The organism is Sphaerisporangium perillae (assembly GCF_023276435.1).
Classification (GTDB): Bacteria; Actinomycetota; Actinomycetes; order Streptosporangiales; family Streptosporangiaceae; genus Sphaerisporangium; species Sphaerisporangium perillae.
This window is the reverse complement of record NZ_JALLPO010000006.1, coordinates 171,363-226,236: the sequence shown is the minus strand read 5'-3', so window position 1 is coordinate 226,236 and position 54,874 is coordinate 171,363. Positions and strand designations below refer to the sequence as shown.

Below are 54,874 nucleotides of genomic sequence, written 5' to 3'. Positions count from 1 at the left end.
CGTGCGGTGCCGTCCGAGCCACCAGGCCGAGCCGATGCACGCCGCGCCGATGAGCGCGGCGGGCCACCACCACAGCGCCGGCAGCAGGTACAGCACCCCCCAGCCGGCCAGCCGGGCGGCGGAGGCGAGATCGTCCCGGGCCGAGGTGATCCGGCCCCGCACCTCTTCCGGCACGAGCAGCCACAGCCGGGGCCAGGCGGAGACCAGATCGAGGTCGTACCGGGCGCGGACCCGGATGCCCGCGGCGAGCATCCGGTCGCCCATCCAGGTGGGGCTGCGCGGTTCGGCGAGCGCGATGCGGTTGCGGGCGGCGTTCAGGGCGTCGGTGCCGGGCCCGGGGACGGGCGGCGCGCCGTCGCCTGGCGCGGCCTCGTTCGATCCGGCCCCGACCCGCGCGGTGCCGCCGAGCGCGCCGCCGTCCAGGGCGGCGCCGGGGGACAGAAGCAGTCGCGCCTTCGCCTGGAGCGCTGCGTGGTAGCGGTCGGCCGCCAGGGTCCAGCGGCGGCGACGCCATGCGGTCAGCGCCCGGCCCGGCGGGCCGCCCCAGGACCCCATCCAGCACCATTCGGCGACCCGGCCCAGCGCCTCCGCGGCCAGCCCGGCTCCCGCGAGGCTCCATCGCCACGACGGCAGGCTCGCCACTCTGGACGAGTCGATCGGGCTGCTGCGCCGTTGCGCCGGTGGCGCGCGGCTGCTCGGCGACGTCCTGGTCACGCGGTACGAGCGCACCAAGGACCTGTCCGCGCTCGATGAGGCGATCACGTGCTATCGGCGCGCCGCGGAGTCCGCTCCCGGGCTGCGCGCGCTCAACGACTTCGCCCGGGCGCTCGACCTGCGATTCCGCGAGAGCGGCGATCCGGCGTACCTGGAGGAGTACTCCGCCGTGGCGCGCGCGGCGGCCGAGGTGACCGACGCGCCCGTGGAGCAGCGCATGTCCGCGGTCACCCGGCTCGGGATCGTGTCAGGAGAGCGTGGCGAGTGGCACCAGGCGGCGGAGGCGTTCGAGCGGGCCATCGAGCTGCTCCCTCAGCTCGCGCCGCGCCATCACGCCCAGAGCGCGCAGCTTCGGGAACTGGCGAGGTTCGCCTCGCTCGCCCCTTCCGCCGCCGCCTGCGCCGTCCGGGCCGGGGACGCCGAGCGGGCTGTCGAGCTGCTCGAACAGGGACGGGGTGTGCTGCTCGGACAGGCCCTGGACACCAAGGACGAAGTGAGCGAACTGCGCGCCCGCCGCCCCGATCTCGCGGAGACGTTCCTCGACCTGCGCGACCGGATGAGCGATACGCGTCAGGAGATGCGCGAACGGCGGGCCGCGCTCCCGGGGTGGCTGCACTGGTCCGGGGCTGAGGAACTGGCGGACAGCCGTTATCGATGAGAACGATCTTGCTGGCCAACCCAGGGCAGAAGTGGGATGCGGGTGGGATAGTTGTTGGTCAGCGGGCCGCGAGTACTGCGTAGGCGGTGGAGCGGCCGATTTTGAGGGTGCGGGCAGCCTCGGTGACCGAGACACCGTCGTGGACCAGGCGGCGTAGTGTGGCCAGCTCGGCGGGGCCGATGACGCGCGGCCGGCCGGTCTTCTTCTTGCCGGGCAGCATGGCACCGGTGGCCTCGCGGCGCCTGGCGGCGGCGATTCCCTCAGCCTGACGCTCGGCGCGCAGCTCCAACTCGTACTCCGCGGCCGCGGCCAGGACCGCGAACATGAACCGGCCCTCTTTGGTGGCCAGATCAAAGTTCTCCGTCAGCGACACCACCGTGATGCTGCGGTCGCGCAGCTCGTTGACCGTGGTCAGCACGTGTCCCGCTGAGCGGCCCCACCGGTCGGACTTCCAGAACTTCAGCGTGTCGCCCGCCTTGGGCAGCGCCAGGAGCGCCTCCCATGCCGGCCGCGCGACGCCGCGCTTGCCCGACTCCGTTTCCATGACCAGTTCGTCGTAGCCGCTGGCCGCCAGGGCGTCGAGCTGAAGCTGCGGGTTCTGATCCCGCGTCGAGACTCGTGCGTAGGCCCAGATGGTCATCAGCCATCCTCCCGGCGATGTCCAGAAACGTAAACCTTTCTGGACACTCTACTGACCAGCCGCGACACCGTCTAGAAACCTCTGTCCAGAAAGTCGCTGCGCACGGCTAGAGAGGATCAAAGGCTGAAGTTACGGGGGTTTGAGGTCGAGACCGGTCTTGGCGATGAAGCCGCTGATCAACTGAGGGCGGTACTGCATCTTCTTCAGCCGGGTCTTGATCAGCCGGGCGAGTTCGTTCAGGGTCTTCTTAGCCAGATTGGCCAGGGAACGTTTCAGATGGGCCCAGACGGTCTCGACCGGATTGAGCTCGGGGCGTAGGAGGGCAACTGGATGAGCGTCAGCCAGGCACGATGCTCGACCAACCGGCGCATGGCGGCGCTGATGTGGGTGTTCAAGTTGTCCCAGATCAGCACGATCGGGCCGCGAAGTTGCTGGTGTGCGGCATCCAGGAGAGCTGCGTAATCGGCCTCGGAGAACGACTTGCGTTCACCCTTACGACCTCGCCGCAGCCGGGAGCCGGTAGATCAGCCGAGGCAGATGGCCGGGCTTGGTGGCGATCAGCCCGGCGATCATCACCGTGCCCGAACCGCTGCCGGACACCGTCACCACCGGTGTCACCCCGCGCCGTCCCCAGCTGCGCCCGCGCGGTGGTCTCAGGCCTTGACCAGCCTCGTCTTCCCAACAGAGCCAGGCGTCCAGGTTCGCCGCGGCCCTTTCCCCTCCGGCCAGGCATGCTCACGCCAGGCGGCGACCGCCTGCTCATCGCGCTCGGCCGCCCGCCGCGCGGGTACCTGCCAGCTCCAGCCCAGCCGGTGCAGCAGATAGTCCAGTCCGCTCAAGGTGTAGGGCACCCGGAACAGCTCCCTGACCAGCTCGGCGATCCGAGCCAGGGTCCAGCACTGATCCTCGCTCCACCCGTACGCGGCCGGCCCTTCGTCCAACGCCGCCTGCAGCGCCTCCAGCTGCGCCTCGGTCAGCTTGCACTTCTCGCCACCCGGCCCCTTGGACAGCAGGGCCTCCCGGCCGCCGACGTCAAAGGCCCGGTGCCAGCGGTTGGCCGACATCCGGCTGACCCGAAACTCGGCCGCCACCTGCGCGTCTGTGGCGCCCTCGATGAAGCGGACCGCCGCCTGCATCCGCACCTGCTCCCGGCGGGCCCGCGCCGCAGCGGTCAGTCCGCCACCCTCGGGATACCTCATCCCTCCTGCATAGACCCACGACGAACAGCCGTCACGCAACCAGCAGGCGACACCTACGTAACGTAACTCCCACCTTCAAAACTCTCTAATGGATTCAGCCATCGAGGAAGATCCAACGAGCGTATCTCCGGCCTTTCATTAGGCGGTGCGGCGGGAGCGGGCCAGAGCCAGCCCACCGAGGACCATGGCGATCGGCCCGACCACCAGGCCCACGTAGCCCCCTACTATTCCGTAGCCGGCGCCGGGACCACCCTCGGCGGCGGCCACGACCAGACCGCCGATGACCGTGCAGGCCAGCCCCGCCGCCAGCGCCACGATGGCCCCCCTTCTCCCGGTGCCGGTGCCGATACGACCCGCGGAGCGGGCCAGAGCCAGCCCGCCGATGACGACGCCGGCCAGCCCCAGCAGCGCGGCCACCGCGGACCATAGGCGCCCGGCGGTCAAGGTGTAAGCACCGGCGGGCTGGGTCAAAACGTGCGCGGCTGCCGGTGTGGCGAGCCCCACAATTCCGAGCAGGGCCGCTGCGGCGGTGGCTAGCAAGTGACGAACGGACATGAGGAACCTTTCTGTTCGAATGACGGGCGTCGGCAGCATGTGCAGCGCGCTGGATCGCTTATGCCGGTCGAGGTCCCGGTGACGAGCGCGAGCGCCTGGGAGGGGTGTCGCGGAATCGCATTGATAGGGGGCGAGGACGACCTCCGCGCCCCTCCGCAGGACGGTCCTGTGGAAAGGCGCGATGATGCCGTTCAGTCGTGCGTGCCGGAAATGAAAGCCGAGTCGATGCTGCCATCGGTCAACAGTTGTTGCAGCGCGCGCTGCATGGTCTCGGAGTCGTTGAGGTGCGGGAACGGCTCGCCGGCGGGAGCGTCGACACCCAGGAACCGGCAGAGCGGCTCCCAGCCCTCGCGGACGTCGAACACCAGGAGGCGATCCGCGGGCAGGCTCTCCTGGACAACGGCCACGTGACGGTGGAACGCCGCTACCGCGATCTCTTCGTCGGGCATGCCCCGCTGGAAGTCCCAGGTATCGCCGAAGGCGGACTCTCCGATGAGATCGAGAACCGGGCGGAGCCTCTCCATCGTCCTAAGTACCGCGGCCCCCGCTTCAGGCAGATCCGGCGGCACGTCCCGGCGGGTGGCGATTAGAGCCTGCATGCTGACATACCAGCGATGCGGATCGCGGACGGTCAGGACGACCTTCGCGTCCGGGTAGACCTCCGCCTGCTCGCGCCAGAAGAAACTGGCTGGCCAGTCCTGGGTGGATGGGTAGCCGCCGAGCACGCTGTCCCAGTCCAGCGGCAGGCCGCAGGCGGCGGGCAGCCACCGGTCGACGTGGTCGGGATTGCTCCCGATTTCGGCCATGTGGTAGCAGGGACCGAATCCCAGCCTTTCCAGCGCGGCCTTCATCGATCTGGTTCCGGTACGCGGGAATCCCGCGCCGATCAGGTGTAACACGTCAGCCTCCTGCTGTTGCGGCCGCGGCGTTCACCTATCGGCAGACGTGGACCGCGGCCTTGACGTAGGTGTCGGACTAGCAGGGCAGCCGCACTTGTTGATGTAGAGCTATCTGCCTGTATGTACAAGATCACGAGAAGTGGCCGCCGTGCGATGATCGAGGTGTGTACGGTCATCAGGGCCTCGATCGTGCGCTTGTATTCGCTGTGGTCAGCCGCTCAGCTCGGTGCGGCGGGAGCGGGCCAGAGCCAGCCCGCCGAGGACCGCACCGACCAGCCCAAGCACCAGGGCCAAGGCCGCCCCGAATACTCCGTTGCCGGTGCCGAGACCACCGTCGGCGACAGCCAGTTTCACCACGCCGTTGAGCCCGCCGATCAGCCCCACCACCACAGCCACGATGGCTCCCCTCCTCCCGCCGTTGCCGATACGACGGACGGAGCGCAGCGCCAGCCAGCCGATGACCACGCCGCCCAGCGCCACCAGTGCGGCCACACTGGCCCAGATTCGCTCAGGGGTCCCGAGGAAAGTATCGACACCCTGGCCCGCGCATTCTGCCGACGTCGTACAGACTGGCGAGGCCGCCTGTGCGGCAAGCACCAACAGGATGGACATTGAGGATCCTTTCGGTCGAATGACGGGCGCCCGCAGCGTGTGCAGCGCGGTGGCTCGGCCCATGCCGGTCGAGGTCCCGGTGACGAGCGAGCGCCTGGCAGGGGTTTCACGAAATCGATCATCGCGCCGTCGAGGCCGCCGCGGCCTCCGGCAGCGGACGGCAGCGTCTACGCAGTTCTGCGTAGACGCCTCGTGCCTAGGTACGCTCGTCGTGGTAGGCGGTCGCGCGTCTGGGCGGAGTGTTCTCACGGGCAGCAACCGTAGGATCGCGGCATGGAACACCGCGCCGCGTCGTTGCGCCTGCCTGTGCCGGCGCAGGACGTGTTGCTCGCGCTCTTCATCACCGTGATGCAGGTTCAGGGCACGATCGTCCGTAACGTCGGCGAGGTGGTACAGCGGCCGCTCACCGACCTCGGAAACCTGGGATATGTCCTGCTGATCGTGAGTGGCGTGGTCGTCGCCGTCCGCCGCCGGTGGCCGGTGCCGGTGTTCGTCACCGCCGCGCTCGCCAGCTTGGTGTACTTCGGCCTTGACTTCCCGGACGGGCCCGGCTGGCTCGCGCTCTTCATCGCCCTGTACACCGTCGCCGCCTACGGAGACGGGCGCCGGTCGCTGGTGATCGCCGGCGTGGGCACTTCGGTGCTCGCCATCGGCTGGCTGGTCGCCGCGGCCGACATCGAGCCACGCGCCGCCATCGGCTGGGTGTTCTTCCGGATCGGCGCGTCGGTCATGAGCGCGGCCCTTGGCGAGTCCGTCCGGTCCCGACAGGTCATCGCGGCCGAAGCTCAGGAGCGCGCCGAGTTGGCTGAACGGACTCGCGAGGAGGAAGCGCGGGCACGGGCCGACGCCGAACGGCTCCGGATCGCGCGCGAGGTCCACGACACCGTCGCGCACGCCATAGCGATCATCAACGTCCAGTCCGGCGTCACCGCACACGTGCTCGACAAGCGGCCGGAAGTGGCGCGCGAGGCGCTGCGAGCGATCGAGCAGACCAGCTCCCGGGCGCTGCGGGAGATGCGGGCCATCCTCGGGGTACTCCGTGACGACGACGGTGACGACGACGGACGGGCGCCGTACCCCGGGCTGGGACAGATCGACGAACTGGCCGCCAAGGCGCGCGAGGCCGGACTCGACATCAAGCTTGAGGAGACCTCGCCCGCGGTCCCGTTGCCCAGCGCGGTGGGAAGTGCCGCCTACCGAATCGTTCAGGAATCGATCACCAACGTGGTCCGCCACGTCGGTCCGACTCGGGTGACGGTAGTGCTGAACCCCGGGATCGACGTCTTGGAGATCCGCGTGACCGATGAGGGCCGCCGCGCCGCCCCAGGTCATGACTCCGCGGACCCGCCCCTACCGGCCCGGCATCCGACCAGCAGTGGCAGCTCGGCCAAGCCCGGCCGCGGGATCGTCGGCATGCGCGAACGCTGTCAACTGCTGGGCGGAGAACTCGACGCCGGGCCGATTCCAGGCGGCGGGTTCGAAGTCAAGGCACGACTGCCCCTCGCGCCGACCGGGTCGCGCCTATGAACGCGGCAGCCGCCTCACCGTTGACCAACGCTCCGATCAAGGTGCTGCTCGCCGACGACGAGGGTCTCGTGCGATCCGGGTTCAAGGTCCTGCTCGAACTCGAAGACGACATCACGGTGGTGGGAGAAGCCACCAACGGCGCCGAAGCCGTCGAACGGGCCCGCGCCACCCGCCCCAACGTCGTCCTCATGGACATCCGCATGCCAAAGCTGGACGGGATTCAAGCCACCGCCCAGATCGCCGAAACGCACGGGTTGGAGCAGGTCCGCGTCCTCATCCTCACCACCTACGACACCGACGAGTACGTCTTCGACGCATTGCAAGCCGGCGCCAGCGGCTTCCTGCTCAAAGACGCCGGCCCGGCCGAGCTCCTGCAGGCCATCCGGGTGATCGCCGCCGGAGACGCGCTGCTCGCGCCGCGCATCACCCGACGCCTCATCGGCCAGTTCACCGCGCAACGAACTGCTGCCCGGGCTGCGGAAGAGCGGCTCGCGGTGCTGACTCAGCGCGAGCGTGAAGTGCTGGCCCTGGTGGGGCAGGGCCTGAGCAACCACGAGATCGGCGCCGAGTTGTTTCTCAGCCCGGCCACCGCGCGCACCCATGTCAGCCGTGCGATGGCGAAACTGGGTGCGCGCGACCGTGCGCAACTGGTCGTCGTCGCTTACCAAACAGGACTGGTCAGCCCTGCGATGTAAGGCACGGGCCACGCTGGCCGGCGACTGGGACGCCGCCCGCCAAGTCCAGCTGGAACCGCCCGAAACCGGCGTGTGCTCGGCCACTGCAGGTCGAGGTCGATCTGCATCAGCCGCGCTCGGCGGACCTGGCCGCCCTCATGCCCGGCGTCACCAGACGCGGGCGCACCGTCGTGTTCACCGCCGAGACCATGACGGCCGCCTACGGCATGCTCCAGCTCATCGTCGTGCTCACCCAGGTCGGGTCATGAGCACGAGAGAGGGGCCGACGGCCGAAGCCGGCCAGATTGTCCACCCGCTGCAGCGCCCGCACCATCTCCGTGCCCGACGTGCGCTTGGGCGCCTGCCGCAGCTTCTCCAACTCCGAGACACGCGAGCCCTCCGGCACCACCAGCAGGCCCGACAACGCCCCCGGCAGCTCCGGATCGGCACGGCGCACCTGCTTGGCCACCACCGCGTACATGCGCACATCGGCCCGTTCCCGCACGCTGCCCACCAGCCGCTCCAGCACGGTCACCCCGGGCAGCAGCATCCGATGCCGCCGCAGCCACGCCACCGACTGCTCGAACAACGCCACCGGCCCCTCGGCGTGCGTCCACGCCCGGCCGTGCAGGAGAGTCCGGAACTGGCGCGTCAGCTGCCGCCCGGTCCAACTGTCGCGGTCGTCGAAGGTGTGGTAACCGTAGGCGTCTCGGATCACCCACGCATGGTCATAGGCCGTCTGCGCACGAACGGCGTACTTCTTGACCTGCGACGCATCACCAATCCCCAGTTGCTCGGCCAGATAGTCCACCACCGGCCACGGCACCGCCAGCGGATCCTCCAGGAACAACCCCTTGTGCCGGACCGTCCCGATCTGGACGGCAACACTTCGAGCTCGACCCCGGGCTCGCCGAGGAGTTCGACGCGTGCCTCGCGCGCATCCGCACCGTTCCCGGTCTCGGCCGCTTCCTGCTGCCGCCGCGCGCGAGCGAGCTGCTCCGGCTCGCCGCGGACGGCCCGATCGTGACGCTCTACTCGAACGACTACGGATCCGACGCGCTCATGAGTGCGACCGCCCGCATCCCCGTACGGTCATGGACCGGGTCGTCTCCTCCCACACGCCGACGGTCCGGGCGCTGGACCACGCCCGGCGACGGCGGCGGGCACCGGACCCGCGGGCGCTGGTCGTCTGCGTGCCGCACGCGCCCGGGACGCCGGAACTGCGGGAGGTGGAGCGCGAGGCGGGGCGGGTACGGGCCCGGTTCGGGGAGGCGCTGACCCTCACCGGCTCGCAGGCCGTTCGGGCCGCGGTCCTGCGGGGGCTCGGTGACGCGTCCCATGTGCACTTCGCCTGCCACGGCGTGACCGACCGCGAGGACCCGTCGCGCAGCAGGCTCCTCGTCCACGATCACGAGGAAACGCCGCTGACCGTTTCGGACATCTTCCGGCTCCGGCTGGAGCACGCGGAGCTGGCCTACCTGTCCGCGTGCGACACCGCGCGGACGCCGAAGGTGCCCGATGAGCCGGTCCACATCACCGGCGCCATGCAGATCGCCGGGTATCCGCACGTCATCGGGACGCTGTGGAACGTCGACGATGCCATCGCCGCCGACATCGCGTCGGACTTCTACGCGGAGCTCGCCGTGCCCGGCACCGAGCCGGCCGGCACCGAGCCGGCCGGCTCCGGGGCCGGGCTGCCGCCCGCCGCGGCGCTGCACGCCGCGGTCCGGCGGGTCCGGGACCGGTACCCGGGTGCGCCGACCCTGTGGGCCGCCCACATCCACGCGGGGGCGTGACCACGCCGGAGGTCAGGTCGCGGGCTCCAGGTGGGAGCATCTCTTCCGGAACCAGACGGTCTTGGCGGAGCCTTCGGGAGAGGGCTGGACGCCCCACTCGTCGCTGAGGGCTTCGACGATGGTCAGGCCCCGGCCGTGCTCGGATTCGTCATCGTCGCCGGCCGTCCGCTCGGGGCGTCCGGCGCCGTGGTCGGTGACCTCCGCGCACAGCGTCTCTCCGGACATCCGCAGGGTGAACTCGATCGGCGGCAGGCCGTACAGGACGGCGTTGCTCAGCACCTCGGTCGTGGCCAAGACGATGTCGTCGGTCAGCTCACCCGCTCCGGCGAGCTCCCAGGTGGTCAGCGTCTGCCGGATCATGGTGCGCACGTCCGCGAGGATCGTCAGATCCCGGGGAATGTCCCAGTACGCGGCGCGGTGACCGTCCGGATTGCCGATCATGCTGTTCCTCGTCCGTGGCGTTATGACGTCGATGACCATACTCTGTCCACGTTTGGGGTGTTCGGCGAGGACGACGATATCGGCGATTCGATGTCAAACAGCAACGAACGGGCAGCAGTGTCATCGTCGGCCGACGTCGGCCGGCAGGGGCGTGGAGAGGGCCCACGAGCGCTCCGCGCCGGCCGGGTCGACGGGTCGCAGCGGCGGAGGGCGAAGTCCGGGGCGGTCAGGGGATGAGCAGTCGCTCTTGGTCCTGTGGAGGCGTCCCGCCGTGCCAGGGCAGCACGCGGCCGAAACGGACGAGTTCGCCGTAGAACACCGAGTCGATTCGTTCGGAGAGCACCAGGTCGAGGATGGGTCGCGCGGCCTGTGCCGGCGTCCGGGCCTGGCTGAAGTCGCTGAACCAGGGCCGCGACAGCGGGGTGTCCACGAGCCCGGGGCAGACCGCCGCGATCAGGGTGCCGTGCGGCAGGTCGCCTGCCCGCCGCCGCGCCGCCACCGCCCGCACCGCGGCGACCTGGCCCACTTTGGACGGCACGTTGAGCCAGCGCGGCCAGCCCTGTTCCTCGGCCGTCCCGGCGTGGACGGCGGCGCGCCAGGATTCGACGGCCTTCTCCACCTCGTCGAGCGATGCGCCGTCGAACAGCGGCCGGAGCCGGGGATTCAGGTGGCCGAGCGTGCCCAGCGAGCTGGCCACGACGATGAGCCGCCCGCCGGGACGCAGCACCGCGCCGAACGAGCGCAAGATCGCGTGCGTGGCGCCGTTGGCCACGTCGATGAACTCGTCGGTCTGCTCGGACTGCGGCCGGTCAGGGGTGAGCAGGGCGCTGGCGTTGGACAGCACGATGTCCACACCCCCGTGGCGCTCGCCGAGTTCGGCGGCCAGTGCGGCGATGGCGCCGGCGTCGGCGACGTCGAGCACCCGGCCTTCCACCCTGCTCCTGGTGCCGGGGGACTTGGCGGCACGTGCGGTGGCGTCCGCGACCCGCCGGGGGTCGCGTCCGGTGAGCAGCACCAGGTCGTCCGGGCCCATCCGGGCGGCCAGCCCTTCGGCGAGTGCGAAGCCGATTCCCTTGTTGGCCCCGGTGACCAGGGCGATACGCGCGGATTCCATGCCGCCCAGGCTAGGAAGGTCCGGGCCATGCGGCCAGCGAAAGTTACGCACACCTGCTATGCCTTGAACTCATGGACTTCACGAACGTCTCGCTCACCGCGCTGCGGGTCTTCCGCGAGGTGGCCGAGCGAGGCACGTTCACTTCGGCGGCGGCCGCGCTGGGCTACACCCAGTCCGCGGTGTCCCGCCAGATAGCCACGCTCGAACGGGCGGCGGGGGCGCCGTTGCTGGAGCGGCGCCACGACGGGGTGCGGCTGACCGCCGCCGGGCATGTGGTGCTGCGCCGGGCCACGACGGTGCTGGACCAGCTCAGCGCCACGGCGCGCGAGCTCGCCGGCCTGCCCGCCGAGGCCGGGACGGTGCGGGTCGGCTGGTTCGCGAGCGCGGGCGCCGTCCTGCTGCCCCGGGCCATCGCCGCGCTGCGCCGCACCCACCCCGCCATCACGGTCACCAGCCGGGAGGGCAGCACACCCGCGCTGGTCCGCGCGCTGCGGGCCGGCACCGTCGATCTCGCGCTGCTGGCCTCGTCGCCGCCGTTCCGCCCGCCCGACGCCGAGTCGCCGGCGCTGGTACTGCGGACGCTGACCGAGCGCAGCCTGTGCCTGGCGGTGCCCGCCACCCATCCGCTGGCCCGGCGTGACTTCGTCGACATCGCCGACCTGCGTGGCCAGCGCTGGATCGCCGGCCCTTCCTCCGGTGAGGAGACGCTGATGGGGGTCTGGCCCGGGCTGGACGAGCGACCCGAGATCGCGCATACCGCCCGCGACTGGCTGGCCAAGCTGCACCTGGTCGCCGCCGGATGCGGAGTGACCACCGTGGCCCCTTCGCTCGCGCCCGCGGCGCCCCAAGGAGTGCGGATCCTGGCGGTGCGCGGCGGCCCGCAGGAGCAGCGACGCATCATCCTTGCCCGGCTCCCGCACCCGCTGACGGAGCCGGTCGCCCACCTCGCCGACGCCCTGCGCGCCGCGGCGCTCGACGCGGCCACGCCGATGTAGCTCTCCCCGGCCCGGCCGGATGTGCCGGCCTCCTTGGTGGCCGCTTGCTCGGGCCGTCAGTTGAAGGCGTCGGGGTCGGGGCCGGTGCGGGTGCCTCTGTCGAGGGTGGCGATCGCTGCCATGTCGTCGCCGGTGAGCGCGAAGCCGAAGATGTCGAAGTTCTCGCGGATGCGTTCAGGGGTGACGGACTTGGGGATGACGACGTTACCGAGCTGGATGTGCCAGCGCAGGACCACCTGGGCGGGGGTCTTCCCGTGCCGTCCGGCGATCGAGGTGATCACCGGGTCCGCCAGGAGCGCGCCCTGCGCGAGCGGGCTCCAGGCCTCGGTGGCGATGCCGTGCTCGGCGTGGAAGCCGCGCAGTTCCGCCTGCTGGAGGTAGGGGTGCAGCTCGATCTGGTTCAGGGCGGGGACGACCTCGCAGTGGTCCATCAGCCGCCGCAGGTGGGCCGGCTGGAAGTTGGACACGCCGATGGCGCGCACCCGGCCGTCGGCGTACAGCTTCTCGAAGGCCCGCCAGGTGTCGAGGTAGCGGTCTTTGGCCGGCGTGGGCCAGTGGATCAGGTACAGGTCGAGATATGCGAGCTGGAGTCTCGCCAGGCTCTCCTCGAAGGCCGCGAGCGCGGAGTCGTAGCCCTGCGCGCTGTTCCACAGCTTGGTCGTGACGAAGACCTCTTCGCGTGGCAGGCCGGACTTGGCGAGGGCGAGGCCGACGCCCCGCTCGTTGCCGTAGATGGCGGCGGTGTCGATGCTGCGGTAGCCGGTCTCCAGGGCCGTGGTGACGGCGGCGACGGTCTCCGCCTCCGGGATCTGGAAGACCCCGAAACCGAGCTGCGGTATCCGCACGTCGTTGTTGAGCGTGATTTCGGGTACGGGTGACATGGTCATCGCCTAACTGGTCGCTTCGAAGATCTTCGGGGACGCGTGCGCGCCGGTTGAACTCCCCATTAAGCGGCGGGATGAACCGCTCATACAGGTAAAGAGCGGTGATGCGCCGCGGCCGCATCTTCCCGCCAGATCGCGCGCGGCGTTACATCGCAGCGACGGTAGTTGCGTACGCCGCCTATTGCAAACGCCCGCATCCAGCGTGGGTATTCGTGTCGCGGGCCCGCACGACGTTCAGCGGGCCATGGGGCTCCTGGGCGTCACCGGGACAGACCTCGCAGAGGTCCGTCAGCCCACGGGCTCCTGGGCGGGGGCGCGGGTCCGCATGGCGTGCTCGACCAGGGTGACGAGCACGTTCTTGCTCGACTCCTTCTCCCGGGCGTCGCACAGCACGACGGGGGTGGCGGGCCCGAGGTCGAGCGCCATCCGGATCTCCTCCACGTCGTAGCGCCTGGCGCCCTCGAAGCAGTTCACCGCGACGATGAACGGCGTGCCGCGCCGTTCGAAGTAGTCCACCGAGGGAAAGCAGTCGGCCAGGCGGCGGGTGTCCGCGATCACCACGGCGCCCATCGCGCCGAGCGCCAGCTCGTCCCACACGAACCAGAACCGCTCCTGGCCAGGGGTGCCGAACAGGTACAGCACGTGGGCGTCGCCGATGGAGATGCGGCCGAAGTCCATGGCGACGGTGGTGGTCTTCTTCTCCTCCACCCCCGACAGGTCGTCGACGCCGGAGCCCCGGTCGGTGAGCAGCTCCTCGGTGCGCAGCGGACGCGTCTCCGACACCGAGCCGACCATGGTCGTCTTGCCCGCCCCGAACCCGCCCGCGATCAGGATCTTGATCGCCGTGGGCAGCTTCACGCGCGCCGCCTCGCCCTCAGAGCGTACGGAGTCCATTGAGCACCGCCTTGTAGGTTTCCAGGTCGAGAGCGTCCGTCTCCCGCGCGGGCTCCTGGATGGCGACGACCCCTCTGTCGGCGAGGTCGCCCAGCAGGACCCGGATGGTGCCGGCCGGCAGGTCGAGGTGGGCGGCGATCTCGGCGACGGACAGCGGCCGTTCGCAGAGCCTGACGATGGTGTGATGCTCCGGGCCGAGACCGGGCTCGGCCGGGGACACCGATTTCGTGGTCACCACGAGGGTGATGAGGTCGATCTTGCCCCGGCTCGGCTCGGTGCGGCCACGCGTCATGACGTACGGGCGGACGATGCGCCCGGCCTCGTCGTCGAGCCACTGCTCCTCGGCGGGGTCGTCGGAGAGGTGCGTCATGTGGCGCCCTCCTGTCTGGTGGGGGCGTTCTCCGATCGGGCGGGGGCGGTGAGGTACTGGCCGACGCGTTCGACCAGCATGGCCATCTCGTAGGCGACCAGGCCCACGTCGGCGTCGTGGGCGCACAGGACGGCCAGGCAGGCGCCCTCGCCCGCCACGCTCACCACCAGGTACGCCGACTGCATCGCGATGATGGTCTGCCGTACGGCTCCGCCCTCGAACCGCTCGCCGGCCCCCTGGGCCAGGCTCTGGATCCCGGCCGCCACGGCGGACAGGTGCTCGGCGTCGGCCTGGCCGAGACCCCGCGAGGCGGCCAGGAGCAGGCCGTCGGTGGAGAGAACGATCCCGTGCTCGGCTTCCCTCACCCGCGTGACCAGGTCATCGAGCAACCAGGCCAGGTCGGCGGGGGAACTCGTCCTTTGCATCACTCGCTGTCCTCTTTACCGGCTCACACGGTTCACTAAGTCGGGTACACGATCTCCGGCGTTCACCTGGAACACGGTGGCTCGCCGGGTCACTGGGGCGGGGTCGGCGGCTCGTCCTCCCGGATCGGGGCGCCCGCCGGCCGGCGCGGCATCCTGGCGGCCTCGGACCGGCCGCGCTCGGTGCCGCTCTGGAAGGAGCCCATGAGCCGTCGCAGTTCCTCCGGCGAGAGCCCGTCGTCACCGCCCGCCTCCTGGCCGGCCGGGGGTGAGGGCGGCTGTTCGCGCAGCTCGGGGGCCAGGTGCGCCTGCGCGACGCGGCGAGGCAGGCCGGACGGCGTGTAGCCGGGCTCCGGGTCGGGCGGGTCGGGCGGGAGCGGCTGGGCGGGGGCCCGTTCGGGGACGGGGATCTCCTTCCAGAGCGGGACCGCCGTCAGCAGGGGCGGCCGCTCCTCCTCGCGATCGCCGGCCCACACGGAAACCTCCTCGGTCATGCCGTGCCTGCCGTGCCGCGACTCCGGCGGGCCGGCCGGTGGCGCGGCCTCGGGCAGGACGGCGGGCAGGGGCCCGGTCGCGGGCCCGATCTCGGGGTCGTTGTCGGACTCGATCAGCTCGCGCGGTATCAGGACCACGACGGTCGTGCCGCCGTACGGAGAGGCCTTCAGCGTGACCTGGATCCTGTGTCGCGCCGCCAGGCGGCTGACCACGAAGAGTCCGAGCCGCGGCGTGCCGGTCAGCTTGAACTCGGGCGGGTCGGCGATGCGCGCGTTGGCGGCGTCCAGCTCCTCGGAGGGCATGCCAAGACCGCGGTCCTCGATCTCGACGACGTAGCCCCTGGCGACCTCCTGGCCGCTGACCTGCACGGACGCGTACGGCGGCGAGAAGGAGACCGCGTTCTCGATCAGCTCGGCGAGCAGGTGGATGACGTCGCCGATGGCCCGTCCCGCCAGCTCCGCCTCGCCCATGGGCATCATGGTGACCTGGGTGTAGTCCTCCACCTCGGCGAGCGCGCCGCGTACCACGTCGACCATCGGCACCGAGCGCCGCCAGGCGCGGCCGGGGGAGGCGCCGGACAGGACGATGAGGTTCTCGGCGTTGCGCCGCATGCGGGTGGCCAGGTGGTCGACGCGGAACAGGTCGGCCAGCTCGCCCGGCTCGGTCTCCCGCCGCTCCATGGCGTCGAGGATGGCGAGCTGCCGGTGGACCAGCGACTGGGTGCGCCGCGCCAGGCTGAGCAGGATGCCCCGGTAGCCGCGCCGCAGCTCCGCCTGCTCGACCGCGACGCGGATCGCGGTCTCCTGGACGGTGTTGAACGCCTGGCCGACCTGGCCGATCGCGTCGTTGCCCACCGCGAGCGGCGGCGCCTCGGCCGCGACGTCGACATCGTCACCTCGGCCCAGGCGCTCCACCACGCCCGGCAGCCGCCGGGCGGCCAGTTCGAGGGCGGCGGCCCGCAGCTCCTCCAGCCGCCGCACCAGGGCGCGGGCGGTGGTGATGGACAGGACGATGGAGGCGATGACCGCCAGCAGCCCGAGGCCGCCGGCGAGCGCCAGGCGGGCGATGACGCCGGCCGCGATGGGGGTGGCGCGCTCGACCAGCGCGTCACCGCCGGACTCGATGAGCTGGTCGACGCGGGTGAGGACCTGTCCGGTGGCGGCCTTCCAGCGCTCCGCGTCGATCGAGAGCACCTCCGGCCCCGCGGAGGAGATGAGCTGGTCCTCAAGGCGGCGCAGCCGGTCGAACGGCTCGCTCTTCGCCAGCCGGTCGTAGGAGGCGCGGTCGGCGGGAGGCAGCTCGGCCGCGGCCTTGGCCATGAAGAACCGCTGCGCGCCCACGGTCTGGGTGAACATCGACTGGTCGGCCCCCGTGAGACCGCCCGCAGCCAGGGCGCCGGCGGCCAGCGCGTCCTCCTGCGACAGCAGCTCGTTCGCCCGGCTCAGCTCGATGAAGGTGCGGGTGTCCTTGGCGAACCCGGCGTCGTCCAGGGTGGCCATCGAGTCGTAGATCCGGTACAGGGAGTCGATGACCTGGGTGATCGTCGTGGCGGCGCGGACGCGGTCCACCCTCCCGGCGTCCACCTGCTTGCGCAGGGGAGCGAGGACCTGCAGCTGCCGGTAGGCCTCGTCGATGCGCCGGTTCAGCGGATCGCCCGCCGCCCGCCGCACGCCGGGGTCGGTGGCCTGCCGGCGGAAGGCGGCGATCGCGCTCTCGGTCTTGGACCGCTGCGCCGCCAGGGCGCCGCGCTGCCGGGAGCCGGAGGGGTCGGCGAGCAGGGTGACGGTGAGCCGCCGCTCCCGCTGCAGCTCGGCCCGCACCCGTTCGGCGGGCTGGGCGACGCCCGAGTCGAGGGTGGACACCCATAGGACGTTGAGCCCTTCGCGCAACGTCACCCACGCTGCGAAGCCCCAGAGGGCGACAAGTGACACGATCAGCGCCGTGACCTTGGTCTGGACACGCGGGTTTCGGAAGCGCATAACTCCATCCCTGGCGAAAGTCAGGAACCCGCCTCAACCGTTCACGGCTAATAACGAAATTTGTGGAGCTATGTCGTTATACGACGCCGTATCACGTGGCAGGGCGGTATATGACCGCAACACCCTGAGGAACCCTAGCACGATAGGAAATAAGCCGACGACTGGCAAGTGTCATATTTGGAAAGATGTCCAGTTTGATTCCCCCTTTTAAGAAGGAGCCTCATGTTTACCGACGAGTGAATCCCGATGTGCCGGGACCGCGAGGTCGCGCTGGGCGAGGTGGAGCGCCCCGAGAACGGCCGCCTTCACGATCGCCACCGGCAGGTAGAGATCCTTGTCGTGCCACATCGGCGGATCGTCCGGCCGTTCCGGCGCCCCCGGTCGCGCCGACCCGAGCAGGTAAGCGCGACCGCGCGCCACGGCCTCCCTCCGGACCGCTTCCCTCAGGGCCTCGGCCGGGTCCTCCTTGGTCAGCAGCAGGAGCTGCACCGCGTACGCGGTCTCCTCGGCCGTCCCGCGCCACAGGCCCCAGGAGCCGTCGGCCCGCTGCGTGGACAGCACCCAGCGCACGGCGCGCCGGACGGCCTCACGCGACTCCGCGCCGCCGAACCCGTCGAGCGCCAGCGCGCAGCACGCCGTCGCGTAGTACGGCGAGGCGTGCCAGCGGTCCTGCCAGCTCCCATCGGCGCGTTGCCGGTCGCGCAGCCAGCCCGAGAGCGCCGCCATGGCGTCCTGGTAGCGTGCCCGCGCGCCGGGACGCGCCACCACGTACTGCCCGAACGCGTCCAGCACGTGGGCGTTGACGGTCGTCGAGGATCCCTGCTCGCCCTGCCACGTGCAGAAGTGGGTGCCCGCGTGGAAGCTCCAGAGGCTGTCGGGCTCGCGCGGCTCGCCGAGCAGCGCCAGCGTGTACAGCGCGACCGAAGTGGTGTCGGCGTCCGAGGGCAGCCCCGGACCGGCCGGCAGCCCCGCGGGGCCGAGCCCGTCGCACAGGCTCGCCACCAGCTCGTCCGGCACGGTGACCGGGACGCCGGCCCGGACCAGCCAGCTCAGCACCCAGCTCCGCTCGAACGCGCTGATGGGCACGGCACATGACACCGGCCCGCCGTACGGCGCCGCCGCGGCCTCCAGGTGGATCCGCGCGGGATGCTCGGGATCCAGGGCCCCGAGACCGCCGAGCCACGCGGCGGTGGCCGCCGGGGAGGCTCCCACCGTCCCGGCCGGGGTGGGGCGCACCGCGGGGGCCTGGAACGCCGCCTCGCCCGCGACCTCCAAGGCGTGCAGCAGCTTCTCCGGCAGCGGGGCGCCCGACCTCAGGCGCGAGCGGATCCGCTCCAGCGGCCCGCCGTCCAGCCCCTCCGGCAGTGGCAGCCGCGGAAACCCCGCCCACGTGCCCGGCCCCTCCACGGAGGGCGTCTCCGCAAGGGGAGTATCGCCGAGATCGTCGAGGCGGCGGTTCACCGAGGCGACCAGCGAGGGCACGATGAGCTCGATCGCCGGCAGGTCGGGAAGCCGCGCGGCGGAGGGTGCTCGCGACCACCGGAACAGCGCGCGCAGCCCCCTCCCGGCGCAGGCGGCGACCGCCGGGAGGATCGGCACACCCTGGTGAACGTGGACGTCCGGTGCGTTCGCCGCGCCGCGGACGCACCGGACGAGCTCGGCGAGCAGTGCCTCGGTCGCGCTCAGCGTCGGGACCAGGCTGTAGTCGGCGTGCGGGCCCCAGCCGCCGTCCGGTCGCTGGGTGCCCATGAGGTACTCCAGCCGCTCGTGGTGCCCGGCGAGCCAGGGGGCGAGAGCGACCAGCCGCCCGGTCTCGTACACCGAGGGCGAGGAGTCGCCCCACGGCCGCGCGACCAGCCCGGCCAGCAACGCTCCCGCCTCGGCGGCCACGTCCACGGCCTGCGGAGCACCGATGGACGAGGTCAGGTCGTGCGGGTTCACAAGGAGCCCCAGTAGTCGGCCAGCCGGTAGAAGCCCGCGCAGAAGTCCATCTGGCGTTCCAGATATCCGGCGACGTGCGGGTGGGCCGCCCGGAGCGGGGCGATCAGCTCCCGGCTGTGGCGGGCGAGCCCGGCGATGTGCCGGTCCACCTCCTCGCGCGTCACGCCGAGCATCAGGGCGTTGAGGTCGCCCCACTTCACGTCCCGCTCGTAGGTTCCGAGGTCGTTCAGCAGGCGGACCACTCGTTGCACCGCCCGGCTCGCCTCCCAAACCCGGGGCAGGTCCCACGTGCTCGCGAGCCCGCCGGTGTGGATGAGGTGGGAGGTGAAGGCGAAGGAGAAGCCGAGGTTGTCGGCGTTCTCCAGGTACTCCTCGAAGGAGGGGGTCACGTCCGAGTCGCGCCACTCCCGCTCCCGGCGCATCCCCTCCAGCATGCGCGCGAGCTCCGCCCGCCAGACCGGACCCAGGGTGGCGAACGCGGGCGCCGCCGTGAGCTCCTCGCGCATGTCGGACAGGAAGCGGGTGAGATCGTCACCGGGCACCGGGTCGGCGCCGTCGGCCACGGCCAGGCACCGGCGGGCGATGTCGTCCACCTCGCGGGCCGAGGTGGCGACGTAGTCCACCAGCCAGTCCAGCCCGAACGCCCACAGGCACGCCTTGTTCGCCATGCGCAGTTGCGCCGCGCCGAACCACGGCCCGCTGAAGGCCATGGCCAGGGACAGGGTGCTGGACAGGGCCGCGTCGAACGGCTCGGCGGAGAACAGCCCGGGGTACTCGGCCAGCCACTCCTGCATGTGCCGCTGGGACTGCCCGGCGACCGCGCTGATCGTCCCGGCCCGCGTGGCGTCCGGCCACGGATCGGCCGCGGCGGCGACGGCGACGGCGGGGCGACCGCCGGAGCGGGAGAGGGGAACGGGACCGCCGGTGTCGTTCACGGCGCCGGCCGTCATCGCAGCCCTCGGGCGGCGCGCGGTACGGGCCGCAGTCGCAGGCCGACCGTGCCACGCGGGCGCAGCAAGGCGGTGCGCGCCGGGGTGAAGGGCCCGCCGCCGAGCGGGGCGGGGCGGAACCGGTTAAGGATGGCGGCCACGATGAGCGGCGCGTCCATGTGGAACAGGTGCTGGCCGAGGCACTGGTGCGGGCCGCCGCCGAACGGGAAGTACGCGTAGCGGTGCCGGCGCCGCGGGACGTCGGGGGAGAAGCGCTCAGGGTCGAACTCCAGGGGCCGGTCCCAGAACTCCTCGAGCCGGTGGGTGGCGTAGGGGCTGATCAGCACCATCGACCCGGCCTTGATCCGGGTCCCGCCGATCTCGTCCGCCTCGACGGCCATGCGCGGGAACAGCCAGCCCGCCGGGTACAGCCGCATCACTTCCTGGAGCACCATCTTCGTGTAGCGCAGCTCCGGGACGTGCGAGGGGAGGGCCGGTCCGTCCCCGACCACCTCCTCGATCTCCGCGTAGAGCCGGGCGGCCACCTCGGGATGGGCGTCCAGCACCGGCCAGAGCCAGGTGAGCGTGGTGGCCGTGGTCTCCGAGGCCGCCGCGTAGACGCTGACCAGGTCGTCGCGGATCCGCCGGTCGTCGCGGCGATGGCCGTCGGCGTCCGGGCGGCAGAGCGCGGAGACGACGTCGACGCCGTCATCGGCCCGCGAGCCGTCCTTGGCTCGGTGGATCACCGGGAACACCACGTCGTCGATCGTGGCCACGGCGTCCATGAAGGCCCGGTCGCCCGGCAGGCGTAACCAGTACGGCATGAAGGGCGTGAGCAGCCGGAACGTGACCGCCGCGTCGGCAGTGTGGTAGGCGGATATGAGGCGCTCGCTGTCCTGGCGGGAGACCCGGTCGCCGAACAGGACCCGCACGACGCTCTGGTTGACGATGGCGGCCATCTCGCGCGCCGCGTCGATGGGCGCGCCCGAGCGCGCGGCGCCGTCCAGTTCCGCGACCCGCTCGTCGATCGTCTTCGCGATCGTGCCGGCCAGCGAGGCGATGTACTGCGCGGTGAAGAGCGACTGCAGGATCTTCCTGCTCGACTCCCAGCCGGGGCCGTCGCCCAGGATGCCGTCGCCGAGCAGGCGGTTCAGCGGCCGCCAGAACATGCCTTGGCGCGCGTATTTCGGAAAGCCGCCGCGCAGGACGTGCTGGACGTGGTCGGGGTGGGTGACCAGGTAGGGGCGGAACGGGCCCAGCTTCAACCGGACGATCCCGCCGCGGGCCCGCATCCCGGCGTCGGCGAGACCGTTCACGGGATCCCTGACGATCCTCGCCATCATCGGGGACATACGGATACCTTCCTGACTCACTGCGACTGCCCGGTACACGGAGCGGACAAGAGCCGCGAATGCGACAATCGGCTACTCTCGTGGCAAAGCGGTACGTGATCAATGAACTATCACGATCACCTGACTCATAGCAAGCCTTTCTGTCAACATGTCGGGCGTTTGTCCGCAAATGGCCATCACTGCCATGTCCGATGCACGACGGGCGCCTCCGCACCCCGAGCGGTGGTCCGGAGATGCCGCGAGACGGGTGCCACCTGAGCTAGTCTCGCCACGATTGACGGGATACGTCGGGGAGCTGAGCGCCGTGGAGCCAGTGTCGGTAGGTCTGATCGGAGCCGGACCGTGGGCGGAGGCCGTGCACGCCCCGACCCTCGCCGCCGGCCCCCATACGCGGCTCGCCGGCGTCTGGGCCCGCAGGCCGAGGGCCGCCGCCCGCCTCGGAGTCCCCGTCTACGAGCGCATCGAGGAACTGTTCGACGTCTGCGAGGCCGTCGCCTTCTGCGTGCCGCCCGGGGTGCAGGCCGAGCTGGCCGTACTGGCGGCCAAGGCCGGCAAGGCGCTGCTGCTGGAGAAGCCCCTCGCCGCCGACCTCGACGGCGCCCGGCGCCTGGCCGACGCCGTGGGCGAGTCCGGCGTGGCCTCCCAGATGGTCCTCACCTTCCGCTACTCCGCCGCCACCAAGGCGTTCCTCGAGCGCGTGCGCGCCATCCAGCCGTTCGGCGGGTACGCGCTCAACATCTCCGGAGCCCTGCACACCATCGACTCCCCGTGGCGGCAGGAGCGGGGAGCCATCCTCGACGTCGGCCCGCACATGATCGACATGCTGGACGCCGCGCTGGGGCCGATCACCGGCATCCGCGCCCACGGGCACACCCTCGGCTGGGTCGGCCTGATGGTGGAGCACCAGAGCGGCGCGGTCAGCGAGGCGTCGCTGACCATGGCCGCCCGCCTGGAGCACGGCTCCTCGCACGTGGCCGTGTTCGGCCGCGAGGGAACCGAGGTCCTCGACGGCGGCGACCTCGGCTACGACGTCTTCCCCGACATGGTCGCCGAGTTCGCCCAGACCGTGCGCCGCGGCGGCGGCCACCCCCTCGACGCCCGCCACGGCCTCCGCCTCCAGGAGATCATCGCCGCCGCCGAGTCCCAGCTCGCCTGAAGCCCGCCCGGCCACGGATGCGTGCGCACGGCAGGGAACAGGCCCGCATGCTCAGGTCGGCAGCCGGAGACCATGGCCGGGCACCGCCTGTAAGGGGACACCGGATCACACGCGCACCCGAGATCTGGACGGCCATGAGACGTTCCGCTACGAGCTGTCGTCCCGGTATCTGTTCATCACCCAGCGAGGACCGGACTTCCCCGCCACGGTGCTCACGGGCGACATGCTCGCTCTGGACTGCTGGGCCACCGAACTGCACGCCTCCTTCCAGCAGACGCGCAGGCTGCGCCTGCAGCGGGCCAAGGACCTGCCGCTGTCGGCGGCGCCGACGACGGAGGAGGTCCGGACGCTCTTCGCACACCTTGAACTCGCGCTTCCGGACGAATACGCCGACGACGGCATAGACGAGATCATCAAGATGGCGCTGGGGAACGCCGACCCCTACCAGAAGGCGGCGAGATGGGGATGATCGCCGGGCGCGCCCCGGAGCGCCGGGAGGTGGCGTTCCGCGGACGATCCGGGCGGGCCCGGCCGCGGACCACTGTGGAGCCTCACCGCCCCGTCGTATCCCGTCCGGCGGCGGGTTGATACCGTTCCTCTGACGCGCAGCGTGCAGCGAAGTCCGGTGTGATTCCGGCGCTGTCCCGCAACTGTGAGACCCCCTCGGGTCGAGCCAGGTCGCCTGCATGCCGCGCCGACGCAATCAACCCTCGTGGAAAAGGGTGATCCGTCAATCCCGCGGGTCCCTCGATTTCCCGGCAACTGGAGGAACCCCTCGTGAGGCCCGTACGCACGGCCTTGGCGGGCGCGTTACTGGGTGCGCTGACACTGGCCGGATGCGGCCAGTCCAGCGGCACCACAGACACCGCCTCCGCTTCCGCCGCCCCCACCCCCGCCGCCTCCTCCCAGGCCGCCGGCTTCCCCGTCACCGTCCAGGCCGGCAACGGCCCGGTCACCATCGCCGGGAAGCCCACGCAGATCGTGTCGCTCTCGCCCAGCTCGACCGAGAGCCTGTTCGCGATCGGCGCCGGACCGCAGGTCATCGCCGTCGACGACCAGTCCACCTACCCCGCCGAGGCGCCCAAGACCGACCTGTCGGGGTTCAAGCCGAACGCCGAGGCGATCATCGCCAAGAAGCCCGACCTGGTCGTGCTCGCCAACGACACCGGCGGCATCGTCGCCGCGCTGACCAAGGTGGGCATCCCGGTCCTGCTGGAGCCCGCGGCGACCAAGCTGGAGGAGAGCTACGACGAGATCGCCGACCTCGGCGCCGCCACGGGCAACAAGGCCAAGGCCGACGAGGTGGCCGCGGGCATGAAGGCGCAGATCGAGCAGCTCGCCGCCGCGGCTCCCAAGGACAAGAAGCTCAGCTACTTCCACGAGCTGGACAGCACCCCCTACTCGGTGACCTCCAGCACGTTCATCGGCCAGATCTACGGGCTGTTCGGGCTGACCAACATCGCCGACCAGGCGCCGGACGCCGCCGGAGGCTACCCCAAGCTCTCCAGCGAGTTCGTCGCCAAGGCCGACCCCGACCTGATCTTCCTCGCCGACACCAAGTGCTGCGGCCAGTCCAAGGAGACGCTCGCCAAGCGGCCCGGCTGGCGCGACCTGTCGGCGATCAAGAAGGACCAGGTGATCCAGGTCGACGACGACATCGCCTCGCGCTGGGGCCCGCGCGTGGTCGACTTCGCCAAGGCCGTCGACCAGGCGGTCAAGAAGGCCGCCGGCTGAGACCGGCACAAGACGGAAACGCGGTACGAAACTGAACCCCGGCACGGGTCCGCGACCCGCCACGACTCCGGGCCCCGGCACCAGCCCGGGGCCCGGACCGAGCTCCGGCCTCGGCCCGCCCGCCGGCCTTGGGACGACTCCGGACCCCGGCACGCCCTCGACGGCCGGAACGAGGCCGGCACCCGGCGTGAGGTCGGACCACGGCGCCAGAGCGGTGGCCGGCGTGATCCCGGCGGGCAGGTCGCGGCCGATGGCGCTGGCCGTGGCCCTCGTCGTGCTCGCCGTCTGCCTGCTCGCGGGCCTGATGATCGGCGCGGCCGGCCTCTCGCTCAAGGGCATCGTGCTCGAGCTGCTAGACCACCTGCCGTTCGTCTCGGTCGACTCGGGGCTCTCCCCGGTCGAGCGAGGGCTGCTCTTCCAGCTCAGGCTGCCCCGCGTGATCCTGGCCGCGATCGTCGGAGGACTGCTCGCCATGGCGGGGGCCGGCTACCAGGGCGTGTTCCGCAACCCGCTCGCCGATCCCTACCTCCTCGGCGCCGCCGCCGGGGCCGGGTTCACCGCGACCCTGGTGATCGTCCTGGTCCAGGTGGACGGGCTGGTGCCGCTCGCGGCCTTCGTCGGGGCGATCGGCGGCGTGCTGCTGGCGTACGCGCTCGGCAACACCGCGGCCCGGGGCGGCGGCACCGCCACGCTGGTGCTCGCCGGGGTGGCCGTGGCCTCCTTCCTGTCGGCCCTGCAGGCGTTCGTGCAGCAGATCAGGGTCGAGGAACTCCAGCGGATCTACGCGTGGATCCTCGGCGGCATCGGCGGCGACTGGTCGCAGGTCTGGCTGATCGCGCCCTACGCCGTGGTGTCGACGGCCGTCCTGCTCGCCCACGGACGGCTGCTCGACGTGCTGTCCGTGGGGGACGACGAGGCGGTCAGCCTCGGGGTCAACGCGGCGCGCGTCCGGCTCGCCGTCCTGTGCGCGGCGTCGCTGGCCACGGCGTCCGCGGTGGCGGTCAGCGGGCTGATCGGGTTCGTCGGCATCGTCGTGCCGCACGTCGTGCGGCGCCTCGCGGGCGGCTCGTACCGGGTGGTCCTCCCGGTGTCGCTGCTGGCGGGGGCGGCGTTCCTGGTGCTCGCCGACCTGGTCGCCCGCACGGTCCTCGCCCCGGCGGAGCTGCCCATCGGCGTGGTGACCGCCTTCATCGGCGCACCGTTCTTCGTCGGCGTCCTCCGCGCCACCCGGGCGGTGGAGGCATGACCAGAGACGGCACCTCGCGCCTGCCGGGCGGTGGCGTGGCCGGAGTCGGCACCTCAGACGGCACCTCGCGCCTGCCGGGCGGTGGCGTGGCCGGAGTCGGCACCTCGCGCCTTCCCGGCGGTGAAGGGGGGACCGGCACGGGGACCTCGCCTCGCCTGAGCGGTGTGGGCGTGCGCGGGGCGGTGGGCACATGAGCTCCGTCGAGGTGAGCGGCCTGTCCGTCGCGCTCGGCGGGCGGGCGGTGCTGTCAGAGGTCGGCCTGTCAGTGGGCCGCGGCGAGTGGCTGGCCGTGATCGGGCCGAACGGCGCCGGCAAGTCCACCCTCCTTCGCGCCATGATGGGCCTGCTGGAGGCCCAGGGCGAGGTGCTCGTCGACGGCGTGCGGGCCCGCGCGCTCAAGCCGCGGCAGCGGGCGCGGCTGATGGCCTACGCCCCGCAGAACCCCCTGCTCCCGCCCAGCCTCACCGTGGCGGAGTACGCCCTGCTGGGGCGCACGCCCTACATCTCCTACCTGGGCAGGGACGGCCGGCACGACCGCGAGGTCACCGAGTCGGTGCTGGAACGCCTCGACCTGACCGCGCTGGCGGCCCGGCCGCTCGGCCACCTGTCCGGCGGGGAGCGCCAGCGGGTCGTGCTCGCCCGGGCGCTCGTCCAGCAGGCTCCCGTCCTGCTGCTCGACGAGCCGACGACGGCGCTCGACCTCGGCCACCAGCAGCAGGTGCTGGAGCTGGTGGACCGGCTCCGCCTCGCCGACGGCCTGACGATCGTGACGACCGTCCACGACCTCAGCCTGGCCGGCCAATACGCGGACACGATCCTGCTGATCGACGGCGGCCGCCCGGTCGCCTCGGGCCCGGTCAAGGAGGTGCTCACCGAGCCGCTGCTCGCCCGCACCTTCGGCGCGCACGTCCGCGTCGAGCAGGGCAAGGACGGCCGCCCCCTGGTCAACCTGGTCCGCCCCGCGGACGGCTCCCGCATGCCGCCCGACCTGGCACACGGCTCCCCGGCCCCCTCCTGAGCCGCTGCGCCGGCCCGTCCCCTGATCCGCTGCGCCGGCTCGTCCCCTCATCCGATGTGCGGGCTCGTTTCCCGAGCCGGTGCCCCGGACCGTTCCCCGAGTCTGTACGCTTCCGGAACCCCGTCCCCCGAGGAGGATCCATGCTGTCCCTGAGCCACCGGCACGAGGACGGCGCTCGCCTGGCGTCGCTCCTGTGGGAGCTCGGCCCCGGGTGGCGGACGATCTCCTCGGCCATGGTGGGCGGCGGCATCGGCCCCGCCGAGTGGGTGCTGAACGCGCAGGTCGTGGGCGCGTACTCCCGGATGGACCCGGTCGACCACCTGCTCGAGCTCGCGCCGTCCGGGCGGGGGGTGGCCATGATGACGGCGGCCTCCGTCGCCCATTACACCCGTGCGGAGGACGGGGGAGTGGAGGCGGTGGCGACGGTGGGCCTTCGAGTCCCCACCTGGGCCGCCTCCCCGGAAGGCGTCCCCGACCCCGAACTGCGCCCCGAGCGGCTCGACCCTCAGCCCGGCGACCGGGTGCCCCGCCCGGCCTGCCCCGCCCCGGGGACGATCAACGTAATCGTGGCCGTGCCGGTGGCGATGAGCGACGCCGCCCTGGTCAACGCGGTGATGACCGTGACGGAGGCCAAGGCCCAGGCGCTGGCCGAGGCGGGGTACGCGTGCACGGGCACCGCGTCGGACGCCGTCTGCGTGGCCGCGCGGACCGGCGGCCCCGAAGAGCTGTTCGGCGGCCCGAGATCCACCTGGGGCGCGCGCCTCGCCAGAGCCGTCCACCGCTCCGTCCTCGACGGCGCACACGCCTGGACCAGGGTCAACCTCGGTGCCGGTGCGGAGCGGGAACAGACCGGGTGACGAGCGGGAACAGACCGGGTGTTGGTGCCCGGCAGGCCTCGGTGACGGGGGGAGGCGGGCGTCAGTTGCCGTGGTTGTGGGCCGGTACGGTGGGGCCCTCGCTGGCCTGCACCAGGACGAAGCCCGGGCCGTTGAAGGACAGTTGCATGGCCTCACCGCTGCCCCGGCCGATCAGGGCTCCCAGCTTGACCGTGCGGTTGACGCCCACCTGGAGGTTGGAGCTCCAGCAGACGGCGGCCTGGGCGTCCGCGAACGTCGGCATGCGGGCGGTGTCCAGCAGCACGGGGGTGCCGTGCGCGGTGATCGCGACCCACCCGGTGCCGCGGATCGTGGTGTTGAACAGGCCGCCCGTCGCCATGCCGGCCCCCTGTACCCGCTGGATGTCCCAGGTGAGCTGCGGGTCGAAGGCCAGCAGGTTCTCCCCGTTGACGGTGAGCGCCTCGTTCTCCAGGTAGAACAGGTGGATGTCGTCGGCCTCGTGCGCGAGGAACAGCAGGCCCTGCCCCCGCACCCGCATCAGCGGCGCGCCCTCGCCGGTCACCATCTTCTTCAGGAACCGCCCGACGCCGCCGGAGCCCTCGTAGTCGAAGTCCATCTGGCCCTGGAAGGCGACCATGGAGCCCTGCCTGGCCAGCACCTCGCCCTGCAGGTGGACCCGGAGCATCTTGGAGTTCTGCGCCACGAAATGCCCGGGAAGCTGGGCGGGGTCCAGATTCGCGAAGAAGGAACTGCGCATCAGGGAGAGGCCTCTCGACGACGGTATCCGTGCAAGCAGTGTGACGAACCAGGACACGTGGGAAGTTCCGCAGCACGAGCGGGGACGTCTACGACGTGAAGCGGACGCTGCCGAGGACGTTGTCGATCATTGACTGGTCGCATTTGCCCGGTGGGCAGAAGAAGGCCATGAGGACGACCGGCTGTCCCTGCCCTCGTCCGACGATGTAGACGACCAGGTCCAGGCGTCCCTGCTGGGTGGGGTCGTTCACCACGCCGGTCAGCTTGAACGCGGGCTTGCCCGCCACCGTGGCCGTGGTGAGCGCCGAGGCGAAGTCGGCGGGGCCGGGCAGCACGAAGCTCAGGCTGCGCTTGAGGGTCTCGGGCGCGTCGGAGGTGGTGATGGTGTCGTTGACCTCGGCGAAGATGCCCGTCGCCTGCTCGGGATGGGCGGTGAGCAGGGCGTTGACCGCGGCCCAGTCCGAGGCGATCGGCACGGAGAAGAGCGTGTCGAAGTCCGGCGCCGCCGGGGAGACGATCACGTACTCGTCGGCGTGCGTACGGGCCTCCCATCCGCCCGGGTACTCGAACGAAATCGGCGCGGCGGTGGTCCCGGGGTACCTCTTGGAGCCCACCGGGGCCGCTCCCTGGTTGAACAGGAGCGTCGCGGCGACCGCGATCGAGACCAGCACGGCGCCCGCGCCGATGAGCGCGCCCATCGGCCACCGCCGCTTCCCGGCGGGCCGCGCGGTGCCGGCCCGGGTGGGCGGCCCGAGGGAGGACTGCCCGGCGGACGCCACCGGCGCCGGCGAGCGGATCGACGTGGTGGGCGCCATCTGGTCCATCGAGCCGGTGGGGTGCGAGGACGGCCCGGCGGTGTCGAGCGTCCCCGGAGGCGCCGCCCAGGAAGGCCGTCCCTCCTGCAGGCCCGTGGGCTGGTCCTCGGCGCTGATCGCGTCCCGGAGGGCGGCGACGAACTGGCGGCAGGTGGCGTACCGCTCCGCCGGTGACTTGGCCAGGGCGCGGCTCATCACCTGGTTGACCGAGTGCGGCAGGTCGGGCCGGTAGGGCGTGAGCGGCGGCGGATCGTGGGAGACGTGCGCATAGAGCAGGGCCAGCTCGGTGTCGCGCTGGAACGGCGGCAGCCCGCTCAGCGCCTCGTACACGACGCAGGCGAACGCGTACAGGTCGCTGCGCCCGTCCACGGGCAGGCCGCGGATCTGCTCGGGGGCGACGTAGCGCGGCGTGCCCATGAAGTGGCCGTGGCTGGTGAGCCCCGCCTCGGAGTAGGTGCTCTTGGTCAGCCCGAAGTCGGTCAGGTAGACGTGCTCGGGGTCCCGGTCGGAGCCGTCCGCGACCAGGATGTTCGCCGGCTTGACGTCCCGGTGGACCAGGCCCTGCTGGTGGGCGGCGTCCAGCGCCGAGGCGATCTGGGAGAACAGGCGGTAGGCCCGGGCCACCGGCAGCGGGCCGCTGCCCTGGATGAGCTTGCGCAGGTCGGAGCCCTCGACGTACCGCATCGCGATGAACAGCAGGTCGCCGCTCGCGCCCGCCTCGTAGATCGGGATGATGTTGGGATGGTCGACCGCCGCCACCAGGCGCGACTCCCGCACGAACCGGTCGCGGAAGCGCTGGTCCTGTGAGAGCTGCGGCGCGAGGACCTTCAACGCGACGGCACGGCCGAGGCGGCGGTCACGGGCACGGTAGACCGTGGCCATGCCTCCGCGCCCGACGACCGCCTCGACGAGGTAGTCGGCCACCTGGGCGCCGATCAGTGGAGGCATCGAGAATCCCTGCTCGCTCATTGGTCGACCGGGCTGCCGCAGAAGCCGCAGAAGCGGTGGGCTTTGCCGAGGCGCATGCCGCATTGGGTGCAGAACTGTACCTGCCCCTGCCCGCCGGCCGCGTGCTCGGGAGCGCCGGCCGCCGCCCTGGCGTCCGGGACGCCGTTCGCCCCTCTGCCGTCCGGGCCGCCGCCCGCCGCCGGCACGGGTGGCCGGGACTCCGGCGCGCCCGGCTCCGTTCCCGGTGCGGCGGCCATGCCTCCAATGCCTCCCGTGGCTCCTGGTGCGGCGACCGGTACCGGCGACGGGCCCGTGCCGTGCCCGCGGTCCGGCGCCTGCCGGTAGGAGGGGAACGACCCTCCCGAGGGCACGGCCTCCATCGTCTGGGTGCCGCGGGGTGGCCAGGTGGAGGCTCCGGAGACCACCGGGACCGCTTCGGCCGTGCCGCCGGCGGCCTCGCCGCCGGCCCGCCGGCGCCGCCGCAGCATCAGCGGCACGGTGGTCGCGACCACGGCGGCGGCGGCGACGATTCCGATGGAGGTCAGCAGCAGCGGTGACAGGCCGGTGGCGACCTTCTGGGCGGCCGGGGCCTTGGTCTGGCCGGTGGAGGGCGTGCCGGCCCGGTTGGCCCGGGCGAAGCGCAGGTGGTCCTGGGCCACGGCGTGGTCGGGGCGCAGCCTCAGCACCTGCTCGAGCACGGGGATCGCGTTGGCGTAGAACTTGTTGTGGTAGGGCGCGAGCGCGGTCTCGTAGACCACGTCGACCGGGCCCCGGCGGGCGGTCACGTCGGCCGCGACCAGCGCCGCGCGGACGTCGTCCACCGGCGTCAGCGTGGCCGCCGTGCCGCCGGCTCCGGTGACGAACCCGATGACCTCGCTCTTGCCGTCGTCGATCACGGCGCCGCCGTCGCCGTCGTTCTTGAGGAACGCGTTCAGCTTGGCGCGCTCGGCCGGCTTGAAGGTGCGTCCGCCGGGCGGGTCGAGGTGGGCGGTCTCGACCTTCGGCGGCGACTTGGCGCTCGGCCGGGTGGGCAGCCCGATGGTGTCCACGGACTCGATGCCGCTGCCGAGCGTCGTGCCGAGCGGCACCGTCGGCAGTGTGCCGTCCTCGCCGCCCTTGGTGAGCTTCAGCACGGCGGGCGCCCCGGGCGAGGTGCCGGCGTGCAGCAGCTCGGCGGGGTACCCCTCGGGCGTGGGCGGGTCGGCGTAGGGGAACACCGTGACCAGGGTGGCGGCCGAGGCGATGCAGGTGGAGTCCTGCCGCTGCGGCGGGTAGCACCTCTGCAGGCGGCCGTTGAGGTCGGGGTCCTTCAGCTTGTGCTTGGAGAAGTCCGCCGGGATCTTGACCTTGAAGTACTCGGCGAAGACCCGGTTGGCGGCGTAGACGCTCGGGTCCTTGCCTGATCGCACCACGCCGGTCGCGGTGACCACGACGCCGTCGGGGGAGACGGTGAACCCGCTGCCGGTGCCGACCGGGGTGTCGTACTCGCGGACCACCTGCTGGATGACGCCTCGGTCGTCGAGCAGGTTGATGCTCACGTGGACCTTCGCCTCCACGCGGACCGTTCCAGGGGTGACCCGGTCGGTCGAGCCGGTCGGGTGGGGGTGCATGGGGAGGGCGAGCGATCCGAGAGCGCTTAACCCCGCAATGAGGTGGTACAGGCGGGGCATCTCCGCCTCCTGTTCCGGATCAGTGTGATTCCAGAGTCTCAGCGCGGGGACCACCGTTCAAGGCTCCGAAGGCGGCCGTCATGGACTTGCAATCGGTCGTTGAACGACCTGCGACAGCGCGTTATGGATCTTGATCGGACTTGGGGGCCACTTGCAGACGACTTGAGCGTCTCTCATCGGGCGTATCGCGGGCGGCGGACAGACATTAATGTCCAGGCTGTGGCGGTGACGACCCTCCTTTCCCGGTGGGGACGGCGCTTCCGCGCATGCTTTCCGACCTCCGGAGGAGTCCTGTTATGACCATCCGCATCGTCGTCGCCGACGACCAGGCCATGGTGCGCGCGGGGCTCCGCCTGGTCGTGGAGTCCGAGCCGGGCATGGAGGTCGTCGGCGAGGCCGGCGACGGGCTGGAGGCCGTCAGCGTCGCCCGCCGGCTCCTTCCCGAGATCGTCCTCATGGACATCTCGATGCCGAGGATGGACGGCCTGTCCGCCGCGCGCCGGCTCCTCGACTCGCCGAACCCGCCGAAGATCATCATGCTGACCACCTTCGACACCGACGAGAACCTCTACGCCGCCCTGCGGGCCGGCACCAGCGGGTTCCTGCTCAAGGTGTCCCCGCCGGAGCAGCTGGTGGAGGCCATCAAGGTGGTCGCCGCCGGTGACGCCCTGCTCGATCCGGCCATCACCACCCGGGTGATCGCCTCCTTCGCCGGCCGGCACGAGCCCGTCCGGCCGCCCCGGCTCGCCGAGCTCACTCCGCGCGAGCTGGAGGTCTTGCGCCACCTGGCCCGTGGTCTCACCAACGCCGAGATCGCGACCGAGCTCTTCGTCGGGGAGGCCACGGTGAAGACCCACGTGGCCCGGGTGCTGATGAAGCTGCACCTGCGCGACCGGGCTCAGGCGGTGGTGTTCGCGTACGAGTCGGGCGTCGTGCGGCCGGGCGTCGAGGCCGGGTAGTAGGAGGCCCAGCGCTCGTTGCCCATCCGCAGCACCTTGACCCCGAGGTAGCCGAAGACGACGAGGTTGCCGCCGCTCCAGATCAGCGCGAGCGGGCCGTACGGCAGGGCGTAGGGCGACAGCCAGGCCACCGCGCCGGCGACCGGCAGCCACCAGTGCGCGAAGCCGCCGCGCCACAGGGCCACCAGCAGCAGGATGACGCCGAGGGGCGGGAAGAACACCCACGGGATCTGCCAGGTGAAGACCAGGCCGGGGAGGCTGAAGATCTCCTCGGAGATCTTCGTGGCCTGCTCGGCGGGGTAGTGCTGCCCGAGCCACCAGTCGATGGGGTCGGACATCAGCAGGCCCGCCAGGTTGACGAACCCGAGCGCCGTGACGACGCCGGCGATGTGGCCGAGGATGACCGCGCGCTTGCGCAGCACGTGCAGCAGGCCGATCGCGGCCAGCGGCAGCAGCACCCAGCTCCAGTGGTAGAGCGCCGACTCGACCTGCGCCAGGGCCGGGTTCTGCCCGAACGACACGGCCTCGCGGTCGTCGCCCCAGGTGCCGGGGTCGACGAGGGTGGCGGCGAGCTGGAAGGTGGCGGACAGGATCAGCCCCACGCCGGTCAGCGACCGGCGGAAGTCGATCGAATCGGAGAGCTTGAGCATTTCGCTTCCTCAAATGGGGGGCGGGCCCGCCCGGCGCGGTGAGGGCGGCGGGGGAGCGGAGGGACGGGGCGGGGCACGGTCTCGCACCGTGCCGACGTGGACGGTACGGGCGTGAGGGCACGCGCATCGTCCGTCGGCCGGGGGATCCGCCGTCCGCCGCCCGGCGGAACCGCCTGACGGAACCGTCCTCGCCCGCCGCCCGCCGCTGTGACGGGTTTCCCGTTGGAGGGGGGCGTGCGTGTATATTTTTCGTACATAAGTGGACGTTGACGGAGATATTTCGCTATACGGAGGGATGGGGCGATATGAGAGCGTTCCCGCGGGTGCTGTTCGACGAGGCGCACAACGAGTCCTGGACCATCCGCCGCGAGGCCGCCGAGTCGATGAACCCGGCGCACCCCGACGACAACAGCTACGCGCGCGCCGCCGAAACCCTGCGCCGCCTCGGGCAGACCGTCACCGCGCACACCGAGGGCCCCCTCACGCCCGGCGTGCTGAACGCCCATGACGTCTTCGTCATCGCCCACCCCTCCGGCGACCGCTGGGAGCGCACCACCGGGCTCGGCAGCCCCGCGTTCCCCGCCGAGGAGCTCGACGCCATCGAGCGGTACGTCGCCGCGGGCGGCGGCCTCATCGTGCTCGCGGAGTGCGAGCAGGAGAAGTACGGCAACAACCTGGCCGAGTTGCTCGCCCGCTTCGGCGTGGGGATCGAGCACACCACCGTCCAGGACCCGGGCAACTCCTACAACGGCGTGGCCACCTGGGTGCTCGGCCGCCCCGTGCCCGCCGCCGGGGACGACCTGACGGCCGGCGCGCGCGAGGCGTGCTTCTACCGCGCGGGCGTGCTGAGCCCGCCCGCCGGGGCGACCGTCCTGTTCGAGACCTCGCCCACCGCCGACCCCGCGCAGCGCGCCCTCGCCGTGGCACTGCGTCACGGCGAGGGACGGGTGGTCGTCTTCGCCGACTCCGACCTGTTCGGCGACGACTCCATCGGCGACCTCCGGCACGCCCGCCTGTGGGGCAACGTCGTCACCTGGGCCGCCCGCGTCCCGGCGCCCGGCGGCGGCGCCCGCGAGATCGCCCCGGCCTTCGCCGAGCTCAAGGCCGCCGTCGAGGAGCTGCGCCCGCTCACCGCCAAGAACGGATCCGTCGCCGACGCCGCGACCGCAGGCCCCATCGTCGAGCGCGTCGCCGCGGGCGTCGAGAAGCTCGCGCCCCTGTTCCCCCACGACGGCGACTACCTCGCCACCGTGGTCGCGGACCTGCGCAAATGGCAGGACGGCGGCTTCGGCGTGCCCGACTTCCTCGACTCGCTGAACGCCTTCCACCCCGACACCCAGCGCGTCGACGGGCTCGAGCACCTGGTCGTCTTCCCGATGTACACCCAGAACGGCAACCTCGATCGCAACCTCGAGGCGGTCTGGATCCGCACGGTGTGGCCGGAATGGCTCGCCTCGCTGGAGCGGGAACGCTACGACAACCCGATGTTCGTGCCGATCGCCTTCGTGGACTTCACCGCCGGCTACGACACCAACAGCGCGGTGCTCTTCCCCGAGACCGTCGCCGTACGCGAGGCCCCGCCGCGGTTCACCTGGGGCGCGATCTTCTGCGACCGCGAGTCCGCCCGCTTCCGCAGCGTCAGCCGCGCCGCCGCCGACACCCTCAAGCTCGCCCTCCCGCCGGACGCCGCACGCCTGCTGCAGAGCCAGGAGCTGGCCCAGGACACCTTCGTCCTGTGGGACCTCGTGCACGACCGCACCCACAGCCACGGCGACCTGCCCTTCGACCCGTTCATGATCAAGCAGCGCATGCCCTACTGGCTGTACTCGCTGGAGGAGCTGCGCTGCGACCTGACGGCGTTCGGCGAGGCGGTGAAGCTGGAGGAGCAGGGCGTGCCGCACGCCCGGTACGTCCAGTACGCGGTGCTGTTCGACCGGCTGTTCCGCTTCCCGATCACCGGCGAGCGGGTGCGCAACTACGACGGGCTCGGCGGCCAGCTCCTGTTCGCCTACCTGCACCGCAACGACGTCGTGCGCTGGACCGACAACCGGCTGTCCATCGACTGGGACCGGGTCGCCGACTGCGTCGCCGACCTGCGCGGCGAGGTCGAAAAGCTCTACCGCGACGGCATCGACCGCTCCAAGCTGGCGCACTGGCTCGCCGCCCACCAGCTCGTGGCCACCTACGTCGAGCCGCACCCCGCGTCGGTGTGGCATCGCGGCGTCGAGGCGCTGCCGGTCGAGGGCTTCCCGAAGGCCGTGGTGGACGCCGTCCTGCCCGACGAGTTCCCCCTGAGCATGTTCTACGAGGCCCTGCGACGTAAGCTTTCCGGTGTCATCGAGGGAACGAAGGGGATCCGCGCGTGAGCAACTCGAGCCGGGCCGGCGCCGCACGAACGGAGCGGACGCGATGAGCAGGGTCGTTGTCGTCGCGGGGGCGGGCGGGCCCACGGGCCGCGCCGTCACCACGCGGCTGGCCTCCCGCGGCGACACCGTGATCGGTCTCGACCGGCACGCGGGCGAAGGGGTGCTCGCGATCGATCTCACCGACGCCGAGGCCGTGCGCGAGCTGGCGCGCGAGATCGGGCGGGAGCACGGCCGCGTCGACGGGGTCGTCCACCTCGTCGGAGGGTGGCGGGGCTCCAAGACCTTCGCCGACACCGACCTCGCCGACTGGGACGCGCTGAACGACCTGATGATCCGCACCCTGCAGCACACCTCGCTGGCCTTCGAGCCGCTGCTGCGCGCGAGCGACGACGGCCGTTTCGTCATCGTCTCGGCGAAGGCGGCCCAGGCGCCCACCCAGGGGAACGCCGCGTACTCCGCGGCCAAGGCGGCGTCCGAGGCATGGACGCTCGCCCTGGCCGACGCCCTGCGCGACAGCGGCAGCGCGGCCACGATCCTGGTGATCAAGGCTCTGGTCAACGACGACATGCGCGCGGCGAGCCCCGAGAGGAAGTTCCCGGGCTACACCGACGTGAACGACCTCGCCGACGCCGTCGCCGCGCTCTGGGACCGGCCGGCCGGAGAGGTCAACGGAATCCGATTGGACCTCACCACGTGACACAGGCACGACGCCGCCACGACCCCGCGGTCAAGCACTTCGCCAGCGACAACTACGCGGGCGCGCACCCGGAGATCCTCCAGGCGCTGGCCCTCGCCAACGGCGGCCACCAGATCGCCTACGGCGAGGACGTCTACACCGAGGCGCTCCAGGAGGTCTTCCAGCGGCACTTCGGGCCGGGCGCGCAGGCCTGGCCGGTGTTCAACGGCACCGGCGCCAACGTCGTCGGCCTGCGCGCGATGACCGCGCCGTGGGAGGCCGTCGTCTGCGCCGACAGCGCGCACGTCAACACCGATGAAGGCGGCGCGCCCGAGCAGACCGCCGGGCTCAAGCTGATGAGCGTTCCGACGCCCGACGGCAAGCTCACCCCCGAGCTGATCGACCGCCAGGCGTGGGGCTTCGGGGACGAGCACCGCGCCCAGCCCCGGGTCGTGACCATCGCCGAGAGCACCGAGCTCGGCACGGTGTACACGCCCGAGGAGATCGCCGCGATCTCCGCGCACTGCCGCGAGCTCGGCATGCTCCTGCACCTCGACGGGTCACGCCTGATCAACGCGGCGGCGGCGCTCGACGTGCCGCTGCGGGCGCTGACGACCGACGTGGGCGTGGACGTGCTGTCCTTCGGCGGCACCAAGAGCGGGCTGCTGTTCGGCGAGGCCATCGTCGTGCTCAACCCCTCCGCCGTCCGGGGCCTGATCTACCTCAGGAAGAGCTCGATGCAGCTCGCCTCGAAGATGCGGTTCGTGTCGGTGCAACTGGAGGCGCTGCTCGCCGGCGACCTGTGGCTGCGCAACGCGCGCAACGGCAACGCCATGGCCGCGCGTCTCGCGGCGGCCGTGCGCGACATCCCCGGGGTCACCGTGACCAGGGCGGTCGAGGCCAACGCCGTCTTCGCCGTCCTGCCCCCCGAGGTGGCCGACCGCCTTCGCAAGCGGTTCCGCTTCTACACCTGGAACGAGGCCACCGGCGAGGTCCGCTGGATGACCGCCTTCGACACCACCGAGGCCGACGTGGACGCCTTCGCCGCGGCGATCGCCGAGGAGATGGCCCAGGCCTGACTGTGTCGCTTTGCCTCGCTCCGCTCGGCGGGCTCGGGGCGCCCTTGAGGCGGTGCTCTTCGTCGTCGTCCGGGCTCGTTCCTCACCCTCCCTCCTCCTCAGAGCACCGCCGCGCCACGAGCCGTGTTCCTTTGCCTCGCTCCGCTCGGCGGGCTCGGGGCGCCTTTGAGGCGGTGCTCTTCGTCGTCGTCCGGGCTCGTTCCTTACCCTCCCTCCTCCTCAGAGCACCGCCGCGCCACGAGCCGTGTCGCTTTGCCTCGCTCCGCTCGGCGGGCTCGTGGCGAGCTGCGTTCCTCCTGGCTCTGGACGTGTCAGGGTTTCGCGCCGCGTGCCGTGAGCAGCTCGGTCATGTAGGAGATTTCGGCGTCCTGCGTGTCCACGATGCTCTGCGCCATCGTGCGCACCTCTTCGCGGTTGGACAGCTTCAGCAGCGCCTTGGCCATCTGCACGCCGCCCTGGTGGTGGCGGATCATCAGCTGGAGGAAGAGGACCTCGGCGTCCTTGCCCTTGGCCGCCTGCAGCCGCTTCAGCTCCTCGGGCGTCGCCATGCCGGGCATCGCCGCGGCGCCGGCCGTGGCGGAGGGGGCGCCTGTGGTCGCGGCCGCGCCGTGCGCGCCGTGACCGGCCATCCACGCCATCGACGGCCGTGAGGTCGCCTGGGACAGGCCCCACTGCTGGAGCCATCCCATGAAAATTCCACGCTGGGCCGTCTGGGTGGTGATGATGTCGTAGGAGAGCCCCCGGATCCTGGCGTCGCTGCTCGCGTCTCGCACGGCGAAGCTCATCTCGACCGCCTGCGCATGGTGGACGGCCATGTCACGCGCGAAACCGGCCTCGGCGGAGGCGTCTCCCGGAGGCGCCGACCGGCCGTTGACGAGCACCATGACGACGGCCGTGACCACGCACGAGACGAGCGCGACGAGGACCAGGCGAGAGCGAGAATTGATCATTTCCAGCCAGAATAGTGATTGCCTTGGGCAGTGAACGCAAACGTTATTACCTACCCACTATCCTCCACATAAGTACCGGCAGCTTGAACGTACAGATCCTGAACAGCCGTTGGAGGAACCGCGATGGCCAAGGAGAAGACGCAGGCACGGCGAGAGCACCTCGCCCAACTGCGTGCCGCCCAGAAGCGCAAGGAGCGGCGCACGGCGATGATCATGTGGGGAGCAGGGGCCTTCGTCATCGTCCTTCTCGTCGGGCTGGTCGGCTTCTACGTCGTCAAGGAGAGCGCCGCGTCGTCGCTCGACGGGGTCAAGAGCTTCGCGTACAAGGGATCCCAGCACACCTCGATCAAGGTCAACTACAAGGAGACCCCGCCGGTCGGCGGCGAGCACAACCCCGAGTGGCAGCAGTGCGGGGTCTATGACGCGCCGATCAACCCCGAGAACGGCGTGCACTCCATGGAGCACGGCGCGGTGTGGATCACCTACCGGCCCGACCTGCCCAAGGCCGACGTGGACAAGCTCAAGGCGCTCGTCACCTCCGACTACCTCCTGCTCAGCCCGTACCCCGGCCTGAAGTCGCCCGTCGTGGCCAGCTCCTGGAACCACCAGCTCGCGCTCACCGGCGCCGACGACCCCCGGCTCGCCAGGTACATCACCAAGTACAAGCAGAACCCGAGCACGACGCCCGAATACGGCGCCACCTGCACCGGTTCCGGCAGCACGGCCGCGCTCGCCTCGGACAACCCGCTGCCCACGGCGGTGCCGACCCCGGCGGCGACCGGCTCGGCCACCCCGGCCCCGACCGCCACGCCCAGCTCCTGACCATCGGCCGGTGAGGACCGGTCACTCCAGGACGTCTTCGGGGTCCACGGCCTCCAGTGCGTGGGCCTCGCCGACCGGCCGGCTGGTGAGGGTGCCCGCGTGGGCGTTGAGCCCGCGTGCGAGCGAGGGGTCGTCGCGCAGGGCCTCCCGCCAGCCCTTGTCGGCGATCGCGAGGACGTAGGGCAGGGTCACATTGGTCAGCGCGTACGTCGAGGTGGTCGGCACGGCCCCCGGCATGTTGGCCACGCAGTAGAACACCGAGTTGTGCACGCGGTAGGTGGGATGGGCGTGCGTGGTGGGCCGGGAGTCCTCGAACGCCCCGCCCTGGTCGATGGAGATGTCCACCAGCACCGACCCCTCCTTCATCCGGGCGACCAGCTCGTTGGTGACGAGCTTCGGCGCCTTGGCTCCGGGGACGAGCACCGCTCCGATCACCAGGTCGGCGTCCAGGACGGCGCGCTCGATCTCGTAGGTGTTGGACGCGACGGTCTGCAGGTGTCCCCGGTAGATCGTGTCGGCCTGGCGCAGCCGGTCGATGTTCTTGTCGAGCAGCAGGACCTCCGCCTGCATGCCGAGCGCGATCGTGGCGGCGTTCATGCCCGTCACCCCGGCGCCGAGCACCACCACCTTGGCCGGGTAGACGCCCGGGACGCCTCCCATGAGCACCCCCCTGCCGCCGCCCTGCCGCATCAGGTGGTAGGCGCCCACCTGCGGCGCGAGGCGTCCGGCCACCTCGGACATGGGCGCCAGCAGCGGCAGCGCCCCGTTCTCGGTCTGGACGGTCTCGTAGGCGATGGCGGTGACCCGGGACTCCAGGATCGCCAGGGTCAGCTTCCGGGACGCCGCCAGGTGCAGGTAGGTGAACAGAATCTGGCCCTCGCGCATGAAGGGGTACTCCGAGGCGATGGGTTCCTTGACCTTGAGGATCATGTCGCCCTCGCGCCAGACCTCCTCGGCGGAGTCCAGGGTCGCGGCGCCGGCCGCGAGGAAGTCCTCGTCGGGGATGGCGGAGCCGGCGCCCGCGCCGCGCTCCACGAAGACCTTGTGGCCGTGGCGGGTCAGTTCGTTGGCTCCGGCGGGGGTGAGGGCGACGCGGTGCTCGTGGTCCTTCACCTCTCGGGGTATTCCGACCTTCATGAGATCTCCTTCGACCCAAGGGCGGCGCACTGCCCGTTCGCGTGCCGTGACGGGACCGCCCGTGACCGCCGCCGGCGCACCCTGACCCTTTGCTCCCGGGATCGGCGCTCCCTGCCGTGACCCGCCTCTGACCTGCGGCCACGCCCGGCAGGCGGCCCCGCGCCCGTCCCCGGCATCCTGTGCGGCGGGCCTCTGCGGGGGCCGTCGGCGCGGAGCCGGGAGACATTCCGGCCGAGTCCCTATCCACTTCGCGTTCCCCGGAAAGCTACGGCCACGGAGCAGGCTGGAATGAATTCGACCAGGTACATGGCAAATTGTCAGGACATCTACAGCGTAGAACCCTCTTGCGGGCGCCGATCGTGCGGTTAGCTCGTACACGCGAGCCTCGATAGGCTCGGCCGTGCCATGTCACAAGCAGGGGTGGGGATGCGTAATCGTCCGGCGGCCGACGATCACGGGGATCGAACGGACACGCCTCCGGATCTCCTCGGCGCGCCTTCAGGCGAGCCCGGCGAGCCGCCACCCGTCATGGAGGGGCTGTCACTCTTCGTGAACGAGCCACCGCCCGTCATGGACGAGTCACCACTCGTCGTGGACGAGCCGCCGCACATCATGGACGAACCCACGCGCGACCTCGGAGGGCCGCCGTACGGCATGTGGGATCCGCCGATCGGTCCGGACGAGCCACCCCTGGGCCCTGGTGGCCCGCCTCCCGGACCCGGTGGTCCCCCTCCCGGCCCCGGAGGGGGACCGGCCGCCCCAGGTGGGCCGCCGGCCGGGCCGCCCCGGGCCGCCCGTGCCACCACCATCGCCCTGATCGCCGGGCTCTTCGTGGCGATCGTCGTCACGGGTGTCCTCGGCACGGTCGCCGTGCTCATGACGCGTGAGCCCGATCTCCCGCTGGGCGCCGCGCCACCGCGCCGTCTCGCCGCGCCGATCCACTTCGCCCCGGTCACCGGCGTGCGCGCCGCGCCCTGCCCCGGCGCGGAAGCGGTCCTCGACGAAGCCGGGACGACGTGCTACCAGGTCGCTCCCGGCGTCACGGTCACCTCGGCCGTGAAGATCGAGACGGTGGCCGACAAGGAAGGCACCTACTCGGTGCGCCTCGTGCCCGCTCCCGAGAGCCGCCAGAAGCTGGCCGATCTGACCAAGGACACGCTCGACCAGCAGCTCGCCGTCGTGGTGGACGACAAGGTCGTGACGGCGCCGAGGGTCGCCCAGCCGATGACCGAGGACAGCCTCAGCATCGCCGGGCTCACCAAGGAGACGGCGGACGCGCTCGTGTACCGCCTGCTCGGCACCGCCGGGAGCGTCACGGGCACCGGCGCCCCCACCCCCTCCTCCGCCGGCCCCACCTCCACCTGCCCGCCGGGCACCACCGGCGGCGACTCCGCCGCCACGCCGCCGGTCGGGCCGTCGGCCGGAGCTTCGGGTGGACCGTCGACCGGACCGTCCGGTGGGCCCTCTGGTGGGCCCGGGACCGGCGCCTCGCCCGGGTCCGGCCCGCTCGGCGACCCCGCGACGTGCTCTCCCAGCGCCGGCACCCCCACCCAGGCGCCGTCCGGCGCGCCCAGCGCCTCGGTGTCCCAGCCGGGGTCCATGCCCCTGGTCCCGCCGTCGGCGACGCACACGCCCGGCGCCGTCTCGCGCACCTCCCCGGCGGGCCAGGGCGGGGAGACTCCCCGCACCCGCTCCACCGGCGCGTCCAGCCGGCAGACGCGCACCGCCGACCCGCGCTTCGCGAGCTGCAAGCAGGCCCACGCGGCCAACTACGGGCCGTACACCAAGGGCGTCCACCCGGAGTACGAGTGGTACGTCGACGGCGACCACGACGGCGTCGCCTGCGAGCGAGGCGACATCACCTGACCGTGTGTGATGTCACCTGACCGTGGGCCGGGTCACGTGGAGGCGGGCGGCAGGGCGATGTCGTGCGGGCGGATGGGGACGCGGGTGAGGGGCAGGCCGGTCGCGGCGCGGACGGCGGCGGCGATGGCGGGGGTGGACGAGAGCGTCGGCGGCTCGCCCGCTCCGCGCAGCCCGTACGGCGCGTCGGGGTCGGGGTTCTCGAGGATCGACAGTTTCATGGGCGGCATGTCGAGGATCGTCGGGATCAGGTAGTCGGTGAAGGACGGGTTGAGCACCTTGCCGTCCCTGACTTGGATCTCCTCCATGAGCGCGAGGCCCAGACCCTGCGCCGAGCCGCCGTGGATCTGCCCTTCGAGCGCCGGCGGGTTCAGGATCTTCCCGACGTCCTGCACGGCGGCGAGCTCGACGACCTTCACCAGGCCGAGGTCCACGTCCACGTCGACGACCGCGCGGTGGACGCACAGCGCGAGCTGGGTGTGGGAGTCGCCCTGCCCGGTGACCGGGTCCATCGGGTAGGTCGGCCGGTGGCGGTACTCGCGGGTCTCCTCGACCGGACCGTACGCCCGCAACAGCTCCTCCAGCGTGAGACCGGGGTGGCCGGCGCGCAGCTTGCCGAGGCGCTCGCGCACCGCCTCGCACGCGGCCTTGACCGCGCCTCCGGTGACGTATGACTGGCGGGACGCCGAGCTGGAGCCCGCCGAGCCGACGGAGGTGTCGGCCGGGGCGACGGTGACGCGCTCGATGCCGAGCTCCGCCAGCTCTGTGCGGGCGATCTGCGCCTGGACGGTGACCAGGCCCTGGCCGACCTCGGCCGCGGCGGTGTGGACCAGCACGTGCGGCTCGTCGCCGAGAAGCTCGACCCGCACCTTGGCCGTCGAGTAGTCGTCGAAGCCCTCCGAGAAGCAGATGTTCTTGATGCCCACCCCGTACCCGACGCCGCGCCGCACCCCTTCACCATGGGTCGTCTGGGCCACGCCGCCCGGCAGGGACCGCAGGTCGGGGGAGTCCGGCGTGCGCGGCAGCGGCATGGCGGCCAGCTCACGCAGCATGCCCGCGAGCGGCGCCGGCGACTCGATCACCTGGCCGGTGGCCAGCCGCGACCCCTGGGAAACGGCGTTGCGCAGGCGGATCTCCACCGGGTCGAGCCCGCACGCCTCGGCGAGCCTGTCCATCTGCGACTCGTAGGCGTAGCAGGCCTGGACCGCGCCGAAGCCGCGCATCGCCCCGCAGGGCGGGTTGTTGGTGTAGGCGCCGTAGGCGTCGATCGCGATGTTGTCCACCTCGTACGGCCCGACGCCCAGCGAGGCCGCGTTGCCGACGACGGCGGGCGAGGAGGAGCAGTACGCGCCGCCGTCCAGCACGATCTCGGCCTTGACGTAGACCAGCTTGCCGTCGCGGGTGGAGCCGTGCTCGTAGCGCATGCGGGCGGGGTGCCGGTGGACGTGGCCGAAGAACGACTCCTCCCGCCCGTACACCACCTTGACCGGCCTTCCGGTCCGCAGGGCCAGCATGCTCGCGTGGACCTGCATGGACAGGTCCTCGCGGGCGCCGAACGCGCCGCCGACACCCGCGAGCGTCAGCCGCACCTTGTCCTTGGGCAGGCCGAGGCAGAAGGCGATCTGGTCCTGGTCGACGTGGAGCCACTGCGTCGCCACGAAGAGGTCGACGCCGCCGTCCTCGGCCGGGACGGCCAGGCCGGACTCGGGCCCGAGGAACGCCTGGTCCTGCATGCCGACCTCGTAGTCGCCGGTGACGACGACCTCGGCCCGCGGGATGGTCCCGGCGCGTACCGGCTGGTGGCGGACGAGGTTGCCGCCCGGCTGCACCTTGGGGGATCGCGGGTCGAACAGGGCGCGGCGCGCGTCCGTGACGGCCTCGCGCGGCTCGTATTCGACGATGACGGCCGCGGCGGCCCGGCGCGCGGTCTCAGGATGGTCGGCCGCGACGATCGCGACCGGCTCCCCCTGGTAGCGGACCTGGTCGATGGCGAGCACCGGCTGGTCCTTGTGCTCCAGGCCGTAGAACCGCTCGCCGGGCACGTCCTCGTGGGTGAGTACGGCGTGGACTCCGGGCATCTTCAGCGCGGGGCCGACGTCGATCGAGCGGATCCACGCGGAGGGGTGCGGGCTGCGCAGCGTGGCGCCCCAGAGCATGCCGGCGAGGTACAGGTCGGAGGAGTAGGCGAACTCCCCGGTCACCTTCAAGGTGCCGTCCGGCCTGGTCACGCCGGCGCCGATGCCCTGCTCCTGGCTGCGGCCGCTCGCGGTATGGGTCACACGGGCAGTACATCAGCCCGGCTCGGGGCGGCCAATGGGCGCAGCCGCGAAACGCCGTCACCGGGCGGGACAGCGGCTTGTAGGTTCGTCCAAAGGAATGCGGTTAGCCTTAATTCGTGCGCATACGTGACCTGCTCGCCATCGAGGGGCTCCGGCTCACCCTGCTATCCGGAGAGGATCATCTGGACCGGCGGTTCACCGGCGCGCACATCACCGACCTGCCCGACCCCGGCCGCTACCTGTCGGGCGGCGAGCTGGTGCTGACCGGGCTGATGTGGCGCCACGGTCCGGAGGACTCCCGGCGTTTCGTCGAGATCCTGGCGAAGGCGAAGGTGGCCGCGCTCGGCGCGGGTCGGGCCTGGCTCGGCCATGTGCCGGACGACCTGGTCGAGGCCTGCCGCGAGCACGACCTGCCGCTGCTGGACGTGCCGGTGGAGGTCTCGTTCCGCACGCTGAGCGAGGTCGTGGAGGCCCGCCTCGGCCGCAACCGGGTCGTCGACCTGCGCGGGGCGCTCGGCCGGCACCGCCGGATCGTCGCGGCCATCGCCGAGGGCACCGGGCTCGACGACCTGTTCGCGATCATCGCCCAGGAGCTGGGCATCACCGGCGCCGTGGTTTCGGCGAGCGGCGCCGTCGTCGCGGGACGGCTGCAGGGAGATCTCCCGGCGCTGCTCGCGCGCGAGTTCCTGGCCGCCACGCGGCTGCCCCACCTGGTGCGCACTCCGCAGGGGCCGTTCACACTGTTCGCCGTCGACCGGTCGCACCGGGCCGCGGGCTGGGCCCTCGCCCTGGGCTCCGACCTGCTCGACCACGCCGACACCGGGTTCGAGCTCGCGGCCTGCGTCGCGCTTTCGCGCAGCCGCACTGAGGAGGGCCGCAGGGTCGAGCGGCGGCTCGCGGAGGAGCTCATCGGACTGGCCTGCTCCGGCGCCGCCGACACGGCCGAGCTGGCGTCGCGGCTGCGCACCTGCGGGATCGGCACCGAGGAGCCGTACGCCGTGGTCACGGCGGCCGTTCTCAGGCCGGGCGCCATGGAGGGGCCCGACCTCGCCACGCTGGGCGGCCAGATGCTGGAAGAGCTGCTCGACCGCCGCGTGGTCGCGGCCCGGGGAGCGGACGGCGCCGTCGCGCTGGTCCCGCGGCACGTCGTGGAGGCCATCGGCGCCGGGAGCACGGCCGGCGAGGAGCCCGGGGACGCCGTGGAGATCGACGGTTCCGGCGGCGGGCCGGTGAGCGATCCGGGCGGCGAAAAGGCCGCGGAATCGCGTGCGGATGGGCGAGCTGACCGCGAACATGAGCGCCGAGTCAGGACCGCCGCCGAATCGATGCACATTCATCCGCAAGTGCGGGCGCAAGTGCATGGGCAAATGAACGGTCATGTGCAAGCATTGGTACACACGTTGAGGGAGCGTGTGACGGCCCTCTCGGCCGGGATGCCGAGAGCGCAGGTGGCCATCGGCGTCAGTGCCTGGCTCACCGGTGCCTCGGGTATCCGGGGCGGTGCCGAGGAGGCTGGTCACGCACGGCGCCTGGCGGAGACGCGAGGCGGAGGGGTGGTGACAAGTGACGAGATCTACACGCACGCCCTACTGCTCGCCACCGTTCCCGCCGAGGTTCGCCGGTCCTTCTCCGACCGGATCCTCGTGCCACTGTTCGCTTACGATCAGCGGCACCGGTCGGAGCTGGTCCGTACGCTCGATGTCTTCCTTGAGTGCGCCGGTTCATGGCACACCTGCGCCGAGCGTCTGCACGTGCACGTGAACACGGTGAGATATCGCATCCGGCGAGTCGAGGAACTCACCGGACGCGATCTCGGTTCGATGGCGGACAGGGTTGATCTTTTTCTCGCACTACGTGCGAACTGAATAGCGAATCAGTGGCTCAGGAAAACCGAATGGTGAATCAACAGCACAGGAAGTCCGCACGGACGTTATGGGCGGACGGGGAGTCGGCAACGGCCGTACCATTGCCGGAGAGGCCAAGGGTGGCCGAGAATACGATGCCCAAGGCGAGAAGTGCGAGGCGGCGGCGACGCAAGACTGACTCCTGTCGGTCGCAGATTGTCGGGGATTACATCTTGAAGGGGTGCCGGTGAACGGTCAAGATCTTATTGGACAGCGAATCAAAACGACCCGCCGCCAGCGCGGTCTTTCCCAGGCCCAGTTGGCGCATCCGGAACTCTCGGACAGTTACGTCTCACTGATCGAGAGTGGCAAGCGTACGCCCACGGCGGCCGTTCTGGAACTGCTGGCGGCCAAGCTCGAATGCTCCCTAACTTACCTGATCAACGGCGTCACGGCCGAACAGATGCAGGACCTCGAGCTCCGGCTCGGCTACGCGAGCCTGGCGCTCAACAACGGCGAGGTCGCCGAGGCCCGCCGGCGGTACGCCGAGCTGCTCGAAGACGGCAGCCTCGCCGGGCTTCGCTCCCTGATGCAGCAGGCCGAGTACGGCTACGCCCTGGCCGCGGAGGCGTGCGGCGACCTCGACGAGGCGATCATCGTCCTGTCGCGGCTGCGTGACGCGACCGGGTCGACGCTGCCCGCCGAGCAGGTGGTGGCCATCGCCGTCGCGCTGTCACGGTGCTACCGCGAGCGCGGCGACCTGGCCGCCGCGGTGCAGGTCGGGGAAGAGACGCTTCTCGGCGCCGGCCGGCCCACCTGGAACGACGACCTGGTGGAGCTCGGCTCCACCCTCCTCGGCGCCTACATCGTGCGGGGCGACCTGCTGCGGGCCCGCCAGTTCTCGGTGGAGCTGCTCGCCGCCGCCGAGATGCTGGGCACGCCTCGCTCGACCGTCGCGGCCTGCTGGAACGCCGCCGTCGTCGCCGACATCACCGGGCGCAGCGACGAGGCGATCTCTCTGGTGGAGCGCGCGCTGGCCGTGCAGTCGGAGACCGGAGAGCCCCGCAACCTCGCCAGGCTCCGCATGGAGTACGCCGTCCTGCTACTGCGCACGCGCCCCGCGGAGGCCGCGGCCTGCCGTGACCTGATGCTGCGCGGCGAGCGAGAGCTGGCCGAGTCCTCCGCGGGTGCCGTCGACCTGGCGCGGGCGGCGATCTATCTGGCCAAGGCCGAGATCGTGCTCGGCGATGCCAAGAAGGCCGCCGAGCACGCCCGCCGGGGCAGGGACATGCTCGACGAGCGCACCCCGGCGCTCCTCGCCGAGGCGCGCCTGGTCCTGGGCAACGCCCTCCTGCTGCTGGACGAGGCGCCCGAGGCGTCCGTCGAGCTGATGGCGGTGGAGCGGTCGCTCGAGCACTCGCCCGCCTCCCGCAAGGCGGCCGAGGGGTGGCTGGCCACGGCCATGGTGCTGGAGCATCTCGATGGCGGGGAAGGCAGCGTGGCCGCCTATCAGCGGGCGCTCGCGAGTGTCGGCCTGTAGGACCGCGAAGGACGAGTCCGGCGCCGGGAACGCGAGGGAGGTGTTCTTGGCGCCGGGGTTTTCCACAGGCGGCGACGCGTGGTGAGGACCGGCCTGCCGTCTGAGTAGCCTTAGGGTGCTATGAGGACTTCTCCGCTTGCCGCCGCCCTGGCGTTCGTGGTCGCCGTCGTGCTGGGCACGGCCTTCGCGTCTCCAGCGCTCGCCCACACCTCGCTCAAGAGCAGCGACCCCAAGAAGGGGGCCACGGTCAAGAGCCTCGACTCGGTGTCGCTGACGTTCACCGAGGCGGTGCGCCTCCCCGTCGTGCTCGTGCGCGACGCGGGCGGTCGCGAGCACCACGAGGGCAAGCCCAAGACGGACGGTCCGACCGTCACACAGAAGGTGGCCGGCCCGCTGCCCTCGGGGAAGTACACCATCGCTTGGCGCGTGGTCTCCGACGACGGCCATCCCGTCGAGGGGGAGATCCCCTTCACGGTGCGGGCCCCCGACGCGAGCCCCTCGCCGGCCCAGTCCTCCCAGGCGAGCGCTCCGTCCTCTACCGAGCAGGCGAGCCCGCCCGCCGCGTCGCCCAACGCCACCACGCCGACGCCGCCCGCCTTCGCCCCGACCCCGGTGTCGCAGGAGTCCCGCCAGACGGGCGGCATCCCCGTCTGGGTGTGGATCGTCATCTTCGGGATCGCCGGCATCGGCATCGGCATGGCCATCAGCCTGCGGAAGAAGCCATGAGCAAGACCGTCCGGCTCGGGATCGCGGGGGCCTGCCTGGCGCTCGGCGGCCTGATCGTCGCCATGGTCGTCGGCGGCGCGGCCACGCCGCGCATCATCCCCGGCCTGCCCGACGAGGGGGCGCTGACCCGCTGGGCCCTGCCGGTGTCCAAGCTCGCGATGGACGCCGCGGGCGTGCTGACCGTCGGCCTGCTGCTCCTCGCGACCATGCTGCTCCCGAGCGACAAGGGTCTGCTGGGCAAGCCCGCACTCCGCTACGTCCGGGCCGCCTCCTGGACGGGCCTGCTCTGGGCCGCGGCGGCGGCCGCCACCCTCGTCTTCAGCCTCTCTGAGACGCTGGGCACGCCCGTCGTCGACGTGCTCGGCGGAAACGAGCTCACCAGTTACGCCAGCCAGGTGCCGCAGGGCATCGCCCTCACCCTCGTCGTGCTGTTCGGCGCCGCCATCGCCCTGTTCTCGCGGGGCGCGATCACCGCGGGCGCTTCGGGGGGCCTGCTCGTCCTCGCGCTTGCCACGCTGATGCCGCCGGCCCTCACCGGCCACTCTTCCTCCGCGCCGAACCACGGCCTGGCCACGACCAGCGTCGCGCTCCACCTGCTCGTCCTGTCGCTGTGGGTAGGCGGGCTCCTGCTGCTGTGCGTGCACGCCCTGCGCCAGGAGCCCCACCTCGACCTCGCCGCGCAACGCTTCTCCCGCATGGCGCTGTGGTGCTTCGTCGGCGTCGGCCTGTCCGGCGCGTTCAGCGCGCTGAGCCGGCTGACGTCGGTCCAGGACCTCTTCACCAGCTCCTACGGCCTGATCATCCTGGCCAAGGTCGCCGCCTTCACCGCCCTCGGAGTGATCGGCTGGTGGCACCGCGGCCGTACCCTTCCCGCGCTGTCCGCCGGCCGGCCGGGCGCCTTCGTCAGGCTCGCCGGCGTCGAGGGCCTGATCATGCTGGTAGCGGTCGGCCTGGCCGTCGCGCTGTCGCGCACCGCCCCGCCGCCGCTCGACCTGCCGGTGGACCGCGCCTTCGAGCTGCTGGGCTACCTCGTCCCGCCGCCGATCTCGGTCGCGAACCTCCTCACGCTGTGGTGGTTCGACCTGTTCTTCGCGACGATCGCCGCCCTGCTCGCCTTCCTGTACGGTGCGGGGGCGGTGCGGCTGGCGCGCCGCGGCGACCACTGGCCGATGGGCCGCACGATCAGCTGGGGCGTCGGGGTGCTGCTGCTCGTCCTGGTCACCCAGAGCGGCGTCGCCCGCTACGCTCCGGTGCTGTTCAGCGTGCACATGACCGAGCACATGATCCTGTCGATGCTCGTGCCCATCTTCCTGGTCCTGGGCGCCCCGGTCACCCTGGCCCTGCGGGCGCTCAAACCCGCCGCGCGGCGGGGCGACCGAGGCCCGCGCGAGTGGGTGACGACGATCCTGCACAGCCGGGTCGTCAAGGTGGTCACGCATCCGGCGATCGCCACCGCGATCTTCATCGTCTCGACGTACGCGCTCTACTTCACGCCGCTGTTCGCCGCGGCCATGGAGGAGCACCTCGGTCACATCGCGATGACCGTCCACTTCCTGCTCAGCGGGAGCCTCTTCTTCTGGGTGATCATCGGGATCGACCCCGCGCCGACCAAGATCCCGCATGTCGGCCGGCTGCTCCTGCTCTTCGTCACCATGCCGTTCCACGCCTTCTTCGGCATCGCGCTGATGAACATGGGCACCCCGATCGCGGGGGAGTGGTACGACCAGCTCGGCCGCACCTGGGGAGCCTCCGGGCTCTCCGACCAGAGCACCGGCGGAGCCATCGCCTGGGCGTTCGGCGAGATCCCCACGCTGATCGTGCTCATCGCGCTCGCCTTCCAGTGGTACCGCGACGAGCAGCGCACGACCAGGCGGGCCGACCGGCGCGCCGACGCGCGCGCCGCCAAAGAGGGCGGCACCGGCGACGCCGAGCTGGACGCCTACAACGCCTATCTGGCCAAGCTCGACCAGAGCGGCCGCGACTGACGGGGCCCCCGGGGCCCACGGGGCCTGCTGGGACCGGCGAAGGCAGGCCGGGTGTCTCGTCAAGCGCGCCCGCACCTACCTGCGGGTAGCGTGGCATCAAGGAGTTCGGGCATAAACACCTCGGGTGGGCATTACGGCAGACCCGCCTCGCAGGAGTGGCCTCGCCCCTACTCCGAGCGATTTCTCAACCGCTCTTCAAGCACGCGCCGGTAGCGTCCCGCCGTCTCGTCGGGGGCGACGCGGTGGGGCCGGGATCACGTGGCCCGGAGCGGTGCGCTGCCCAGAAGGGTTGGGGGAGTTGTACGAAGAGTTGCGCATGCGCGGAAAGCGAAGTCTGGCGCGAGCAATCGAGGACTATCTGACGGAATGGTCGGAGCGCACCGGAATCGCCGTCGAGGTATGGGCCATGCCCAAGGAGCGGGTGACCGGCCCCGTGGCCGATGCCGTGTACGCCGTCGTCCTTGAGGCACTGGCCAACGTCGAGCGGCACAGCGGCGCCCACACGCTTTCCATCGCGCTCACCACCGGGCGCGGCGGGCTGCGGCTCACGGTCAGCGACAACGGCATCGGCTTCCCGCCGGGACGCACCGGCCGCGGCATGGACACGATGAAGCGGCGGTTCAGCGAGGTGGGCGGCACGCTGACGATCAACAGCGTCGTCGGCGAGGGGACGACCGTCAGCGGCCAGATCTGACAGGCGGGACGGCGCCGGGCGGCCCGATCCGAAGCGCGGTGGAACCCGAGGGGAGGATCCGGACGGCCGGCGGGATCCGGGCGGTCAGGGCGCCACGATGGGGGAGGCGCCGGTGTGGTCGGCGGACTGCGAGATGTTGAGCCTGAGCTCCACGTCGCCCCCCGGGTCCGCCTGTGCCAGAAGCACGACGCCGGCCAGGGCGCCGGCGAGGGCCAGGAGGCTCAGAGCAGGGGTGTACCCGTGTGTCCTCCGGGTGTCCGTCATCGGGATCTCCTCCGAACAGCGATCGTCGGGCGGTGCCGGATCGTGGGCTCCGGCACCGCCCTCGGCAGGAGGTACGCGCCGCGGGCGCCGATAGTTCGAAAGGTCGTACGGGTTCAGCAGGTGGGACTGTGGGGCTGCTCTCCGTAGAGCCGCCCGCACTGGCGGACCACGACCTGCTCGCCGCTGGGGTCGACGGGGCTCGGGTGGTGCCCGGTGGTCACAGATCGCGGCGCATGCACACCCGGGGCCACCGGTCGAGGCCGTGCGCGGTCTCGCGCCGGCGGAGGTCGCGCAGACCCGGCGTGAGCTCGGCGTCGTCCAGGCACCAGAAACCGCACCGCTCGTAGTAGGGGGCGTTCCACGGCACGCGCGTGAAGGTGATGAGGGTGAGGGCCGGGAGGCCCTCGGCCTTGGCGTAGGCCGCGGCGTGGTCGATGAGCGACCGTCCCATGCCGCGATGGGCGGAGGCGGGATGCACGGAGACCTGCTCCAGGTGGAGGTTGCCGTCGAGCACGTCGGCGATGAGGTAGGCGACCGGCCGGTCACCGGCGTCGACCTTGACCCATGCCCGTCCGGCGGCCTGGTAGCCGGCCAGTACTTCCAGGGAGAGAGGAGGGTCATCGGCGATCACCGACATGCCGATGTCGCGGAAGGATCGCCCGGCGGCGCGCTCGATGTCCTGCAGGAGGGGAAGCTCGTCGGCGGCCGCCATACGGATGCTCATCGGCTCATTGTCGCCGCCGTGGCCGCCGGTGAACAGTCGTTTACGGCACAGCCTGCCGCCCTGATGACGCCGGGCTTCGGGGCGGCTTCTTCAGTCGGTCAGAGGGTGATGTGACCGGTCTTGAGGTTGTCGACGAACATGTGCCACTCGCCGTAGCTGAAGATCACCGCGGGACGGTCGGGTCGCTTGGAGTCACGGACGGCGATCGCGTCGGCCAGGTTGCTCGCGACTTCGACGCAATGGCCGCCGTTGTCACCGGAGCGGGATGACTTGCGCCATAACGCGGCACTCAGATCCATTTGTCCACCGCTTCCTTGATTACTTTGAGCGACAGGGACTGGGGGTAGGCCTCCGCCCTGATGGCGTCGTAACGAGCGGTGAGCAACGCGATCGCGTTTCGATCGCTCATCGTACGTCCGTCGGGCACTGAATCCACATATACCGTATATGGCGTCCCGCGCTGTTCGGCTATAACGAAACCGGCAAGCAGGCCGGGGATAGCCTCGGCGTCGAAGGGAACGATCTGGATCGTCACCCGTGGATGCTCGGCCATTTCCAGAAGGTGCCGCATCTGGTTCCGCATCACTTCCTTGCCGCCGATGGGCCGGCGCAGAACGCCCTCGTCCATCAGGCTGAGGATCAGAGGCGGATTTTCCTGCGACAAGATGTTCTTGCGCTGCATCCGGCCGATCACCCGTTCCTCGACTTGTTCGGGCGTGCTGCCCGGCGCGCGGCTGAAGATCCGCCGCGCATATGGCTCGGTCTGGAAGATCCCGGGCACCAGTAGCGGGTCCCACGTTTGAATTGCCGTCGCGCGGCGCTCCTCGAAGGTGAAATCGCGGAAATGATCGGCGACCGGCGGCGGGGGCGGCCAGCCTTCGAGGTGGAGGGCCTGGAGCACGCCGTCGAGCTCGAATGCCTGGTCACAGCGCTTGGCGAAGTCCTCGCTGGGAGTGCGCTTGAGGTTCTCGACGGCGCCGATGAGGCTGCCGGAGAAGCCGACCCGGCGGCCGAGCTGCTCTTGAGTGAGCCCCGCCAGTATGCGGTAGCGCTGAAGCTCGTAGGCGAAACGGGCGCGCGCGGAATCTTCCGGGTTGATTTTAGTCATATGTGGCATTTGAAACTCCTTACTCCATTTTGTGGTGGGCGAGCCGAGACGTGACCACCGTTCCACGCGAGCCGTGACTTCACTGTGTAGTTAAGCGGATACTCAAGGTAATGGATGTGGAGTATCATGGGAAGCCCGAATTCCTGTCGTGCGGCCCATGGTCCGGTCCGCGCCGGGCGAAAACCCTCCGGTGCCTTCCGAGGGCGCCGGCCCGCCATAGGGGTGCCGCCGGGCGGCGTCTTTCCGGAGCCGTCCGCACCCGGAAGTCATCGCCTTGTGGCCGGCGATGAGCGCCGCCGGAGGCAGCCCATGGAATACGTCCGGACGTATCCCGCTACCCCCTTATCGGACAGGTGCTCCAGACCGGCCGGCGACATTCACGAATTCAGCACACGCATTGTGCTCCAGGTGTGGAACACGGTCGCACTCGTGACGTTCTTGGAATCGCCGCGCGGGGCGGAAGAAGAGCGGGCGGGACGCGCCTTCGCCGCGTGCCCTCCGGGCCGTGATTCGCGCGGCCATTCCGGCGCGACCGTCTCTGGAACCCTTCCGCGCGGCCGGCGGATCAAAGTTCGGCGGGATACCGTCGGGGACGGGTCGTGGCGCCCTGCGCGTCGCGGCGGGGACGGTGGCGCGCGAGCGGATCGCGCGCGCCGGTCGCCGCCCTCGCCACTCCCGGCGGGAGAACCGCCGCCACGTCTTTCTTGACTCCGGTTCCCGGTTTCGGAGTCAGTGGCCCGCGGTGGCGGCCGTTTTGGTAAGCCACGCGGCTTCCCTCAGGCATGTATATAACAAAAGGGCATCGGCCGAGGTTGTGGGGTTGCCTGCGGCCGTAAGGCGTGTTCGCCGGGCGCCGGATGGGCGCAAATTGATCACTTAATGACACCAAATCTGACGAAATGATGACGAGGTGCACGTCAGTCAGTAAGGCTCAGAAGTACACCCCGCTTTTCTGGGCAGGTGTGTCCGTGGAACGCCAAGGGTCGGTCATGGGAGGACGAGTGCCTCGTTCGAATTCCGGGTTCTCGCCGGATGTCGCCGCGGCTCTGAGCCAGGCCGACCGAGGGATTCGCATGCGCATGGGCAACCATCACGCGCTCTTCGACTACTGGCGCTTCGCCATGAGCACGATCTGCAGCGTGGACGCCTTCTACGTGGGGTTCTACCGGGAAGGCCGCAGGATCGTCTATCCGTACACCTTCGACGACACCATCGCGATCAAAAGGTACGTGCCTCCCGAGGTCAGCGGGTACGGGCCGAAGGGGCAGGCCGCGTGGATTCTGAAGCACAAGCGCCCCTACACCTACGCCAGCGACAACGGCCTGCTCCTGCACCACGGCGTCTCCTTCGGCGACGCGCAGCGGGTCTCGGCGGACGCCATCACGATCCCCATGTCCGACACCCGGGACGGCGAGCGCGTCGTGATCGGCCTCGCGTCCATCCAGACCTACAGGAGCAACGCCTACACCGACGAGCACGTGCGGGCCTTCGAGTGGACGGCGAGATCGGTGGCGACGGTGCTCGCGCGGGAACGCGAGGACGATCTCAACCGTGAGGAGCTGGCGGTCCCGTCCGAGGGCTCCAAGACCGAACAGCCTTCCGTCGTCGAGGTGGTGCAGGACGTCTCGGCGATCCTGGTGGACCTGCACTCCCGCATCTGCGCGCTCGAAGAGGCCATCCCGATCGGCGAGCGGGAGCTGGTGCGCCAGGTCAGGGAGCTCCGGTACGAGTGCGAGCGGGGGCAGACCGAGACCATGGACATCATCGCGCGGCCGTCGGCCCGCGCCGAGAACCTGCTCAACTCGCTGTCGTCCAAGGAGCGGGAGATCGCCTTTCTGATCGCCCGCGGCGGCATGACGAACAAGGAGATCGCGGCCCGGGTTTTCGTCACGGAATCGACCATCAAAGGCCACGTCTCCCGCATATTGCGCAAACTCGG

General features: G+C 71.2%; 53 protein-coding genes, 1 pseudogene and 1 riboswitch (2 of these 55 only partly in view). Of the genes and pseudogenes, 25 read left to right on the top strand and 29 right to left on the bottom strand.

What is annotated here, in order from left to right; all coding sequences use genetic code 11:
• Positions 1-714, bottom strand: partial view of a hypothetical protein gene (locus tag MYF83_RS08165; RefSeq protein WP_248959585.1) — the 5' portion only. It extends 141 nt beyond the left edge of the window; the window shows 714 of its 855 coding nt (coding positions 1-714); the start codon lies at positions 712-714; the stop codon falls past the left edge of the window.
• Positions 715-883: 169 nt separating this feature from the next.
• Between MYF83_RS08165 and MYF83_RS08160 the strand changes: the two genes are divergently transcribed.
• Entirely contained in the window at positions 884-1,372 is a 489-nt protein-coding gene (locus MYF83_RS08160; RefSeq protein ID WP_248959584.1) for a hypothetical protein, read from the top strand.
• Between the two features lie 58 nt (positions 1,373-1,430).
• Here MYF83_RS08160 and MYF83_RS08155 read toward each other — a convergent pair whose 3' ends face one another.
• From MYF83_RS08155 to MYF83_RS08135, 6 genes are all read right to left on the bottom strand, one after another.
• Positions 1,431-2,012, bottom strand: coding sequence for a recombinase family protein (locus MYF83_RS08155; RefSeq protein WP_248959583.1), 582 nt, complete (start codon positions 2,010-2,012; stop codon positions 1,431-1,433).
• A gap of 272 nt (positions 2,013-2,284) precedes the next feature.
• Positions 2,285-2,461 (bottom strand): transposase, encoded by a 177-nt coding sequence (locus tag MYF83_RS44195; RefSeq protein WP_372500109.1) that lies wholly within the window; start codon positions 2,459-2,461, stop codon positions 2,285-2,287.
• A 204-nt stretch (positions 2,462-2,665) separates the two neighbouring features.
• Entirely contained in the window at positions 2,666-3,211 is a 546-nt protein-coding gene (locus MYF83_RS08150; protein WP_248959582.1) for a winged helix-turn-helix domain-containing protein, read from the bottom strand.
• A 138-nt stretch (positions 3,212-3,349) separates the two neighbouring features.
• A complete protein-coding gene (locus MYF83_RS08145) occupies positions 3,350-3,766 on the bottom strand; it encodes a DUF6223 family protein (RefSeq protein WP_248959581.1) in 417 nt (138 codons plus the stop codon).
• A 191-nt stretch (positions 3,767-3,957) separates the two neighbouring features.
• Positions 3,958-4,665, bottom strand: coding sequence for a sulfotransferase family protein (locus MYF83_RS08140; protein WP_248959580.1), 708 nt, complete (start codon positions 4,663-4,665; stop codon positions 3,958-3,960).
• A 210-nt stretch (positions 4,666-4,875) separates the two neighbouring features.
• Positions 4,876-5,277 (bottom strand): DUF6223 family protein, encoded by a 402-nt coding sequence (locus MYF83_RS08135; protein WP_248959579.1) that lies wholly within the window; start codon positions 5,275-5,277, stop codon positions 4,876-4,878.
• A 273-nt stretch (positions 5,278-5,550) separates the two neighbouring features.
• Here MYF83_RS08135 and MYF83_RS08130 point away from each other — a divergent pair, with 273 nt between their 5' ends.
• From MYF83_RS08130 to MYF83_RS44190, 3 genes are all read left to right on the top strand, one after another.
• Positions 5,551-6,804, top strand: coding sequence for a sensor histidine kinase (locus MYF83_RS08130; protein WP_248959578.1), 1,254 nt, complete (start codon positions 5,551-5,553; stop codon positions 6,802-6,804).
• Complete coding sequence (locus MYF83_RS08125; protein ID WP_248959576.1) at positions 6,801-7,499, top strand: response regulator transcription factor; 699 nt, start codon at positions 6,801-6,803, stop codon at positions 7,497-7,499. The genes MYF83_RS08130 and MYF83_RS08125 overlap by 4 nt, the downstream gene beginning before the upstream one ends.
• A gap of 83 nt (positions 7,500-7,582) precedes the next feature.
• Positions 7,583-7,747 carry a M55 family metallopeptidase gene (locus MYF83_RS44190; RefSeq protein ID WP_372500108.1) on the top strand — a complete coding sequence of 55 codons (165 nt, stop codon included), beginning with the start codon at positions 7,583-7,585 and terminating at the stop codon, positions 7,745-7,747.
• A gap of 20 nt (positions 7,748-7,767) precedes the next feature.
• Here MYF83_RS44190 and MYF83_RS08120 read toward each other — a convergent pair.
• Positions 7,768-8,367 (bottom strand): annotated as a pseudogene (locus MYF83_RS08120) (DUF4158 domain-containing protein); the annotation flags it as partial.
• Positions 8,368-8,572: 205 nt separating this feature from the next.
• Here MYF83_RS08120 and MYF83_RS08115 point away from each other — a divergent pair.
• Positions 8,573-9,274, top strand: coding sequence for a CHAT domain-containing protein (locus tag MYF83_RS08115; RefSeq protein WP_248959574.1), 702 nt, complete (start codon positions 8,573-8,575; stop codon positions 9,272-9,274).
• A gap of 12 nt (positions 9,275-9,286) precedes the next feature.
• Here the strand turns inward: MYF83_RS08115 and MYF83_RS08110 are convergent, their stop codons facing one another.
• Both MYF83_RS08110 and MYF83_RS08105 read right to left on the bottom strand, forming a co-directional pair.
• A complete protein-coding gene (locus MYF83_RS08110; protein WP_248959573.1) occupies positions 9,287-9,715 on the bottom strand; it encodes an ATP-binding protein in 429 nt (142 codons plus the stop codon).
• A 226-nt stretch (positions 9,716-9,941) separates the two neighbouring features.
• Positions 9,942-10,829, bottom strand: a complete 888-nt coding sequence (locus MYF83_RS08105; RefSeq protein WP_248959572.1) for an SDR family NAD(P)-dependent oxidoreductase — start codon at positions 10,827-10,829, stop codon at positions 9,942-9,944.
• Positions 10,830-10,900: 71 nt separating this feature from the next.
• On the opposite strand from MYF83_RS08105, the gene MYF83_RS08100 reads away from it, so the two are divergent.
• On the top strand, positions 10,901-11,824 hold the full coding sequence (locus MYF83_RS08100; RefSeq protein ID WP_248959571.1) for a LysR family transcriptional regulator: 924 nt from the start codon (positions 10,901-10,903) through the stop codon (positions 11,822-11,824).
• A 56-nt stretch (positions 11,825-11,880) separates the two neighbouring features.
• Here MYF83_RS08100 and MYF83_RS08095 read toward each other — a convergent pair whose 3' ends face one another.
• The 8 genes from MYF83_RS08095 to MYF83_RS08060 form a co-directional block, all read right to left on the bottom strand.
• Positions 11,881-12,705 (bottom strand): aldo/keto reductase, encoded by an 825-nt coding sequence (locus tag MYF83_RS08095; protein WP_248959570.1) that lies wholly within the window; start codon positions 12,703-12,705, stop codon positions 11,881-11,883.
• 291 nt (positions 12,706-12,996) lie between these two features.
• Complete coding sequence (locus MYF83_RS08090; RefSeq protein WP_248959568.1) at positions 12,997-13,602, bottom strand: GTP-binding protein; 606 nt, start codon at positions 13,600-13,602, stop codon at positions 12,997-12,999.
• Positions 13,583-13,972: a DUF742 domain-containing protein gene (locus tag MYF83_RS08085; protein WP_248959567.1), complete on the bottom strand. Its 390-nt coding sequence runs from the start codon at positions 13,970-13,972 to the stop codon at positions 13,583-13,585. The genes MYF83_RS08090 and MYF83_RS08085 overlap by 20 nt, the downstream gene beginning before the upstream one ends.
• Positions 13,969-14,397, bottom strand: a complete 429-nt coding sequence (locus MYF83_RS08080) for a roadblock/LC7 domain-containing protein (protein ID WP_248959566.1) — start codon at positions 14,395-14,397, stop codon at positions 13,969-13,971. Before MYF83_RS08080 ends, MYF83_RS08085 begins: the two co-directional genes overlap by 4 nt.
• 89 nt (positions 14,398-14,486) lie before the next feature.
• Positions 14,487-16,868: a sensor histidine kinase gene (locus MYF83_RS08075; protein ID WP_248959565.1), complete on the bottom strand. Its 2,382-nt coding sequence runs from the start codon at positions 16,866-16,868 to the stop codon at positions 14,487-14,489.
• A 207-nt stretch (positions 16,869-17,075) separates the two neighbouring features.
• Positions 17,076-18,809 carry a prenyltransferase/squalene oxidase repeat-containing protein gene (locus tag MYF83_RS08070; protein ID WP_248959564.1) on the bottom strand — a complete coding sequence of 578 codons (1,734 nt, stop codon included), beginning with the start codon at positions 18,807-18,809 and terminating at the stop codon, positions 17,076-17,078.
• Positions 18,806-19,759: a terpene synthase family protein gene (locus MYF83_RS08065; RefSeq protein ID WP_248959563.1), complete on the bottom strand. Its 954-nt coding sequence runs from the start codon at positions 19,757-19,759 to the stop codon at positions 18,806-18,808. Before MYF83_RS08065 ends, MYF83_RS08070 begins: the two co-directional genes overlap by 4 nt.
• The gene (locus MYF83_RS08060; protein WP_248959562.1) at positions 19,756-21,090 is read right to left on the bottom strand and encodes a cytochrome P450; all 1,335 of its coding nucleotides are present in this window, start codon (positions 21,088-21,090) and stop codon (positions 19,756-19,758) included. Before MYF83_RS08060 ends, MYF83_RS08065 begins: the two co-directional genes overlap by 4 nt.
• 313 nt (positions 21,091-21,403) lie before the next feature.
• On the opposite strand from MYF83_RS08060, the gene MYF83_RS08055 reads away from it, so the two are divergent.
• The 7 genes from MYF83_RS08055 (at position 21,404) to MYF83_RS08025 (ending at position 27,101) form a co-directional block, all read left to right on the top strand.
• Positions 21,404-22,246 (top strand): Gfo/Idh/MocA family protein, encoded by an 843-nt coding sequence (locus MYF83_RS08055; RefSeq protein WP_248959561.1) that lies wholly within the window; start codon positions 21,404-21,406, stop codon positions 22,244-22,246.
• 223 nt (positions 22,247-22,469) lie between these two features.
• On the top strand, positions 22,470-22,715 hold the full coding sequence (locus tag MYF83_RS08050) for a hypothetical protein (protein ID WP_248959560.1): 246 nt from the start codon (positions 22,470-22,472) through the stop codon (positions 22,713-22,715).
• Between the two features lie 121 nt (positions 22,716-22,836).
• Positions 22,837-22,977, top strand: a riboswitch (adenosylcobalamin (AdoCbl) riboswitch).
• A gap of 46 nt (positions 22,978-23,023) precedes the next feature.
• Positions 23,024-23,980: an ABC transporter substrate-binding protein gene (locus MYF83_RS08045; RefSeq protein ID WP_248959559.1), complete on the top strand. Its 957-nt coding sequence runs from the start codon at positions 23,024-23,026 to the stop codon at positions 23,978-23,980.
• A 250-nt stretch (positions 23,981-24,230) separates the two neighbouring features.
• On the top strand, positions 24,231-25,226 hold the full coding sequence (locus tag MYF83_RS08040; protein WP_248959630.1) for a FecCD family ABC transporter permease: 996 nt from the start codon (positions 24,231-24,233) through the stop codon (positions 25,224-25,226).
• On the top strand, positions 25,223-25,420 hold the full coding sequence (locus MYF83_RS08035; RefSeq protein ID WP_248959633.1) for a hypothetical protein: 198 nt from the start codon (positions 25,223-25,225) through the stop codon (positions 25,418-25,420). Before MYF83_RS08040 ends, MYF83_RS08035 begins: the two co-directional genes overlap by 4 nt.
• The gene (locus MYF83_RS08030; protein ID WP_248959558.1) at positions 25,417-26,244 is read left to right on the top strand and encodes an ABC transporter ATP-binding protein; all 828 of its coding nucleotides are present in this window, start codon (positions 25,417-25,419) and stop codon (positions 26,242-26,244) included. The genes MYF83_RS08035 and MYF83_RS08030 overlap by 4 nt, the downstream gene beginning before the upstream one ends.
• Before the next feature lie 140 nt (positions 26,245-26,384).
• Positions 26,385-27,101: an adenosylcobinamide amidohydrolase gene (locus tag MYF83_RS08025; protein WP_248959557.1), complete on the top strand. Its 717-nt coding sequence runs from the start codon at positions 26,385-26,387 to the stop codon at positions 27,099-27,101.
• A 61-nt stretch (positions 27,102-27,162) separates the two neighbouring features.
• Here the strand turns inward: MYF83_RS08025 and MYF83_RS08020 are convergent, their stop codons facing one another.
• From MYF83_RS08020 to MYF83_RS08010, 3 genes are all read right to left on the bottom strand, one after another.
• A complete protein-coding gene (locus tag MYF83_RS08020; protein ID WP_248959556.1) occupies positions 27,163-27,837 on the bottom strand; it encodes an AIM24 family protein in 675 nt (224 codons plus the stop codon).
• A gap of 88 nt (positions 27,838-27,925) precedes the next feature.
• Positions 27,926-29,599, bottom strand: coding sequence for a serine/threonine-protein kinase (locus MYF83_RS08015; RefSeq protein WP_248959555.1), 1,674 nt, complete (start codon positions 29,597-29,599; stop codon positions 27,926-27,928).
• Between the two features lie 17 nt (positions 29,600-29,616).
• Complete coding sequence (locus MYF83_RS08010; RefSeq protein WP_248959554.1) at positions 29,617-31,269, bottom strand: hypothetical protein; 1,653 nt, start codon at positions 31,267-31,269, stop codon at positions 29,617-29,619.
• Positions 31,270-31,565: 296 nt separating this feature from the next.
• Between MYF83_RS08010 and MYF83_RS08005 the strand changes: the two genes are divergently transcribed.
• Positions 31,566-32,228: a response regulator gene (locus tag MYF83_RS08005; RefSeq protein ID WP_248959553.1), complete on the top strand. Its 663-nt coding sequence runs from the start codon at positions 31,566-31,568 to the stop codon at positions 32,226-32,228.
• On the opposite strand, the gene MYF83_RS08000 is transcribed toward MYF83_RS08005, so the two are convergent.
• Entirely contained in the window at positions 32,168-32,878 is a 711-nt protein-coding gene (locus MYF83_RS08000; RefSeq protein ID WP_248959552.1) for a hypothetical protein, read from the bottom strand. The genes MYF83_RS08005 and MYF83_RS08000 overlap by 61 nt on opposite strands.
• A gap of 305 nt (positions 32,879-33,183) precedes the next feature.
• Between MYF83_RS08000 and MYF83_RS07995 the strand changes: the two genes are divergently transcribed.
• From MYF83_RS07995 to MYF83_RS07985, 3 genes are read left to right on the top strand one after another with little or no spacing between them, the layout of a single operon-like run.
• Positions 33,184-35,244 carry a DUF6421 family protein gene (locus MYF83_RS07995; RefSeq protein ID WP_248959551.1) on the top strand — a complete coding sequence of 687 codons (2,061 nt, stop codon included), beginning with the start codon at positions 33,184-33,186 and terminating at the stop codon, positions 35,242-35,244.
• A gap of 43 nt (positions 35,245-35,287) precedes the next feature.
• On the top strand, positions 35,288-35,941 hold the full coding sequence (locus MYF83_RS07990; RefSeq protein WP_248959550.1) for an SDR family NAD(P)-dependent oxidoreductase: 654 nt from the start codon (positions 35,288-35,290) through the stop codon (positions 35,939-35,941).
• Complete coding sequence (locus MYF83_RS07985; RefSeq protein ID WP_248959548.1) at positions 35,938-36,999, top strand: threonine aldolase family protein; 1,062 nt, start codon at positions 35,938-35,940, stop codon at positions 36,997-36,999. Before MYF83_RS07990 ends, MYF83_RS07985 begins: the two co-directional genes overlap by 4 nt.
• A 311-nt stretch (positions 37,000-37,310) precedes the next feature.
• Here MYF83_RS07985 and MYF83_RS07980 read toward each other — a convergent pair whose 3' ends face one another.
• Complete coding sequence (locus tag MYF83_RS07980; protein WP_248959547.1) at positions 37,311-37,949, bottom strand: DUF305 domain-containing protein; 639 nt, start codon at positions 37,947-37,949, stop codon at positions 37,311-37,313.
• A gap of 123 nt (positions 37,950-38,072) precedes the next feature.
• Here MYF83_RS07980 and MYF83_RS07975 point away from each other — a divergent pair, with 123 nt between their 5' ends.
• On the top strand, positions 38,073-38,771 hold the full coding sequence (locus tag MYF83_RS07975; RefSeq protein WP_248959546.1) for a thioredoxin-like domain-containing protein: 699 nt from the start codon (positions 38,073-38,075) through the stop codon (positions 38,769-38,771).
• A 21-nt stretch (positions 38,772-38,792) separates the two neighbouring features.
• Here MYF83_RS07975 and ald read toward each other — a convergent pair whose 3' ends face one another.
• Positions 38,793-39,908, bottom strand: coding sequence for an alanine dehydrogenase (gene ald, locus MYF83_RS07970; RefSeq protein ID WP_248959545.1), 1,116 nt, complete (start codon positions 39,906-39,908; stop codon positions 38,793-38,795).
• Positions 39,909-40,478: 570 nt separating this feature from the next.
• Here ald and MYF83_RS07965 point away from each other — a divergent pair.
• Positions 40,479-41,774: an excalibur calcium-binding domain-containing protein gene (locus MYF83_RS07965; protein ID WP_248959544.1), complete on the top strand. Its 1,296-nt coding sequence runs from the start codon at positions 40,479-40,481 to the stop codon at positions 41,772-41,774.
• Positions 41,775-41,806: 32 nt separating this feature from the next.
• Here MYF83_RS07965 and MYF83_RS07960 read toward each other — a convergent pair whose 3' ends face one another.
• Positions 41,807-44,050 carry a molybdopterin cofactor-binding domain-containing protein gene (locus MYF83_RS07960; protein WP_248959543.1) on the bottom strand — a complete coding sequence of 748 codons (2,244 nt, stop codon included), beginning with the start codon at positions 44,048-44,050 and terminating at the stop codon, positions 41,807-41,809.
• A gap of 116 nt (positions 44,051-44,166) precedes the next feature.
• Between MYF83_RS07960 and MYF83_RS07955 the strand changes: the two genes are divergently transcribed.
• The 5 genes from MYF83_RS07955 to MYF83_RS07935 all read left to right on the top strand — a co-directional run bounded on the left by MYF83_RS07955 (position 44,167) and on the right by MYF83_RS07935 (position 50,839).
• Positions 44,167-45,915 carry a PucR family transcriptional regulator gene (locus MYF83_RS07955; RefSeq protein WP_248959542.1) on the top strand — a complete coding sequence of 583 codons (1,749 nt, stop codon included), beginning with the start codon at positions 44,167-44,169 and terminating at the stop codon, positions 45,913-45,915.
• 220 nt (positions 45,916-46,135) lie between these two features.
• A complete protein-coding gene (locus tag MYF83_RS07950) occupies positions 46,136-47,434 on the top strand; it encodes a helix-turn-helix domain-containing protein (RefSeq protein WP_308201413.1) in 1,299 nt (432 codons plus the stop codon).
• A gap of 120 nt (positions 47,435-47,554) precedes the next feature.
• Positions 47,555-48,160 carry a copper resistance CopC family protein gene (locus tag MYF83_RS07945; protein WP_248959540.1) on the top strand — a complete coding sequence of 202 codons (606 nt, stop codon included), beginning with the start codon at positions 47,555-47,557 and terminating at the stop codon, positions 48,158-48,160.
• Positions 48,157-50,145: a bifunctional copper resistance protein CopD/cytochrome c oxidase assembly protein gene (locus tag MYF83_RS07940; protein ID WP_248959538.1), complete on the top strand. Its 1,989-nt coding sequence runs from the start codon at positions 48,157-48,159 to the stop codon at positions 50,143-50,145. Before MYF83_RS07945 ends, MYF83_RS07940 begins: the two co-directional genes overlap by 4 nt.
• Positions 50,146-50,461: 316 nt before the next feature.
• On the top strand, positions 50,462-50,839 hold the full coding sequence (locus MYF83_RS07935) for a sensor histidine kinase (RefSeq protein WP_248959537.1): 378 nt from the start codon (positions 50,462-50,464) through the stop codon (positions 50,837-50,839).
• Between the two features lie 84 nt (positions 50,840-50,923).
• On the opposite strand, the gene MYF83_RS07930 is transcribed toward MYF83_RS07935, so the two are convergent.
• From MYF83_RS07930 to MYF83_RS07915, 4 genes are all read right to left on the bottom strand, one after another.
• Positions 50,924-51,103 (bottom strand): hypothetical protein, encoded by a 180-nt coding sequence (locus tag MYF83_RS07930; RefSeq protein WP_248959536.1) that lies wholly within the window; start codon positions 51,101-51,103, stop codon positions 50,924-50,926.
• Positions 51,104-51,320: 217 nt separating this feature from the next.
• A complete protein-coding gene (locus tag MYF83_RS07925) occupies positions 51,321-51,827 on the bottom strand; it encodes a GNAT family N-acetyltransferase (protein WP_248959535.1) in 507 nt (168 codons plus the stop codon).
• Positions 51,828-51,925: 98 nt separating this feature from the next.
• Positions 51,926-52,126, bottom strand: coding sequence for a DUF397 domain-containing protein (locus MYF83_RS07920; protein WP_248959534.1), 201 nt, complete (start codon positions 52,124-52,126; stop codon positions 51,926-51,928).
• Positions 52,117-52,944: a helix-turn-helix domain-containing protein gene (locus MYF83_RS07915; protein ID WP_248959533.1), complete on the bottom strand. Its 828-nt coding sequence runs from the start codon at positions 52,942-52,944 to the stop codon at positions 52,117-52,119. Before MYF83_RS07915 ends, MYF83_RS07920 begins: the two co-directional genes overlap by 10 nt.
• A 1,070-nt stretch (positions 52,945-54,014) precedes the next feature.
• Here MYF83_RS07915 and MYF83_RS07910 point away from each other — a divergent pair.
• A protein-coding gene (locus tag MYF83_RS07910; RefSeq protein WP_248959532.1) for a LuxR C-terminal-related transcriptional regulator crosses the window boundary here: on the top strand, positions 54,015-54,874 show its 5' portion. 52 nt of this gene lie beyond the right edge of the window; the window shows 860 of its 912 coding nt (coding positions 1-860); it begins with the start codon at positions 54,015-54,017; the stop codon falls past the right edge of the window.

Excerpts from the sequence above, each read along its gene's own strand:
- MYF83_RS08155 (WP_248959583.1), bottom strand. The coding sequence starts at position 2,012 with ATGACCATCTGGGCCTACGCACGAGTCTCGACGCGGGATCAGAACCCG.
- MYF83_RS08150 (WP_248959582.1), bottom strand. The coding sequence starts at position 3,211 with ATGAGGTATCCCGAGGGTGGCGGACTGACCGCTGCGGCGCGGGCCCGC.
- MYF83_RS08145 (WP_248959581.1), bottom strand. The coding sequence starts at position 3,766 with ATGTCCGTTCGTCACTTGCTAGCCACCGCCGCAGCGGCCCTGCTCGGA.
- MYF83_RS08135 (WP_248959579.1), bottom strand. The coding sequence starts at position 5,277 with ATGTCCATCCTGTTGGTGCTTGCCGCACAGGCGGCCTCGCCAGTCTGT.
- MYF83_RS08130 (WP_248959578.1), top strand. The coding sequence starts at position 5,551 with ATGGAACACCGCGCCGCGTCGTTGCGCCTGCCTGTGCCGGCGCAGGAC.
- MYF83_RS08125 (WP_248959576.1), top strand. The coding sequence starts at position 6,801 with ATGAACGCGGCAGCCGCCTCACCGTTGACCAACGCTCCGATCAAGGTG.
- MYF83_RS08115 (WP_248959574.1), top strand. The coding sequence starts at position 8,573 with ATGGACCGGGTCGTCTCCTCCCACACGCCGACGGTCCGGGCGCTGGAC.
- MYF83_RS08110 (WP_248959573.1), bottom strand. The coding sequence starts at position 9,715 with ATGATCGGCAATCCGGACGGTCACCGCGCCGCGTACTGGGACATTCCC.
- MYF83_RS08105 (WP_248959572.1), bottom strand. The coding sequence starts at position 10,829 with ATGGAATCCGCGCGTATCGCCCTGGTCACCGGGGCCAACAAGGGAATC.
- MYF83_RS08100 (WP_248959571.1), top strand. The coding sequence starts at position 10,901 with ATGGACTTCACGAACGTCTCGCTCACCGCGCTGCGGGTCTTCCGCGAG.
- MYF83_RS08095 (WP_248959570.1), bottom strand. The coding sequence starts at position 12,705 with ATGTCACCCGTACCCGAAATCACGCTCAACAACGACGTGCGGATACCG.
- MYF83_RS08090 (WP_248959568.1), bottom strand. The coding sequence starts at position 13,602 with ATGGACTCCGTACGCTCTGAGGGCGAGGCGGCGCGCGTGAAGCTGCCC.
- MYF83_RS08085 (WP_248959567.1), bottom strand. The coding sequence starts at position 13,972 with ATGACGCACCTCTCCGACGACCCCGCCGAGGAGCAGTGGCTCGACGAC.
- MYF83_RS08080 (WP_248959566.1), bottom strand. The coding sequence starts at position 14,397 with ATGCAAAGGACGAGTTCCCCCGCCGACCTGGCCTGGTTGCTCGATGAC.
- MYF83_RS08075 (WP_248959565.1), bottom strand. The coding sequence starts at position 16,868 with ATGCGCTTCCGAAACCCGCGTGTCCAGACCAAGGTCACGGCGCTGATC.
- MYF83_RS08065 (WP_248959563.1), bottom strand. The coding sequence starts at position 19,759 with ATGACGGCCGGCGCCGTGAACGACACCGGCGGTCCCGTTCCCCTCTCC.
- MYF83_RS08060 (WP_248959562.1), bottom strand. The coding sequence starts at position 21,090 with ATGTCCCCGATGATGGCGAGGATCGTCAGGGATCCCGTGAACGGTCTC.
- MYF83_RS08050 (WP_248959560.1), top strand. The coding sequence starts at position 22,470 with ATGCTCGCTCTGGACTGCTGGGCCACCGAACTGCACGCCTCCTTCCAG.
- MYF83_RS08040 (WP_248959630.1), top strand. The coding sequence starts at position 24,231 with ATGGCGCTGGCCGTGGCCCTCGTCGTGCTCGCCGTCTGCCTGCTCGCG.
- MYF83_RS08035 (WP_248959633.1), top strand. The coding sequence starts at position 25,223 with ATGACCAGAGACGGCACCTCGCGCCTGCCGGGCGGTGGCGTGGCCGGA.
- MYF83_RS08030 (WP_248959558.1), top strand. The coding sequence starts at position 25,417 with ATGAGCTCCGTCGAGGTGAGCGGCCTGTCCGTCGCGCTCGGCGGGCGG.
- MYF83_RS08025 (WP_248959557.1), top strand. The coding sequence starts at position 26,385 with ATGCTGTCCCTGAGCCACCGGCACGAGGACGGCGCTCGCCTGGCGTCG.
- MYF83_RS08020 (WP_248959556.1), bottom strand. The coding sequence starts at position 27,837 with ATGCGCAGTTCCTTCTTCGCGAATCTGGACCCCGCCCAGCTTCCCGGG.
- MYF83_RS08015 (WP_248959555.1), bottom strand. The coding sequence starts at position 29,599 with ATGCCTCCACTGATCGGCGCCCAGGTGGCCGACTACCTCGTCGAGGCG.
- MYF83_RS08010 (WP_248959554.1), bottom strand. The coding sequence starts at position 31,269 with ATGCCCCGCCTGTACCACCTCATTGCGGGGTTAAGCGCTCTCGGATCG.
- MYF83_RS08005 (WP_248959553.1), top strand. The coding sequence starts at position 31,566 with ATGACCATCCGCATCGTCGTCGCCGACGACCAGGCCATGGTGCGCGCG.
- MYF83_RS08000 (WP_248959552.1), bottom strand. The coding sequence starts at position 32,878 with ATGCTCAAGCTCTCCGATTCGATCGACTTCCGCCGGTCGCTGACCGGC.
- MYF83_RS07995 (WP_248959551.1), top strand. The coding sequence starts at position 33,184 with ATGAGAGCGTTCCCGCGGGTGCTGTTCGACGAGGCGCACAACGAGTCC.
- MYF83_RS07990 (WP_248959550.1), top strand. The coding sequence starts at position 35,288 with ATGAGCAGGGTCGTTGTCGTCGCGGGGGCGGGCGGGCCCACGGGCCGC.
- MYF83_RS07980 (WP_248959547.1), bottom strand. The coding sequence starts at position 37,949 with ATGATCAATTCTCGCTCTCGCCTGGTCCTCGTCGCGCTCGTCTCGTGC.
- MYF83_RS07975 (WP_248959546.1), top strand. The coding sequence starts at position 38,073 with ATGGCCAAGGAGAAGACGCAGGCACGGCGAGAGCACCTCGCCCAACTG.
- ald (WP_248959545.1), bottom strand. The coding sequence starts at position 39,908 with ATGAAGGTCGGAATACCCCGAGAGGTGAAGGACCACGAGCACCGCGTC.
- MYF83_RS07965 (WP_248959544.1), top strand. The coding sequence starts at position 40,479 with ATGGACGAGTCACCACTCGTCGTGGACGAGCCGCCGCACATCATGGAC.
- MYF83_RS07945 (WP_248959540.1), top strand. The coding sequence starts at position 47,555 with ATGAGGACTTCTCCGCTTGCCGCCGCCCTGGCGTTCGTGGTCGCCGTC.
- MYF83_RS07940 (WP_248959538.1), top strand. The coding sequence starts at position 48,157 with ATGAGCAAGACCGTCCGGCTCGGGATCGCGGGGGCCTGCCTGGCGCTC.
- MYF83_RS07935 (WP_248959537.1), top strand. The coding sequence starts at position 50,462 with ATGCGCGGAAAGCGAAGTCTGGCGCGAGCAATCGAGGACTATCTGACG.
- MYF83_RS07930 (WP_248959536.1), bottom strand. The coding sequence starts at position 51,103 with ATGACGGACACCCGGAGGACACACGGGTACACCCCTGCTCTGAGCCTC.
- MYF83_RS07925 (WP_248959535.1), bottom strand. The coding sequence starts at position 51,827 with ATGAGCATCCGTATGGCGGCCGCCGACGAGCTTCCCCTCCTGCAGGAC.
- MYF83_RS07920 (WP_248959534.1), bottom strand. The coding sequence starts at position 52,126 with ATGGATCTGAGTGCCGCGTTATGGCGCAAGTCATCCCGCTCCGGTGAC.
- MYF83_RS07915 (WP_248959533.1), bottom strand. The coding sequence starts at position 52,944 with ATGCCACATATGACTAAAATCAACCCGGAAGATTCCGCGCGCGCCCGT.